The 57,014-nt window shown below is 64.3% G+C and carries 54 protein-coding genes (2 of these 54 cut by a window edge); 11 read left to right on the top strand and 43 right to left on the bottom strand.

The features are described 5' to 3' along the window. The 14 genes from ACKVEX_RS11635 to ACKVEX_RS11570 form a co-directional block, all read right to left on the bottom strand. Positions 1-1,179, bottom strand: the 5' portion of a protein-coding gene (locus tag ACKVEX_RS11635; RefSeq protein ID WP_473215893.1) for a proton-conducting transporter transmembrane domain-containing protein. Its footprint begins 315 nt before the window's first position; 1,179 of the gene's 1,494 nt are visible here — the first part of the coding sequence; the start codon lies at positions 1,177-1,179; its stop codon lies beyond the left edge, outside the window. Next, positions 1,176-1,601, bottom strand: coding sequence for a sodium:proton antiporter (locus ACKVEX_RS11630; RefSeq protein WP_473215892.1), 426 nt, complete (start codon positions 1,599-1,601; stop codon positions 1,176-1,178). The genes ACKVEX_RS11635 and ACKVEX_RS11630 overlap by 4 nt, the downstream gene beginning before the upstream one ends. A gap of 60 nt (positions 1,602-1,661) precedes the next feature. Then, positions 1,662-4,385, bottom strand: coding sequence for a hydrogen gas-evolving membrane-bound hydrogenase subunit E (gene mbhE, locus ACKVEX_RS11625; RefSeq protein ID WP_473215891.1), 2,724 nt, complete (start codon positions 4,383-4,385; stop codon positions 1,662-1,664). 588 nt (positions 4,386-4,973) lie between these two features. Further along, positions 4,974-6,191: a pseudouridine synthase gene (locus ACKVEX_RS11620; RefSeq protein WP_473215890.1), complete on the bottom strand. Its 1,218-nt coding sequence runs from the start codon at positions 6,189-6,191 to the stop codon at positions 4,974-4,976. 34 nt (positions 6,192-6,225) lie between these two features. After that, positions 6,226-6,630 carry a Na+/H+ antiporter subunit G gene (locus ACKVEX_RS11615; RefSeq protein WP_473215889.1) on the bottom strand — a complete coding sequence of 135 codons (405 nt, stop codon included), beginning with the start codon at positions 6,628-6,630 and terminating at the stop codon, positions 6,226-6,228. Between the two features lie 7 nt (positions 6,631-6,637). Further along, complete coding sequence (locus ACKVEX_RS11610; protein WP_473215888.1) at positions 6,638-6,907, bottom strand: K+/H+ antiporter subunit F; 270 nt, start codon at positions 6,905-6,907, stop codon at positions 6,638-6,640. Then, positions 6,904-7,422 carry a Na+/H+ antiporter subunit E gene (locus ACKVEX_RS11605; RefSeq protein WP_473215887.1) on the bottom strand — a complete coding sequence of 173 codons (519 nt, stop codon included), beginning with the start codon at positions 7,420-7,422 and terminating at the stop codon, positions 6,904-6,906. Before ACKVEX_RS11605 ends, ACKVEX_RS11610 begins: the two co-directional genes overlap by 4 nt. 2 nt (positions 7,423-7,424) lie before the next feature. Continuing rightward, complete coding sequence (locus ACKVEX_RS11600) at positions 7,425-8,945, bottom strand: monovalent cation/H+ antiporter subunit D (protein ID WP_473215886.1); 1,521 nt, start codon at positions 8,943-8,945, stop codon at positions 7,425-7,427. Then, complete coding sequence (locus ACKVEX_RS11595; RefSeq protein ID WP_473215885.1) at positions 8,942-9,313, bottom strand: Na+/H+ antiporter subunit C; 372 nt, start codon at positions 9,311-9,313, stop codon at positions 8,942-8,944. The genes ACKVEX_RS11600 and ACKVEX_RS11595 overlap by 4 nt, the downstream gene beginning before the upstream one ends. Before the next feature lie 50 nt (positions 9,314-9,363). Further along, positions 9,364-12,231, bottom strand: coding sequence for a monovalent cation/H+ antiporter subunit A (locus ACKVEX_RS11590; protein WP_473215884.1), 2,868 nt, complete (start codon positions 12,229-12,231; stop codon positions 9,364-9,366). Between the two features lie 211 nt (positions 12,232-12,442). Continuing rightward, positions 12,443-13,120: a LutC/YkgG family protein gene (locus ACKVEX_RS11585; RefSeq protein WP_473215883.1), complete on the bottom strand. Its 678-nt coding sequence runs from the start codon at positions 13,118-13,120 to the stop codon at positions 12,443-12,445. 113 nt (positions 13,121-13,233) lie between these two features. After that, positions 13,234-14,184: a D-2-hydroxyacid dehydrogenase gene (locus ACKVEX_RS11580; protein ID WP_473215882.1), complete on the bottom strand. Its 951-nt coding sequence runs from the start codon at positions 14,182-14,184 to the stop codon at positions 13,234-13,236. Next, positions 14,181-15,605: a LutB/LldF family L-lactate oxidation iron-sulfur protein gene (locus ACKVEX_RS11575; RefSeq protein WP_473215881.1), complete on the bottom strand. Its 1,425-nt coding sequence runs from the start codon at positions 15,603-15,605 to the stop codon at positions 14,181-14,183. Before ACKVEX_RS11575 ends, ACKVEX_RS11580 begins: the two co-directional genes overlap by 4 nt. Positions 15,606-15,608: 3 nt before the next feature. After that, complete coding sequence (locus ACKVEX_RS11570; protein WP_473215880.1) at positions 15,609-16,337, bottom strand: (Fe-S)-binding protein; 729 nt, start codon at positions 16,335-16,337, stop codon at positions 15,609-15,611. A gap of 86 nt (positions 16,338-16,423) precedes the next feature. Between ACKVEX_RS11570 and ACKVEX_RS11565 the strand changes: the two genes are divergently transcribed. Further along, the gene (locus ACKVEX_RS11565) at positions 16,424-17,224 is read left to right on the top strand and encodes an IclR family transcriptional regulator (protein WP_473215879.1); all 801 of its coding nucleotides are present in this window, start codon (positions 16,424-16,426) and stop codon (positions 17,222-17,224) included. A 24-nt stretch (positions 17,225-17,248) separates the two neighbouring features. Here the strand turns inward: ACKVEX_RS11565 and pbpG are convergent, their stop codons facing one another. The 3 genes from pbpG to ACKVEX_RS11550 form a co-directional block, all read right to left on the bottom strand. Beyond that, positions 17,249-18,193 (bottom strand): D-alanyl-D-alanine endopeptidase, encoded by a 945-nt coding sequence (gene pbpG, locus ACKVEX_RS11560; RefSeq protein ID WP_473215878.1) that lies wholly within the window; start codon positions 18,191-18,193, stop codon positions 17,249-17,251. A gap of 261 nt (positions 18,194-18,454) precedes the next feature. After that, a complete protein-coding gene (locus ACKVEX_RS11555; protein WP_473215877.1) occupies positions 18,455-19,585 on the bottom strand; it encodes a patatin-like phospholipase family protein in 1,131 nt (376 codons plus the stop codon). A gap of 94 nt (positions 19,586-19,679) precedes the next feature. Further along, complete coding sequence (locus tag ACKVEX_RS11550; RefSeq protein ID WP_473215876.1) at positions 19,680-21,968, bottom strand: NADP-dependent malic enzyme; 2,289 nt, start codon at positions 21,966-21,968, stop codon at positions 19,680-19,682. A 362-nt stretch (positions 21,969-22,330) separates the two neighbouring features. Here ACKVEX_RS11550 and ACKVEX_RS11545 point away from each other — a divergent pair, with 362 nt between their 5' ends. Next, positions 22,331-24,178: a phosphoenolpyruvate carboxykinase (GTP) gene (locus tag ACKVEX_RS11545; protein ID WP_473215875.1), complete on the top strand. Its 1,848-nt coding sequence runs from the start codon at positions 22,331-22,333 to the stop codon at positions 24,176-24,178. A gap of 195 nt (positions 24,179-24,373) precedes the next feature. After that, entirely contained in the window at positions 24,374-25,531 is a 1,158-nt protein-coding gene (locus ACKVEX_RS11540; protein WP_473215874.1) for a pyridoxal phosphate-dependent aminotransferase, read from the top strand. 162 nt (positions 25,532-25,693) lie between these two features. Here ACKVEX_RS11540 and ACKVEX_RS11535 read toward each other — a convergent pair whose 3' ends face one another. The 6 genes from ACKVEX_RS11535 to ACKVEX_RS11510 all read right to left on the bottom strand — a co-directional run bounded on the left by ACKVEX_RS11535 (position 25,694) and on the right by ACKVEX_RS11510 (position 31,876). Then, complete coding sequence (locus ACKVEX_RS11535) at positions 25,694-26,428, bottom strand: lytic transglycosylase domain-containing protein (RefSeq protein ID WP_473215873.1); 735 nt, start codon at positions 26,426-26,428, stop codon at positions 25,694-25,696. 446 nt (positions 26,429-26,874) lie between these two features. Beyond that, positions 26,875-27,414, bottom strand: a complete 540-nt coding sequence (ampD, locus tag ACKVEX_RS11530; protein ID WP_473215913.1) for a 1,6-anhydro-N-acetylmuramyl-L-alanine amidase AmpD — start codon at positions 27,412-27,414, stop codon at positions 26,875-26,877. A 90-nt stretch (positions 27,415-27,504) separates the two neighbouring features. Further along, the gene (locus ACKVEX_RS11525; protein WP_473215872.1) at positions 27,505-28,881 is read right to left on the bottom strand and encodes a sigma-54-dependent transcriptional regulator; all 1,377 of its coding nucleotides are present in this window, start codon (positions 28,879-28,881) and stop codon (positions 27,505-27,507) included. Further along, the gene (locus ACKVEX_RS11520) at positions 28,878-30,422 is read right to left on the bottom strand and encodes a sensor histidine kinase (protein WP_473215871.1); all 1,545 of its coding nucleotides are present in this window, start codon (positions 30,420-30,422) and stop codon (positions 28,878-28,880) included. The genes ACKVEX_RS11525 and ACKVEX_RS11520 overlap by 4 nt, the downstream gene beginning before the upstream one ends. Before the next feature lie 8 nt (positions 30,423-30,430). After that, positions 30,431-30,679 carry a PP0621 family protein gene (locus tag ACKVEX_RS11515; RefSeq protein ID WP_473215870.1) on the bottom strand — a complete coding sequence of 83 codons (249 nt, stop codon included), beginning with the start codon at positions 30,677-30,679 and terminating at the stop codon, positions 30,431-30,433. A 39-nt stretch (positions 30,680-30,718) separates the two neighbouring features. Next, the gene (locus ACKVEX_RS11510) at positions 30,719-31,876 is read right to left on the bottom strand and encodes a pyridoxal phosphate-dependent aminotransferase (RefSeq protein WP_473215869.1); all 1,158 of its coding nucleotides are present in this window, start codon (positions 31,874-31,876) and stop codon (positions 30,719-30,721) included. A 174-nt stretch (positions 31,877-32,050) separates the two neighbouring features. On the opposite strand from ACKVEX_RS11510, the gene mtnA reads away from it, so the two are divergent. Beyond that, a complete protein-coding gene (mtnA, locus tag ACKVEX_RS11505; RefSeq protein WP_473215868.1) occupies positions 32,051-33,124 on the top strand; it encodes an S-methyl-5-thioribose-1-phosphate isomerase in 1,074 nt (357 codons plus the stop codon). Beyond that, complete coding sequence (locus ACKVEX_RS11500; RefSeq protein ID WP_473215867.1) at positions 33,121-33,777, top strand: class II aldolase/adducin family protein; 657 nt, start codon at positions 33,121-33,123, stop codon at positions 33,775-33,777. Before mtnA ends, ACKVEX_RS11500 begins: the two co-directional genes overlap by 4 nt. An 18-nt stretch (positions 33,778-33,795) precedes the next feature. On the opposite strand, the gene ACKVEX_RS11495 is transcribed toward ACKVEX_RS11500, so the two are convergent. Then, positions 33,796-34,683 carry an NAD(P)-dependent oxidoreductase gene (locus tag ACKVEX_RS11495; RefSeq protein WP_473215866.1) on the bottom strand — a complete coding sequence of 296 codons (888 nt, stop codon included), beginning with the start codon at positions 34,681-34,683 and terminating at the stop codon, positions 33,796-33,798. A 3-nt stretch (positions 34,684-34,686) separates the two neighbouring features. Then, entirely contained in the window at positions 34,687-35,565 is an 879-nt protein-coding gene (locus ACKVEX_RS11490; protein WP_473215865.1) for a 2-hydroxy-3-oxopropionate reductase, read from the bottom strand. A 51-nt stretch (positions 35,566-35,616) separates the two neighbouring features. On the opposite strand from ACKVEX_RS11490, the gene ybiB reads away from it, so the two are divergent. Together ybiB and ACKVEX_RS11480 are read left to right on the top strand one after the other, a co-directional pair. After that, positions 35,617-36,537, top strand: a complete 921-nt coding sequence (gene ybiB, locus ACKVEX_RS11485; RefSeq protein WP_473215864.1) for a DNA-binding protein YbiB — start codon at positions 35,617-35,619, stop codon at positions 36,535-36,537. Positions 36,538-36,634: 97 nt separating this feature from the next. Then, on the top strand, positions 36,635-37,147 hold the full coding sequence (locus tag ACKVEX_RS11480) for a disulfide bond formation protein B (protein ID WP_473215863.1): 513 nt from the start codon (positions 36,635-36,637) through the stop codon (positions 37,145-37,147). A 40-nt stretch (positions 37,148-37,187) separates the two neighbouring features. On the opposite strand, the gene ACKVEX_RS11475 is transcribed toward ACKVEX_RS11480, so the two are convergent. From ACKVEX_RS11475 to ACKVEX_RS11455, 5 genes are all read right to left on the bottom strand, one after another. After that, the gene (locus tag ACKVEX_RS11475) at positions 37,188-37,403 is read right to left on the bottom strand and encodes a YgaP family membrane protein (RefSeq protein ID WP_473215862.1); all 216 of its coding nucleotides are present in this window, start codon (positions 37,401-37,403) and stop codon (positions 37,188-37,190) included. Then, positions 37,400-40,684, bottom strand: coding sequence for an efflux RND transporter permease subunit (locus ACKVEX_RS11470; protein ID WP_473215861.1), 3,285 nt, complete (start codon positions 40,682-40,684; stop codon positions 37,400-37,402). The genes ACKVEX_RS11475 and ACKVEX_RS11470 overlap by 4 nt, the downstream gene beginning before the upstream one ends. A gap of 12 nt (positions 40,685-40,696) precedes the next feature. Beyond that, positions 40,697-41,746: an efflux RND transporter periplasmic adaptor subunit gene (locus ACKVEX_RS11465; protein ID WP_473215860.1), complete on the bottom strand. Its 1,050-nt coding sequence runs from the start codon at positions 41,744-41,746 to the stop codon at positions 40,697-40,699. A gap of 67 nt (positions 41,747-41,813) precedes the next feature. After that, positions 41,814-42,191, bottom strand: a complete 378-nt coding sequence (locus ACKVEX_RS11460) for a sirohydrochlorin chelatase (RefSeq protein WP_473215859.1) — start codon at positions 42,189-42,191, stop codon at positions 41,814-41,816. A 4-nt stretch (positions 42,192-42,195) separates the two neighbouring features. Then, positions 42,196-43,002 carry a tRNA threonylcarbamoyladenosine dehydratase gene (locus ACKVEX_RS11455; protein WP_473215858.1) on the bottom strand — a complete coding sequence of 269 codons (807 nt, stop codon included), beginning with the start codon at positions 43,000-43,002 and terminating at the stop codon, positions 42,196-42,198. A gap of 160 nt (positions 43,003-43,162) precedes the next feature. On the opposite strand from ACKVEX_RS11455, the gene ACKVEX_RS11450 reads away from it, so the two are divergent. Continuing rightward, entirely contained in the window at positions 43,163-43,774 is a 612-nt protein-coding gene (locus tag ACKVEX_RS11450; RefSeq protein WP_473215857.1) for a tetratricopeptide repeat protein, read from the top strand. 47 nt (positions 43,775-43,821) lie between these two features. Here ACKVEX_RS11450 and ACKVEX_RS11445 read toward each other — a convergent pair whose 3' ends face one another. Beyond that, positions 43,822-44,781 (bottom strand): MBL fold metallo-hydrolase, encoded by a 960-nt coding sequence (locus ACKVEX_RS11445; RefSeq protein ID WP_473215856.1) that lies wholly within the window; start codon positions 44,779-44,781, stop codon positions 43,822-43,824. An 89-nt stretch (positions 44,782-44,870) separates the two neighbouring features. Between ACKVEX_RS11445 and ACKVEX_RS11440 the strand changes: the two genes are divergently transcribed. Beyond that, entirely contained in the window at positions 44,871-46,022 is a 1,152-nt protein-coding gene (locus tag ACKVEX_RS11440) for a MalY/PatB family protein (RefSeq protein WP_473215855.1), read from the top strand. 62 nt (positions 46,023-46,084) lie between these two features. Here ACKVEX_RS11440 and ssb read toward each other — a convergent pair whose 3' ends face one another. Beyond that, positions 46,085-46,579 (bottom strand): single-stranded DNA-binding protein, encoded by a 495-nt coding sequence (gene ssb / locus ACKVEX_RS11435; protein ID WP_473215854.1) that lies wholly within the window; start codon positions 46,577-46,579, stop codon positions 46,085-46,087. A 73-nt stretch (positions 46,580-46,652) separates the two neighbouring features. Then, a complete protein-coding gene (locus ACKVEX_RS11430) occupies positions 46,653-47,834 on the bottom strand; it encodes an MFS transporter (RefSeq protein WP_473215853.1) in 1,182 nt (393 codons plus the stop codon). 146 nt (positions 47,835-47,980) lie between these two features. Here ACKVEX_RS11430 and uvrA point away from each other — a divergent pair, with 146 nt between their 5' ends. Continuing rightward, positions 47,981-50,851, top strand: a complete 2,871-nt coding sequence (gene uvrA, locus ACKVEX_RS11425) for an excinuclease ABC subunit UvrA (RefSeq protein WP_473215852.1) — start codon at positions 47,981-47,983, stop codon at positions 50,849-50,851. Positions 50,852-50,914: 63 nt separating this feature from the next. Here the strand turns inward: uvrA and ACKVEX_RS11420 are convergent, their stop codons facing one another. Then, entirely contained in the window at positions 50,915-51,298 is a 384-nt protein-coding gene (locus ACKVEX_RS11420) for a DUF2237 family protein (RefSeq protein ID WP_473215851.1), read from the bottom strand. A gap of 138 nt (positions 51,299-51,436) precedes the next feature. After that, entirely contained in the window at positions 51,437-52,456 is a 1,020-nt protein-coding gene (gene galE, locus ACKVEX_RS11415; protein ID WP_473215850.1) for a UDP-glucose 4-epimerase GalE, read from the bottom strand. Between the two features lie 96 nt (positions 52,457-52,552). Between galE and ACKVEX_RS11410 the strand changes: the two genes are divergently transcribed. After that, positions 52,553-52,951: an RNA-binding S4 domain-containing protein gene (locus ACKVEX_RS11410; protein WP_473215849.1), complete on the top strand. Its 399-nt coding sequence runs from the start codon at positions 52,553-52,555 to the stop codon at positions 52,949-52,951. Between the two features lie 115 nt (positions 52,952-53,066). On the opposite strand, the gene rplQ is transcribed toward ACKVEX_RS11410, so the two are convergent. The 8 genes in view from rplQ to secY are tightly spaced (at most 53 nt apart) and all read right to left on the bottom strand, a layout consistent with a single transcriptional unit that may run on beyond the window. Beyond that, positions 53,067-53,480 carry a 50S ribosomal protein L17 gene (gene rplQ, locus ACKVEX_RS11405; RefSeq protein ID WP_473215848.1) on the bottom strand — a complete coding sequence of 138 codons (414 nt, stop codon included), beginning with the start codon at positions 53,478-53,480 and terminating at the stop codon, positions 53,067-53,069. 27 nt (positions 53,481-53,507) lie between these two features. Then, positions 53,508-54,488 (bottom strand): DNA-directed RNA polymerase subunit alpha, encoded by a 981-nt coding sequence (locus ACKVEX_RS11400; protein ID WP_473215847.1) that lies wholly within the window; start codon positions 54,486-54,488, stop codon positions 53,508-53,510. Between the two features lie 37 nt (positions 54,489-54,525). Then, positions 54,526-55,155 (bottom strand): 30S ribosomal protein S4, encoded by a 630-nt coding sequence (gene rpsD / locus ACKVEX_RS11395; protein ID WP_473215846.1) that lies wholly within the window; start codon positions 55,153-55,155, stop codon positions 54,526-54,528. Positions 55,156-55,169: 14 nt separating this feature from the next. Beyond that, entirely contained in the window at positions 55,170-55,559 is a 390-nt protein-coding gene (gene rpsK, locus ACKVEX_RS11390; protein ID WP_473215845.1) for a 30S ribosomal protein S11, read from the bottom strand. A 12-nt stretch (positions 55,560-55,571) separates the two neighbouring features. Further along, positions 55,572-55,937 (bottom strand): 30S ribosomal protein S13, encoded by a 366-nt coding sequence (gene rpsM, locus ACKVEX_RS11385; RefSeq protein WP_473215844.1) that lies wholly within the window; start codon positions 55,935-55,937, stop codon positions 55,572-55,574. 53 nt (positions 55,938-55,990) lie between these two features. Then, a complete protein-coding gene (rpmJ, locus tag ACKVEX_RS11380; protein ID WP_473215843.1) occupies positions 55,991-56,104 on the bottom strand; it encodes a 50S ribosomal protein L36 in 114 nt (37 codons plus the stop codon). 21 nt (positions 56,105-56,125) lie between these two features. Next, a complete protein-coding gene (infA, locus tag ACKVEX_RS11375; RefSeq protein WP_473215842.1) occupies positions 56,126-56,344 on the bottom strand; it encodes a translation initiation factor IF-1 in 219 nt (72 codons plus the stop codon). Between the two features lie 4 nt (positions 56,345-56,348). Beyond that, positions 56,349-57,014, bottom strand: partial view of a preprotein translocase subunit SecY gene (gene secY, locus ACKVEX_RS11370; protein WP_473215841.1) — the 3' portion only. The gene runs 660 nt beyond the window's last position; the window shows 666 of its 1,326 coding nt (coding positions 661-1,326); its start codon lies off the right edge, out of view — the gene reads right to left on this strand; the stop codon is at positions 56,349-56,351.

Genomic DNA, 57,014 nt, shown 5'->3' with positions numbered 1-57,014 from the left:
CACGAACTTCGCCCAGAAACCGGACAGCGGTGGAATGCCCGCGAGCGACAGCGCCGGGATAGCGAACAGGATCGCCAGCCATGGGGTCTTCGCATAGAGGCCGCCCATCGCCTTCAGGCGCTCGGAGCCGGTCAACCGTGCCGCAATGCCGGCGATGAAGAACAGATTGGCCTTCACCACAATGTGGTGGATCAGGTAGAACACCGCACCGGCGATCGCAAGCGGACTGGCGAGCGCCAGACCCAGGATCATGTAGCCGACCTGACTGACGATGTGAAAGGACAGGATGCGCCGTATCTCGTTTTGCGCCGCCGCGCCGAGCACCCCGACCAGCATGGTCGCACAGGCCAACCACAGCAGCACTTCGTGCACCACGTCGTACTCCGGCCACATCAGCGTGACCAGCCGGATCATCGCATACACGCCGACCTTGGTCAGCAGGCCGGCGAACAGCGCCGAGACCGGCGTCCACGCGACATGATACGAGGCCGGCAGCCAGCCGAACACCGGGAACAGCGCCGCCTTGATCGCGAACGACAGCAGCATCATCACCACCGCCAGCGAAGCGGCCGGCGGGGCCTCGCCGCCACGGAAGATCAGTCCGAGCTCGCCCATGTTCAGCGTTCCGGTAGCGCTGTATACGAGGCCGGCCGCGAGCAGGAACACCAGCGTCGCGAGCAGGTTCAGCACCAGATATGTCATCGTGCCGGCCAGACGCCGCTTTCCGCCGCCCAATGCGATCAGCGCGAAGGAGCCGATCAGCAATACCTCGAACCACACATAGAGGTTGAACACGTCGGCGGTGATGAACGCACCGCAGACCCCAGCGAGCAGACCATGGACGAAGACGTGGAAATTGCGCAGCACATCCGGATTTCCCTCGCGCACCATGCCGTAAAGGATGGTCGCGAGTCCGATCACGCCGGTGATCGCGACCATTGCGGCCGACAACCGGTCGATGACCACCGAGATGCCATAAGGCGCCTCCCAGCCGCCCAGTTGCGCCGCAAGCACGACGTCCTGGTCGGCAAGCACGACCAACCGGATCCCGACCAGCAACAACAGGACGGCGCCGATCACGCTGACCACCTTCACCTGCTGATGGTAGGGCCTCAGCATCACACCCACGAGCATCGTGACCAGCGGAATCAGAACCGGCGCGACGACCAGTGTGCTCATCGTGGCGCCTCGGCTTCGTGATGCATGTCGGCGTCGTCCTGATGCACCTGCAGGCCGACCTCCTCGACATCGGGCGCGGCCTCCTCGGTGACCTCGGTCACCCGGTCGGTGGTGGTGATGCCATGGCTCTCGCGCACGCTTTTCAGCACTGCCAGCGCGAACGTAAACAGCCCGAAGCCGATCACGATCGCCGTGAGCACCAGGGCCTGCGGCAGCGGATTGGCCGGGTCGGGCGGCACCGTGGTGGCGGTCACGAAGGCCGCGTCGCTGCCCGCGAAGCGGCCCGAGGTCAGCACCCCGAGGTTGATCGCGTTGCCGAGGATCGCCACGCCGAGGACGACCCGGACCAGATTGCGGTCGAGCAGCAACCACATTCCGATTCCGGCCAATCCGCCGACGGTCAGGGCGGCAAGCCACTCCATGTCATTGCTCCCCAGTGCGTGCCCGCGAGGGCATCGCGAAAATCGGAGTCGGGCGGATCGTCATGCCGATCGCCCGGCGAGTCGCTGCATCATGTGCATCACCGAACCGAACACGGTCAGGAACACGCCGATATCGAACAGCAGCGGCGTGCCGAGCGGCAATCCGAGCGGGAAGATCCACAAGCCCTTCAGAAAATCGTACCCCGCGAGCAGGCCGATGAAACCTGCACCGACCGCGCACGCCAAGCCGACCCCGACCAGCAGCGTCGGACGCACCCACATCAGCGCGCGGGCCTGATAGTTGCCAAAGGTCACGACCACCAGGATGAAGCCGACCGCCGCGACCAGACCCCCGATGAACCCGCCGCCCGGCAGATTGTGCCCGCGCCACAGCAGTACCAGCGACACCAGCACCAGCAGGCCGGCCAACGGCCGCACCGCCTGGCGCAACATCACCGAATCGAACTCGGGCTCGCCCTTGCGGGTCATTTCGGTCAGCTGCCCGCCACCGAGCAGCGTCGCGGCCGCCAGCGCGGCGAGAGCGACCACGACGATCTCGCCCAGCGTGTCGAAGGCCCGGAAGTCAACCAGAATCACGTTGACCACATTGCCGCCCTTTCCGCCCGGGTAGCTGTTCTGGACGTACCAGTCGGCGATGTTCCCGGCCAGCGGCACATTGACCGCCACGAGCAATGCAACCGCCACCGCGACGCCGAACAGCACCGAGATCAGCACGTGCGCGACGCGCGAACCGGCAGCCTCCTCCGCCACCCGGGGGATCGCCGGCAGGCTGCGCAGTACGTAGGCGAGAAACACCACGGTCAGCGTCTCCACCATCAATTGCGTGGTGGCCACGTCCGGCGCATTCGCTGCCAGAAAGAACAGCGCCAGTCCAAGCCCGCTCGCGCCCAGCGATGCGACCAGGGCCAGCCTTCCCCGCATCACCGCTGCCGCGCTGGCACCGGCCAGCGCCAGCAAGCTGCCCATCACCGCTGCAACATTCAGCGACGCGTACTCTCCGCGTGCAAACAGCGCGCTGCCGCCGACCGCAAGCGACACGAACACGACCGAACTCAGCACCAGGCTCAACAGCGTCAGGTGCAGGCGCAGCGATCCGTGCTGAAAGCCACTTGCGGTCAGCGCGGCCAGTTCGAACACCCGTTTCAGGAAGCGATCCCAGATCAGGTCACCGCTGACGCCCCAGAACACGCGCCAGCGCGCGATGTGCAGACGAACCTGATGGCGGAAGCGATAGAACACCACGCCCAGGGCAACCGTGATCAGGCTGGTGATGAGCGCCGGGGTCACGCCGCCCCACAGATACAGCCTCACGTCGACGTCGCCACGGGACACCGCCTGTACCGCGGCATTGACCAGCCAGGTTTCGGGCCAGTGGTTCCACGCGCCCAGCAGGAACCCACCGATCGCGAGCAACATCGGACCGAGCCACATCGGCACCGACACCTCATGGGGTTCGCGCGGGTAATGCCCCTGCGGGCCGAGGAAGGTCCGGATGAAGATCAGGCCCGCCGCGGCGAGCAACAGCGCGTTGGTGACGATCATCGCAACCGTCACCACCCACCCGGTCATCCCCATCTGGATCAGACCGGCATAGGCGAACTCCTTCGCGATGAAGCCGAAGAACGGCGGCAGTCCTGCATTCGAGAACGCTGCCAGGGCCACCGCGGCGCCGGTCAGCGGCATCGCCTTGATCAAGCCACCCAGGCGCGACAGTTCGCGGGTGCCGGTGGAATGATCGACCGCGCCCACCGCCATGAACAGCGCGCCCTTATACAGCGAATGGGCCAGCAGGTAAAGCACGAATGCCTGCAGACCGTAGGTCGTGTTGGTGCCGATCAGCATCGTCAACTGTCCGAGCACGGTCACCGTGGTGTAGGCGAGCAGGCGCTTCAGGTCGGTCTGCCGGATCGCGAGCACCGCTCCGACGATCGCGGTGGTCGCGCCGAACACGACGAGCGTCGTGCTCCAGCCCATCTCGCCACCCATCACCGGGTTCAGGCGCGCCAGCAGATAGATGCCGGCCTTGACCATGGTGGCCGAGTGCAGATAGGCCGACACCGGCGTCGGCGCATTCATTGCATTGGGGAGCCACAGGTGGAAGGGTACCTGCGCCGACTTCGTGAAACAGCCGATCAGTACCAGCACCATGATGCCGTAGTACAAGGTACTGGCCTCGACCGCGCCGATATCGATTTCGGAGAAGCGCCACCCCTCGCCCGCGATACCGAGCAGCACCAGCCCGGCCAGCAGCGCCAGCCCGCCACCGCCGGTGATCAGCAATGCCTGCAGCGCAGCCCTGCGCGAGACCGATTTTTCGTGCTGGAAACTGATCAGCAGAAAGGACGCGACGCTGGTCAGTTCCCAGAAAACGAACATCGCGATCATGTCATCGGCCAGCACCAGACCCAGCATCGCCATCATGAACAGCAGCAGATAGGCGTAGAAACGCCCCAGATGATGATGGTCGGACAGGTAGGCGCCCGCGTACAGGACGATCAGCGCACCGATCCCGGTGATCAGCAGCGCAAACAGCAGCGACAGGCCGTCCAGGCGCATCGCGACTTCGACGCCCAGAGCCGGCGCCCACGCGAGACTCTCGACGACGACCTCGCCGCGCGCGATGACGGGAATGCAGGACACGAACCATGCAAAAGCGAGCAGCGGCGGAATGGCCAGAAACCAGCCGGCCCTGTCGTCGAGCCGTCTGGACAGCAGCGGTGCGAGAAAGGCCGTGAACGCGATGGCGAATACCGCAGTCAGCATCGGTCACTCCGCCGGCGATCTGAAGTTCGCATCCGTTTTCCTCCCAATCTGAACGCCGACCAGCGCATCAATCAACGCCCGAGGACCTGTCAGCGACACGTGCGACCGGTCCATCAGTGCAACGGTTCCCGGGGGATCATTCGCTGGCTGCTTGGGCGAGCCTCTTAGTCTGCCCGATCAGATGCAGGGCATTCAATAGGGAAAACATCAATGGTGGCCCCGACTTTTGTTGAGATTTGTCAACGACATGGGCTCGAGCGCAGCAAACCCGGCGCAAAAGCCTAGACTTGAACAGAGTGGAAAGATGTTGCAACCGTGGAGAGTGTCATGTGCTTTTTCGATTCCCCGGTCGGGCGTTGCGAAGCTGTACGCGAGATGGTTCTTCTCGATGAAACGCAGTCTGAATGCGCACGCGAACACGATTGCCCGCCGGGTCGGGCATGTCCGCTGGAAGGGCATTTCACCGAGGAATCCGGCATCGTCGATACCATGCTGCCTGGGAGAAATCGGGCGAAGGGCAAGGCGGGGTAAGCCACCGCGCCGCGCCCGCTGAAAGTTCGCCGGATTGGCAACAGGTCGGGTGCGGGCTCAGAACCGTTCATCCGGACGCAGTAAGCGCCAGTGGCCGAGCGGGAGGTCTCCGAGGCGGACGTTTCCGATCCTGACACGCTTGAGTCCGACCACCCGCAGGCCGACCAGTTCGCACATCCGCCTGATCTGCCGCTTGCGCCCCTCGCGAAGCACGAAGCGGAGCTGATCGTCGTTGAGCCATTCGACCTTGGCGGGGCGTAGCTTGCGCCCGTCGAGTTCCAGACCATGGTTGAGCCTTGCGAGATCGCGATCGTCCAGCCCCCCCTCGACCCGGACGATGTATTCCTTCTCCACCTTAGAGTCGTCACCGATCAGCTGACGGGCAATGCGGCCATTCTGGGTCAGCACCAGCAGACCGGTCGAATCGATGTCCAGCCGCCCGGCCGGCGCCAGTCCGCGCAGCTGAGATGGGTGGAAAGGGGCTGCGGTATCACGGTCGAACTGGTTGTCGGCGCCAATCAGTGCAACGGCCGGCTCGTAACCCGGTTCAGGCTGGCCCGATACATAGCCGACCGGCTTGTGCAGCAGCATCGTGACCTGTTGCGCCTGCCGCTTTTCGGCCTCGGGTGCGAGTTCGATGTCCGCAGCGGGATCGATGCGTATGCCAAGTTCGCAGACCCTCGTTCCATTCACGAACACCCAGCCTCGCTCAATGATCGCATCCGCCTCGCGCCGAGAGCACAGACCGCGTTCGGCCATGACCTTGGACAGACGAACGCCTTCGGCCTGGTTGGTACGTGGTGTCACGTCAGGCGACCCGCGCTCAGTGCTGGCGCGGCGCGGGTCCTGATTGCGCGCGCCACGCTCGCTGTCGGATTGCGCGCGTCGCACGCCTTCGCTGCGGACGCGGCCCGCACCCGGGACAGAGGGACTGGGGCGCCTGTCGCGTTCGCTCCGCGTGCTGCGTTCGGTTCCGGCGCTTCTCTTGGATCTTGCGCCGCGCTCGGCCGGGGCGCCGCCCTCCACACGGGTTTGCGAACGACGATCGCCGTCTGACGCGAGGCCTGCCTTCGCGCTTTCCTCGCCGGACGATTCAGCCGGCGCACGACGAGGCGGTTTCAGTCCTTCCGGTTTGAAGCGGGTGCGCACACCGCGTCGATCGGTGCGCAGGGGCGCGTCGGCCGTGGGCCGGCTCACTCCGAGCTTGCGTCGGCCGCCGGCCGATGCACTGCTGTGCGCCTCATCCTTGTCCTTGGGTTCGGACTTCTCAACCATCACGATTCCAGTCAGTCATGCTTCACCAAAAAAATCAGCCGCGCGGTCGCTCGACCGAATCGTCGTCGCCGGAATCAGGTTCGGGTGCGACTTCGAAGGTACTCCATCCGCCTTCCCGTCCGGTCGGCGGCAGGTTCCGCACAAGGCCCAGGTTCAGGTGCAGGTGCGCCTTGGCGATGAAGTGCGCGGTGATCGGTGCGGTCATGAACAGGAAGATGCTGATCAGCACCTCATGGATGGACAGTGTGCCCTCACCCCACAGGAAGTAAAGCATCGACGCACCCAGCGCGCCGCCCACGCCGAGCGTGGTCGCCTTGGTCGGCGCATGCAGCCGGGTCATCAGATCGGGCAGCTTCACCAGGCCGAGTGAGCCGACCAGCGCAAAGATGGCACCGAGCACGATCAGCGACGAAACGATCAGTTCGAACAGGAAGTTCATGGCGTGCTCACTCGATGATGTCGCCGCGCAACACGAAGCGGCAATAGGCGACGGTCGATATGAAACCGAACATCGCAAGCAGCAATGCGGCCTCGAAATAGATCGTCGTTCGCTGCTGAATACCATACAGAATCACGAGCGCAATCACGTTGATAACCATGGTGTCGACCGCCAGAACCCGATCCATCAGGGTCGGTCCGAGCACGAGCCGCCACAGATTGAACAGCAAGGCCAGCGACACCGCGAAATAGCCAAAAACGAGTGCGTACTCGATCATGGAAAAATCCTCCGGAGACGGGCCTCGTAACGGGTCTTCATTTCGAGCACTGCGGCTTCCGCATCGGGCGCGTCCAGGCAGTGCACCAGCAGGCTTCGGCCGTCGGCCGAGAGATCGCTGCTGACCGTTCCAGGCGTCATCGTGATGGTCCCGGCGAGCACCGTGATCGCCTCGGGTGAGGTCAGTTCCAGCGGCACGGTCACCCAGCGCGAGCGCAACTGGACGGGGGGCTTGAACAGGATCAGGCGCGCCACATGGATGTTGGCGACCACCACATCACGCGCGACCAACAGCATGAACGCAAACGCTCGCCCATAAGCGCGGATCGGCGGGCGGCCAGGCCAGAAGCTACTGGTGATGATCGGGATCACGATCCCGAGCACACCGCCTATCACCAGCCCTCCCATCGTGAAATTGTTGAGCAACAACATCCAGACCGCCACCAGCACCACCGACAGCAGCGGGTGTGGCAGCCAGCGCTGCATGAAAGTCCGGTCATCCTTGCTTGCAGCCACGATCAATCCCTCCAGCCCGGCCCGAGCACGGCCTCGATATAGTTCGACGGAGCGAACAACTGTAGCGCGGTCGCGTCCAGATAGCCGGTGACCGGTCCTGCGAAGACGGTCAGCGCGATGCTACCGCCCAGCAGAAATCCGATCGAAACCAGCGGCAGCACGGACGCCGTCAAGCGCCTGACCCTGAGCATGCCCTCGACCGACGCACTCTTCCAGAAGATGGTACTGCCGGCACGGGCAAAACCGATGATGGCCAGCAGCGATGTGATCAGGATGCTCGCCCAGACCCACACCGCCACCGGTGCATCGCGGGCGCCGTCGAGAATCAGCAGCTTCCCGACGAAACCGGACAGCGGCGGCAAGCCGGTCATCGCAATCGCACCGAGAAAGAACAGACTCGCCAGAAGCCCGTCCTGGACGAAGCGCGGGGCCACGACGATCGCGTCGCCCTGATCGGCGCGGCGCTCTGCGATCAAGCCGACGATCAGGAACAACGCCGCCGCGGCGAGCGTGGAATGCAGCAGGTAGTACAGCGCGGCAGACATCGCAGGCGGGGTGAACAAGGCGACCGCGATCAGCAAGGTACCCATCGAACCGATCACCGCGAAACTGACCATCTGTCCGAGCGCGCGCGACGCCAGCACGCCGACCATGCCCACCACCAGCGTGACCAGCGCCGCCGGCATCAGCCACGGCGCCGCCAACCACGCGAGCTCGCCCGCCGCGTCGCCGAATGCGAGGGTGTACATGCGGATAATGGAATAGGCGCCGACCTTGGTCATGATCGCGAAAAGCGCGGCCACCGGCGCCGGCGCATTCGCATAGGTACCCGGCAACCAGAAATGCACCGGCACCAGGGCCGCCTTGATCCCGAACACCAGCAGCAACAGCAAGGCTCCGGTGCGGAGCAAGGCCTGGTCTCCCGGAGGCACCTGCCCCACCAGCGAGGCCAGGTCGGCCATGTTCAAGGTTCCGGTGACGCTGTAGATCAGACCGACCGCGATCAGGAACAGCGACGAGCCGACCAGATTCACGATCACGTACTGCACGCCCGCCCGCACCCTGGCGGCGCCACCGCCGTGCACCATCAGCCCGTACGAGGCGATCAGCAACACCTCGAAGAACACGAACAGGTTGAAGAAATCACCGGTCAGAAAGGCGCCGTTGATGCCCATCAACTGAAACTGGTAGATGGAGTGGAAATGGCGTCCGCGCTTGTCCCAGCCATTCAACGAGTACAGCAGCACCAGCAGCCCCAGTACCGAGGTCAGCACCAGCAGCATCGCCGACAGGCGGTCGAGCACCAGCACGATGCCGAAGGGTGCCGCCCAGTTTCCGAGCGAATAGGTCAGGATCGTCCCGTCCCCGGCCATTGGCAGCAGGATCAGGGACAGCATCAGCAGCAGCACCGAGGACGCCACCGAGAAGATGCGCGCAAGCACGATGTCGTAGCGCATCGCCAGTGCGATCAGCGGCGCGATCAGTGCCGGCACCAGAATCGGCAGGATCAGCCAGTGATTCATGCCGACTCCCGGGTCTGCCCGCCTGCGGACGACTTGCCAGGCCCCCCATCGCCGAGATCCACATGGTCCGACCCGGATTCCAGGTAGGCGCGCAAGGCCATCACGACGATCACCGCGGTCATGCCGAAGGAGATCACGATCGCGGTCAGCACCAGCGCCTGCGGCAACGGATCGGCATAAGCGGTGGCACCATCCCTGATCACCGGCGGCAGATTCACCGCCAGACGACCGGTGACGAACAGGAACAGGTTGACCGCATAAGTCATCAGCGACAAGCCCAGGACCACCGGAAACGTGCGTGCGCGCAAGAGCAGATACACGCCGGTGGCCATCATCACACCGATCGCACTGGCGACGATGAACTCCATGTCCTAGACCTCCCCGGCGGGCGTCGTGCAGCGTGCGCGTGAGCGTCGGTTCATTTCGAGCTTCCCTCGTTCCTGTTGCGGGCGCGACGCCCGATCGATGGGTCCATGTCCATCGGCGCCTCGTTTACCGGCGCCAGACCGACACGCCGGCCGAGACGCGACAGGTTCGCGAGCGCGAGCATCACTGCGCCGACCACCGCGAGAAAGACGCCGGTATCGAAAGCCATCGCACTGGCCAGTTCGAACTCACCGACGATCGGCAGATGGAAGTGATCGAAGGCACTGGTCAGAAAGGGATAGCCGAGCGACATCGAAAAGATGCCGGTCGCTGCCGCGATCAGCACGCCGGCACCGATCATCGCGTGGTAATCGATCCTCATGCGCTGCGCGGCCCAGCCGAAACCGCTCGCCATGTACTGCATGATCAGCGCGATCGACACGACCAGGCCGGCAATGAACCCACCGCCCGGCATGTTGTGACCGCGCAGGAAGATGTAGGCCGCGACGATCAACGCGAGCGGCAGCATCACGCGTGTCGCAATCACCATCATCATCGGGTGACGATCGGCCGACACCGCAAAATCCGGGCGCCACGCGCTGAGGCGCCGTCCGGCGTTGCCGCGCACCGCACCGTCGAGCAGCGCGAAGATCGCCAGGGCGGCCACACCGAGCACGATGATCTCTCCGAAGGTATCGAAGCCACGGAAATCCACCAGAATCACGTTCACCACGTTGGTCCCGCCACCGCCCGGCACCGACTGTTTCAGGTAGAACCCGGACAGGGTCTCGAAGTCGCGGGTCATCATCGCCCAGCTCAGTCCGCCGACGCCGACGCCGACCAGCGTCGCCAGTACCGCATCGCGCCAGTGGCGGCCGCGGCCGCTCTCGCGGGGCGTCTCCTTGGGCAGGAAATACAGCGCAAGCAGGATCAGGATCACCGTGCCGACCTCGACCGAGATCTGGGTCATGGCCAGATCGGGGGCCGACAGATAGACGAAGCCGACCGACACGATCAGACCGACGACGCCGACCACCAACACCGCCAGCAGGCGCTGGCGATGCAGCAGCACCGCCCCCAGACAGGCCGACACCAGCAGCAGCCATGCAACCCACAGCGCCGCCGGCGCGGCCTGGAGTTCGCGCGCTCCCGGCAGGTGCGACGAGCCGAAGAAGGCCGCCGCCCCCAGCACGACGATCGCCGACAGCATCACCGCGACATAGCGCTGCAGCGAACCGTTGTGCAGTCCATGCGTAAAGCCGCGGCTCGCACCGACGACGCCGGCCATTACGCGATCGAACATCGTCTTCGCGTCCGGATGCGGACCCGCCTCCCAGCGGGCGCGGATCCGCCGATAGCGCGATAGCGCGAACAGCCCTGCCACCAAGGCGATCACCGACATGAACAGGGCCGGCGTGAAACCATGCCACAGGGACAGATGGAACTCGGGCGGCGGCCCACCGATGACCGCGCGCGACGTGGCCCGTACCAGCGCGCCGACCATCGCCTCCGGGAACAGGCCGATCGCGACCACCAGCCCGACCAGCAGGGCCGGTGGCAGCCACATGCCTGCGGGCGGGTCATGCGGGGTGCGCGGATAGTCGGTACGCGGCGCACCGAGAAACACATGCGCGATATAGCGGAAGGAGTAGGCCACCGAGAATACCGCACCCACGGTCGCGAACAGCGGGATCAACCAGCCCTGACCCGCCCACGCGGTGTGGGCCGCCTCCTCGAGCATCATCTCCTTGGACAGGAAACCGTTGAGCGGAACCACGCCGGCCATCGAGGCCGCGGCCACCATTGCCAGCGTTGCGGTGATCGGCATCAGTAACATCAGTCCGCCCAGACGCCGGATGTCGCGCGTACCGGTCTCGTGGTCGATGATGCCGGCGTTCATGAACAGCGCCGCCTTGAAGGTCGCATGATTGATGATGTGGAACACCGCCGCCACCGCCGCCATCGGCGTGCCGAAGCCGAGCAGCATCGTCACCAGGCCCAGATGGCTCACGGTCGAGAACGCGAGCAGACCTTTCAGGTCATCCTTGAACAACGCGATGCCGGCGGCGAGCACCATCGTGACCAGGCCGGTGGTCGCCACCATGTAGAACCAGGCGTCGGTGCCGGCCAGCACCGGCCACAGCCGCGCCATCAGGAAGATCCCCGCCTTGACCATCGTGGCCGAGTGCAGATAGGCGGACACCGGGGTCGGCGCCGCCATCGCGTGCGGCAGCCAGAAGTGGAACGGAAACTGCGCGCTCTTCGCGAAGCACCCGCCCAGGATCAGTAGCAGTGCAGGCAGGTACAGCGGGGAGGCCTGGATCACATCCGCACTGAGCAGTATCACGGTCAGATCGTAGGAACCGGCGATGTTCCCGAGAATCAGCATGCCTGCGATCAGCGACAGGCCTCCGCCGCCGGTGACCACGAGCGCCATGCGCGCACCCTGCCGACCCTCCGGCAAATGCCGCCAGAAACCGATCAACAGGAAAGACGACAGGCTGGTCAATTCCCAGAAGATCAGCAGCAGCAGCACATTGTCCGACAGCACGATCCCGACCATCGCGCCCTGGAAGAGCAACAGATAGGTGTAGAAATTGCCCATCGGATCTTCCTTGGCAAGGTAGAACCGGGCGTAGATGATGATCAGCAGGCCGATGCCGAGAATCAGCGTAGCGAACAGAAAGCCGAGCCCGTCCAGGAAGAAATGGACATTGAGCCCGAGCGACGGCAACCAGTTCCAGCCAACCCACAGGATCTCGCCCGCCAGGATCTTCGGTGCATGACCGAACAACAAGGCCAGCGCCAGCAGCGTGACCGAACCGGTCGCAATCGCGCATGCGTTACGACCGGCACGAATCATCAGTGCGGGCAGCACCGCCCCCAGAAAGGGCAGCATCACGATCAGGGCAAGGCTCATATGCTATTCATTCCGAATTCGAGGCCAGGGCCGGGGCGCCTCACTCGCACTATCGGTCGACGGGAAGGCCAGATCCACTCGGACCATTCGTGACTGTTTGTTCTTGAACAGCGCGATTCTAGCGAAACGCGTCATCCTGCCACATCCGCAGAATCACGGAGAGAATGTCGGTGATCCGTCTGTACCGACCGACGCCTGAGCTGACCGCCCGTCACGCGTCGGCAACAAGCAGGATATGAACCCGATAAGGCCCATGCGCGCCAAGCACGATCGTCATCTCGATGTCGCCGGTCCGCGACAGACCGGAGATCAGATTCACCGCGCGCGGCAAGATATCGCCATGGTTCTGGCGAAGCAATGTCCAGGCTTCCTCCATGCCGAACACGATCCTGGACATCGGCACCGCGACGACATGCGTCTCCGGCAGCAGGCTGGTGGCCGCCGGTTCGTCGGGTGCCGAACAGCTCATCACGGTGCCAGTCTCGGCGATGGCGCAGAAACAGCCGGTCACGCCGACCAGATCGCCGTCACCGGCGGCCCGGGGCTGCAGGTCCAGTCCGGCCCGCCGCCAATCCAGATGAGCCAGACTCGGCCACACCACGCCCTGCGTCGGCAGGCCGAGTGACTCCAGATAGGCTGCGACAGCCGCCGGCAGATCCCGCATCGACGCGATCTCGGCCACCGTGCTCGACATGCACTGCGCCTCGCGGCGGAAGCGCGCGACCAGATCGGCGGGCGCTGGCGGACGGTCCGGCAGTCGATCGTCGGTCAAGGCCCGCCGCACGTCGGCCAGACCGGCTTCGCGATTGGACGGATCACGACCCAGTGCGGTGCGCAGACGCCCCAGAATGGCATCCCGCGCGGCGCGGCGTTCGGCAGCATCGGGCATGTCAACGCCTCCTCCGGAAGGTCCCGATCCGCGGGCGGCCTTGTTCGCGATGCCTCCTTTCGCCGCCTTTCAGGCCTGCTAAGCCGAATGCCGGGTTCATTCGCGGGGCCTCCTCAGGCCAGCCGGTTGCGCGGCTGGCCGGCCACGAAGGCCTCGATATTGTCTATCGCCTGGTCGGCAAGCGCCTGCATCGACCCCGCGGACGCCCACGCCATGTGCGGCGTCAGGATCAGATTCGGAATGTCCGGTGCGAGCAGCGGATTACCGTCGCGGGGTGGTTCGACCGACAGCACATCGATGCCCGCGCCGCCGATGATTCGCTCCTGCAGCGCTGCGGCCAGCGCAGACTCGTCGATCAGTCCGCCGCGGGCCGTATTGATCAGGATCGCGTCCGGTTTCATCCGCCGCATCTCGGCCTCGCCGATCATGCCGCGCGTGGCATCGGTCAGCGGACAGTGCATCGAGATTACGTCCGCCTCGCGCAGGACTTCGTCGAAAGCGGTGTAGCCATCCCGCACGGTCGCTTGCCCCTTGTGTTCGGCGAACAGCACACGCATGCCGAGGGCCTCGGCAAGGCGCGCCAGCCCACGCCCGAGGTCGCCCCTGCCGATGATTCCCAGCGTCGCACCATGCAGATCGGCGACCGGGTGTCCGAACAGGCAGAAGGTCTGCGATCTGGCCCACAGGCCGTCGCGCACATCGCGCGTGTACTCGAACACCCGTCGTCGCAGCGCCAGCATCAGCATCAGCGCGTGCTCCGGCACGGTATTGACCGCGTAGCCTCGCACGTTCGACACAACGATGCCGCGCGCGCGACAGGCGGCGAGATCGACATTGTCGGCTCCGGTCGCCGCGACCGCGACCATGCGCAGCTTCGGCAGCGCAGCAATGTCTGCCGCGCCGAGCTTGAGCTTGTTCACGATCGCGATGTCGGCCCCGGCCAGGCGCTCGATCACCTGATCCTGCAGGGTGACCGGGTAGGCACGCCATGCGTGCTCGAACGCGGGCGCGCGAAAATCGGCCCTCACCGAATCACGTTCGAGCAATACCACCTGCATTTTCATACGCTCTTCCCTTTTTGCTGTCGTTGCGCATACAACTCCTGAAAGGTGCGTCCCTGAGGTGCGGGGAAGTCGCGGTTCGCGGTCCACCCGGGAGCGACACCCATCACACGGATGCGGTCCTCGCCGTCGGACAGCCAGTTCAGGTAGCGCACCGCCAGACGCGTCATCAGGTGGTACAGACGGGGTCTGCGGGCCAGCGCGGCCCAGACCCGCAACGCCATCCGCTCGCCACGCGGCCGCAGGCCGCGTTCGACCTGTTTTTCGCGCAGGCGTCGCAACAACTCCGGCAGCGGAATACGGACCGGGCAGACCACACCGCACTGATTGCACAGTGTCGCTGCATGAGGCAGGTCGAGCGCGTTCTCGATGCCGGTGAACAGCGGCGTCAGCACCGCGCCCATGGGACCGGGATAGACCCAGCCATAGGCATGACCACCGACGGTCTGGTAGACCGGACAATGGTTCATACACGCGCCACAGCGTATGCAGCGCAGCATGTCCTGGAATTCGCTGCCGACCAACGCCGCGCGCCCGTTGTCGACCAGGATCACGTAGCCATGCTCGGGTCCGTCGAGCTCGTCGACACCGGCCACGCCGGTCAACACCGACACATAGTTGGAGATCGCCTGGCCGGTCCCTGAACGCGGCAACAACCTCATCAACGTGGCGAGATCCTCTAGCCGCGGCACGATCTTCTCGATTCCGGTGATCACCACATGCACCTTGGGCAGCGTGGTGACCATGCGGCCGTTGCCCTCGTTCGTGACCAGTGCGACCGAACCGGTTTCGGCGATCAGGAAGTTCCCGCCCGTGATGCCCATCCCCGCGCTGAGGAAGTGCTCGCGCAGGACTTCCCGTGCCTCCCGGGTCATCGCCGGCACATCGGTGTTACGCGGCCGACCATGGCGTCTCGCGAACAGATCCGCAACCTGATCGCGAGACTTGTGAAAGGCGGGGGCCAGAATGTGGGAGGGCGGTTCATTGTCGTCGATCTGCTGAATGTACTCGCCCAGGTCGGTTTCGATCGGCTGTACACCTGCAGCGACCAGCGCCTTGTTCAGATCCGCCTCCTCCGACAGCATGGACTTGGACTTGACCACCTTGGTCACGCCGTGTCGATGCGCGATCTCGACCACCAGGCGGCAGATCTCGTCGCCGTCGCGCGCAAACAGCACCTCGGTGCCGCGTTCGCACGCCTTGCGTTCGAAGGTTTCCAGCCAAAGATCCAGATTGGCCAGTACCCGGTCGCGGATCGCCTGGCCGGCACTGCGAAGCGCTTCGAAATCGCCGTCATAGGCGGCAACTGCCGACGCGCGCGCATCGACGAACTTGCTGCGCGCCTTGCGCAGATTCTGCTGGAGCAGGCTGTCCGCGAGTTTCTCGCCGACCCTGGCCTTAAAGAACATCGCCTGGGATTTCATATGCTAGCGATCCTCTCCGGCGAGCACTTCCGCCACATGCAGCACCCGAATGCGTTCCTCCCCGAGACGTCGAAGCCGCCCCTCGATCGCGAGCATGCATCCCAGATCACCCAGAACGACCGCGTCCGCGCCCGAGGCGCGAATGTCGTCGCACTTGCGTTCGGTAATCCGCGCCGACAGGTCGGCGAACTTGACCGAGAAGGTGCCCCCAAAACCACAGCACGCCTCGCAATCCCGCATTTCCACCATCCGCACACCCGGCATGCGCGACAGCAGCGTTCGAGGCTGAGCCTTGACGCCGAGTTCGCGCAATCCCGAACAACTGTCGTGATAGGTCAGCACCCCGTCGAAATCTCCGGGCATACGATCGAGCGCGCAGTGCGTGACGAGAAAGTCGGCCAGTTCATGGGTACGCGCGGCCAGCGCGCGTGATCGCTCGAGTCGGACCGGGTCGTCGCGGAACAAGGCCGGATAATGCAGCTTCACCATACTGGCGCACGAACCCGAAGGGACGACCACATGATCGACAGATTCGAACTCATCGATCAACTTGGCGGCGAGTGCGCGCGCGGCGGCTGCATCGCCCGCATTGAAAGCCGGTTGGCCGCAACATGTCTGCGTCGCCGGCACCACCACGTCGCAGCCGGCGGCCTCGAGCAAGCGCAGTGCGGCGAACCCGATGCTCGGCCGAAGCAGATCGACCAGACATGTGACCAGCAATCCGACCCGCATGGTGTCTCCCTCGGCCGTCGAGTGCGCATGGATCAACGTTATTTCACTAGGCGAAATCTGAGCGGCCGGGTAGACTTCGCCCATTCATGATTGACCACTGTACCAAAGTGACAGCCCCGACCGAAACAAAGAATCCGATCCAGGTCGTCGAGCGCATGATGAAGCTGCTCGATGTGCTCGCCCTTCACCCCGATCCGGCTCCGCTGAAGCAGATCGCGCTCGAAAGCGGGCTTCACCCCTCCACCGCCCATCGCATCCTCGGCGCGATGGCGCAAAGCGGCTTCGTCGAGCGTGGTGACGGTGGCACCTATCGCCTCGGGATCCGCCTCCTCGAGCTCGGCAGCCTGGTCAAGTCGCGCATATCGCTGCGCGAGACCGCGATGCCGTTCATGCTCAGATTGCATGCCGAGACTGGCGAGAGCATCAATCTCGGTATCCGCGACAGGGACGAGATCGTCTATGTGGACCGCACGTCGAGCGGACGCGCGGCTGTGCGCGTGGTGCATATCGTCGGTGCACGGGCTCCGCTGCACACCACCGCCTCGGGCAAGCTGTTCCTGGCCGAGGACGGTGGCGACAAGGTGAGGGAATACGCGCGTCGCACCGGTCTGCCCGGATCGACATCGGCGTCGATCACCGAACTCGGTGCGCTCGAGAAGGAACTCGACAAGGTCAGGCGACACGAGGTCGCATTCGATCTGGACGAAGTCGAAACAGGGGTACGCTGTATCGCGGCCGGCATTCGCGATGACAGCGGGCAACTGATCGCTGGACTGTCGCTGTCGACCCCATCCGAACGTTTCAACCCGGACCGGGCGAGCCTGGTGCGCAGCACCGCTGCCGAAATTTCGCGGACACTGGGTTACGTCAGACCGGCATCGCGCTGAGCGGGCATGCACTCAGAACCCGGGTCAGCCACCGCTGCGGTTGTTCTGCAGCGACGCGACCCGCTGCGCGCCGCTCGTCTCAAGCCACTGCTTGACCCGCTTCGCATCGGCCGTTCGCGTGTAACGCCCTTCCGAATTGAGCAGCACCATGATCACCGGCTCCCCGCGAATCCAGGTCTGCATCACCAGGCAACGGCCCGCCTCGCGGATGAAGCCGGTCTTGGACAGGCCGACCTCCCAGCCCGGTTCGCGCACGAGGCCATTGGAATTCCCGTAACGCAGGCTGCCCTTGCCGACCCGCACGTAACGCTCGTCGGTGGTCGAGAACTCCCTGATCAACGGATAGGTCGAGGCAGCGGAGACGAGCTTGACCAGATCATGCGCCGAGGCCACATTGCGCGGATCGAGGCCGGTACTGTCCGCAAAACGCGTATCCCACATGCCGATCATGCGGGCCTTCACGTTCATCGCCTCGATGAAGGCTTTCCGTCCGCCCGGGTAGTGCCGCGCCAGCGCGGAGGCCGCACGGTTCTCCGACGACATCAACGCCAGATGCAGCATTTCCTCGCGGGTCAGTCTTGCCCCCACCGGCATGCGGGATCCAGTACCCTTGAGCTTGTCGATGTCCGCGGACGTGACGGTGAGCACTTCGGACAGATTCTGGCGCGCGTCGATGACGACCATCGCCGTCATCAGCTTGGTGATCGACGCGATCGGAAGCGCCCGATCGGCCGCGCGCTCGGAGATGATGTCGCCGGTCTTCTGGCTGGCGACCACGAACGCGGCCGAAGCGAGCGCCGGGTTACCGTGCCGATCGAACTCGATGTGCAGCGCAGAAGGATTGGCTGCGGCGATAGACCTTTGGTGGACGCCGCTGCTGGTGATCGTCGTGACCGTCCGGTTCTGGGCGATCGCCGATTGCGCAAGCGTCACTCCCAGGCAAACTGCGACAAGAACGAATGGCTTCATGGACGGACCCACAAGTCGAGATTCAGGAACGATTCAAAATATCTGTTTACATTCTTAACGAAATTAAGCAGATATCAAGTCTTTTTCAAGTTATTTCTCGAATAATCCTGAATTCGTTGTGACTTCGTCGGCGGGGAGACCTGCAGCGCCGAGTCTCGTCGCCACCCAATCGGGCGGCGACGGAAGCGCCAAAGATACACGCGGACGGCGGCCGGGAAAAGTCTTGTTACAGCTACGACCAACCCGCAGCCGGCGGGCCGGTCAGACCCGCAGGAAAGTCGCGACCTCGTCGCGTTTGGCGATCCCATCCTGGTAGCCGAGTTCCATCAGCGCACGGGTGAAGCCGGGTTCGAACAACAGATAGGACAGCAGTGTCGAGCCTTCGCGGCGCATCGCGCCGACCCCACGCAGCACCAGGCGCAGCGCCCGCGGCAGATCGCCACGATGCCGACCCGCGATCGCATCGAGTCGCTGCGACGGCGAGATGACCAGCGTCTCGATGGGGCGCAGCACCATGCCTGCCGCCTCTCGCTGCGCGGCGGTGAAGGCCGACAGCGTCTGGTTGATCCGTTGCATGCGCTCCAGGTCCACCGCCAGACTGTCGAGAAAGATGCTCGACAGCGCGTGACCGGCGATCTGTGCCGGCGACGGATAGGCATCGCTGCGCTGACGGCCCTCTTCAGCTAATCGCCCCGAACCGATCACCAGAACCCGATCCGCTCCGAGATGAATCGCAGGGCTGATCGGCGCAAGCTGGCGCATCGACCCGTCCCCGAAATACTCGCGATTGATTCTGACGGCCGGAAACACGAACGGTATCGCGCTGGTCGCGAGCAGGTGCTCGATTCCGAGGCGGGTGCGCACACCGATGCGTTGCGCACGCTGCCACGGGGGTACCTCAGGTGCCGCCTGGAAAAAGGCCAGACTCTCGCCCGAGGAGTAGCCCGAGGCCGAAACCGAGACCGCATGCAGACCGCCGGACGCGATCGATCGGTCAATCGCGTCGAAGTCGATCACCCGTGCAAGCAACTCACGCAGCGGCGCGTTGTCCAGCAATGAGCGCGGCGTCTGGCGAATCGCCCAGCCGGATGTCAGGGCCGCCCCCCAACGCGCCCCGGTGGCCAGCAGCGCGAGCGCATCGGCCCGGTATATCTTGTCGACATGGAAGTTTCTCCAGATCCAGGCCAGCTTGCGCACCGCGGTATTGAAGTCAGCTGAGAACACCGCCAGCGCAACCGCGTTGATCCCGCCGGCCGAGGTGCCGCACAGAATCGGAAACGGGTTGCCTGGGCGGGCGCCGCGGATCTCACGAATCGCCTGCAATACCCCGACCTGATAGGCTGCACGCGCCCCGCCACCCGTCAGAACCAGCGCCGCCTTTTCGCCCTGCATGTCATTTGCGCCATCGAAGCCGATGCCCGAATCATAGCCTGCCCGAGTCCCCGATGCGGGCAGGCGACTCGACGGACGCAATGCAGCATGTGACCTACTTCGCGACGCCGTCCTCTTCCTGGACGGCTTCCACCGTCGCGAGCGCGGTCATGTTGATGATCCGGCGCACGGTTGCCGACGGGGTCAGGATGTGCACTGGCTTGGCCGCGCCGAGCAGGATAGGGCCTATCGTCATGCCTTCACCGGCCGCCATCTTCAGCAGGTTGAAGGCGATGTTGGCCGCATCCAGGGTCGGAAAGATCAGCAGGTTGGCCGATTCACGCATGCGCGCGTTCGGGAAGATCTGCGTGCGCAACTCTGCATCGATCGCCGCGTCGCCGTGCATCTCGCCCTCGACCTGCAGTTCGGGATGCTCGGTGTGAAGAATATGCATGGCTGTTCGCATCTTCTCGGCGGTCGGCGACTGGGCTGCCCCGAACGACGAATGCGACAGCAGTGCAATCCGCGGCTCCACCCCGAAACGCTGCATCTCGGCGGCCGCCAGCACCGTCATCTCGACGATCTGCTCGGCGGAGGGATCGTAATTGACGTAGGTGTCGGCCAGAAAGAGGGTTCGTCCGGGCAGGTTCAGCACGTTCAGCGTGTACAGGGTCTTCACGCCCTGCCTGCGCCCGATCACGGTCTCGACGAAGTCGCGATGGATTGCATGCATGCCATAGGTCCCGCATATCAGGCCGTCCCCATAGCCGAACTTGAGCAACAGCGAGCCGATCAGCGTGGTGCGGCGGCGCACTTCCTTTTTCGCGTATTCGACCGACACCCCACGCCGCTCCATCAGCTCATGGTAATGGGTCCACAATTCCTTGAAACGGGGATCGGAATCCGGGTTGACCAGCTCGAAATCCTGTTCGGGCTGTATCCTGAGCCCGAAACGCTCGATGTTTTTCTCGACTACGTCGGGACGTCCGATCAGGATCGGACGCGCCAAGCCTTCGTCGATCACCGTCTGGACCGCGTGCAGCACCTTCTCGGACTCGCCCTCGGCGAAGATGATGCGTTTCGGAGCATTGCGTGCGGCAGCGAACACCGGTTTCATGATCAGGCCGGATTGCCACACGAAATTGTTCAACTGGGTACGATAGGCCTCCCAGTCGGTGATCGGCCGGGTCGCGACGCCGGAGGCCATGCCGGCTTCCGCCACTGCCGGTGCGATCTTCACGATCAGGCGCGGATCGAAGGGCCGGGGAATGATGTAATCCGGGCCGAAGCCGGACAACTTTTCACCATAGGCCGATGCGACGATGTCGCTTTGTTCGGCGCGGGCGAGTTCGGCGATGGCCTTGACCGCGGCGAGCTTCATCTCGTCGCTGATCGTGGTTGCACCCACGTCCAGTGCGCCGCGAAAGATGAACGGGAAGCACAGCACGTTGTTGACCTGGTTCGCGTAGTCGGACCGGCCGGTCGCGATGATCGCATCGCTCCGGACCTTCTTGACTTCCTCTGGAAGGATCTCGGGCGTTGGATTGGCCAGCGCCAGGATCATTGGATTCGGGGCCATTTTCGCCACCATGTCGGACTTGACCACCCCGCCGGCGGACAAGCCGAGCAGCACGTCGGCATCGGCGATGACTTCGCCCAGCGTTCGCGCATCGGTCTTCTTCGCGTAGCGCGCCTTGATCGGGTCCATCAGCACCGTGCGGCCCTCGTAGACCAAGCCCTCGATGTCGGTCACCCAGATGTTCTCGACCGGGATGCCGAGCATCACCAGCAGGTCCAGACAGGCCAGCGCGGCGGCTCCGGCACCGGACGTCACGACCTTGACCGCTTCGAGCGCCTTGCCCTGCAGGTGCAGGCCGTTGAGCACCGCGGCGCCGACGACGATGGCAGTGCCATGCTGATCGTCATGGAAGACCGGTATCTTCATCCGCTCGCGCAGTTTCGACTCGATGTAGAAACACTCGGGCGCCTTGATGTCTTCGAGGTTGATGCCGCCGAAGGTGGGCTCGAGCGCCGCGATCATGTCGATCAGCTTGTCCGCGTCGGGTTCGTTGAGCTCGAGGTCGAACACGTCGATTCCGGCGAACTTCTTGAACAGCACGCCCTTGCCTTCCATGACCGGCTTGGCCGCCAGCGGTCCGATGTTCCCCAGTCCGAGCACCGCGGTGCCGTTGGTGACCACGCCGATCAGGTTGGAGCGCGCGGTCAGCGTTGCCGCCTCGCCCGGATCCGCGACGATCGCATCGCAGGCGGCCGCCACACCCGGCGAATACGCGAGCGACAAGTCACGCTGGTTGGTCAGCACCTTGGTCGGCGTCACCGAAATCTTGCCGGGCCGCGGGTAGCGGTGATAATCGAGCGCCGCAGCGCGAATCAATTCGTCCATTGTCTGTTCCTGTCCTTCAGTGCTGGTCCTCGGAAACCCGTCGCCTTGAAACCGGTCAGGCCTTGCTCGACCGACGCGGCGGATCGGCTGATCTGACGCAACCTATTTCATATCGTGATAGATCAGTTCAAAATGCAGGATAAGCCCATCCTGCCGCAAGCAGCAAGCGGGTTTTCGGCTCGGGTCGCGCCGTGGCATAATAGTAGGCTCTCGACGCATACAATGAAGCCTAGTAGTTTCCGCAAGTGTTCCATTTGGGAGTCGGTGATTCCCCTGTCGCGAGGTTCGCGCATGCATCTGATGGCATCAATGTGCAATCTTCGCTGCCGGTTCCGCTTTTGCAACCTGGAGAGTTCCTCACAATGAACCAACGCGTGTCCGCGGCCGTGCTGGCTGCCGCCCCCGACTATGTCCGCCACGAAAAGCTGAAGAAATGGGTCGCGGAAATCGCAGACCTGACCGAACCCGAACAGATCGTATGGTGTGACGGATCGCAGGAAGAATATGACCGGCTGTGCGGCGAGATGGTCGAAACCGGCATGTTGGTCAAATTGAATCCGGAAAAGCGCAAGAACTCCTATCTCGCATGCTCGGACCCGTCCGACGTCGCCCGAGTCGAGGACCGTACCTTCATCTGCTCCAGGGACAAGTCCGACGCCGGCCCGACCAACAACTGGGAAGACCCCGAGGTCATGCGCGAGACGCTGAACGGTCTGTTCAGGGGTTCGATGCGCGGCCGCACAATGTACGTGATCCCGTTTTCGATGGGGCCGCTGGGCAGTCCGATCGCCCACATAGGCATCGAGATCTCCGACAGCCCCTATGTCGTCGCCAACATGCGCACGATGACCCGCATGGGCAGGGGCGCGATCGAGGTACTGGGAACCGATGGCGAGTTCGTGCCCTGCGTGCATTCGGTCGGTGCCCCGCTGGCCGCCGGCGAGAAGGACAGCCGCTGGCCGTGCAATCCGACTACCAAGTACATAGTCCATTACCCGGAGACGCGCGAGATCTGGTCGTACGGCTCGGGTTACGGCGGCAACGCGCTGCTCGGCAAGAAATGCTTCGCGCTACGCATCGCCTCGACGATGGCACGCGACGAGGGCTGGCTGGCCGAGCACATGCTCATCCTCGGCGTCGAATCGCCCGAGGGCGAAAAGACCTACGTCGCGGCCGCGTTCCCGTCGGCCTGCGGCAAGACCAATTTCGCGATGCTGATCCCGCCAAAGAGCTTCGACGGCTGGAAGATCACCACCGTCGGCGACGACATCGCGTGGATCAAGCCCGGCAAGGACGGCAAGTTCTACGCGATCAACCCCGAAGCCGGATTCTTCGGCGTGGCGCCGGGGACCAGCGAACAAACCAACTTCAACGCGATGGCGACGCTGAAGGAGAACATCATCTTCACCAACGTCGCACTGACCGACGACGGCGACGTGTGGTGGGAGGGCATGAGCAAGGAAGCGCCGGCCCACCTGATCGACTGGCAGGGCAAGGACTGGACGCCGGAGATCGCCAAGGAAACCGGCCGCAATGCTGCGCACCCGAACTCGCGCTTCACCGCGCCGGCAAGCCAATGCCCGTCGATCGACCCGAACTGGGAAGACCCCGCCGGCGTGCCGATCTCGGCCTTCATCTTCGGCGGCCGCCGCGCAACCACCGTGCCGTTGGTGTACCAGGCGTTCAACTGGAACTTCGGCGTCTACATGGCCGCCACGCTGGGTTCCGAGACGACGGCCGCGGCCTTCGGCGCGCAGGGCGTAGTGCGTCGCGATCCGTTCGCGATGCTGCCGTTCTGCGGATACCACATTGGGGACTACTTCAACCACTGGCTGAGAATGGGTCACGTCATCGAGAGTACCCCGAAGATTTTCTGCGTGAACTGGTTCCGCATGAACGAGAACGGTCAGTTCATGTGGCCGGGCTTCGGCGAGAACATGCGCGTGCTCAAATGGATCGTCGACCGGGTCAAGGGCAGGGTCGCCGCCAAGGAAACCGCGCTGGGCTGGATGCCCAAGTTCGACGACATGGACTGGACCGGCAGCGACGTGGCCCGCGAGGAGTTCGAGGCGCTGACCCAGATCGACGCCAACGCGTGGAGAGCGGAGCTGGAACTGCACAAGGAATGGTTCGACAAGTTGCAGGATCGTCTTCCGCGTCAGCTGGTGCTCAAGCGCGAACTGTTCGAGCTCGCGCTGACGACCGACTGAAGACCGTCTCCCTCCGAGCCCAAAGCGCCGCCTGTCGGCGCTTTTTTTGTCCTCGGTGCGCGACGTGCGTCGACAACGCGTCCCGCTGTGGCGCTCGTTGGAGCTGCTAGACTGGACGCTGCAGAACCGACCCGGCACGCTCACCCGCCGCGGCCTCGCCCCTCACCCCCACCGATCTGAAGCAATAATCCCACGATGAAGATCTCCCGCAGAGCCCAGGACATACAGCCCTTTCATGTGATGGAACTGCTGCGCCGTGCGCGCGAGCTCGAAGCCGACGGACGCGACATCATTCACATGGAGGTCGGCGAACCGGACTTCCCGACCCCGCAGCCGATCGTCGAGGCGGCAAATCACTTCATCGCCGGTGGCGATGTCCATTACACCGGCGCGCTGGGCCTGCCGCGCCTGCGCGAGGCAATCGCACGTTTCTATCACGATCGTTTCGGCGCCGCCGTGCCGCCCGAACGGATCGCGGTGACGCCGGGCGCTTCCGGCGCGCTGATGCTGGCGCTCGCGGCGAGCACCGACCCCGGCGACGAGTGGCTGATGCCCGACCCCAGCTATCCGTGCAATCGCCAGCTGGTGCGCGCCTTCGAGGGTGTCGCGCGCGCGATCCCGGTCGATGCGGACACCCGCTTCCAGCCGACGCCGGCCCAGGTCGCACAGGCATGGACGACCAGGACCTGCGGCCTGATGGTCGCGACACCGTCCAACCCGACCGGCACGTTGCTCGACGCCGAGGAACTCGCGGGCCTGCGCGAGGCCGTGACCGCACGCGGCGGCACGATGATCGTCGACGAGATCTATCAGGGTCTCACCTATGGCGTCGAGTCCAGTACGGTCCTCACCCGGATGGACGACGTCTTCGTCGTGAACAGCTTCTCCAAGTATTTCGGCATGACCGGGTGGCGTCTCGGTTGGCTGGTCGCGCCGGAAAGCCATGTGCGCGAGATCGAAAAGCTGGCGCAGCATTTCTTCATCGCGGCGTCCACGCCGGCCCAACATGCGGCATTGGCGGCCTTCCAACCCGCAACGCTCGACATTCTCGAGGCCCGACGGCACGAGTTCGCCGAGCGCCGCGCCACCTTGCTGCCGGCCTTGCAGGCGCTCGGGTTCCGCGTCGCGGCAGAGCCCCATGGTGCCTTCTACATCTACGCCGACATCTCGGCCCTGTCGGACGACAGCGAGGCGCTCGCGCGCCGCTTCATCGAGGAGGCGGGCGTCGCGACCACGCCGGGGCTGGACTTCGGCGATCACCTGCCCTGCCGGCATCTTCGCTTCGCCTATACCACCGGCCAGGCGCGCCTGCTCGAAGCGGCGCAGCGTCTGAAACGCGTGCTGGACGGCTGAACTGGGGTTGCTGCCTGCTGCCGGATGGCACGCACATGCGTCGACGACGCGCTGCATGTCGGATCCGAGCCGATTCGATCTGTACGCCAACGCGACGCCAAAGCGAAGATGGCCCCGAGGGGCCATCGTCACGAGCAGGCGTGGTCACGCGCAACGCCGTCGTCAGGCGTCGCCGTCAGCTTTCGCCGCAGAGGCGAGCTGACGCTTCATCGCGAGCACACGCTTCGTGTAGCGCGCCTCCGGATCGTTCCGCGCGCCGCCGTAATACTGCAATGCGGCCTGCAGCGTGCCGTAGCGCTTCAACCCTTCGACCAACACCTTGGTGCCCACCTGAATATTGACCAACGGATCGAACAGGATGTCCTTGGGCGCATCTTCACCGATCTTGTCCATATGCCAGCGCGGGATGACCTGCATCAGGCCCTGCGCACCCGCATTGCTTTGCGCCATCGGGTTGAAGCTGGATTCGATCGCCATCATCGCGACGATCAGCAGCGGATCCAGACCGGCGTCCTTGGCACTCTCCTCGGCGACGACCAGCACCGGCTCGAGCGCCACACTCGACACCCGATAGCGACGCGACACCCAGTCGCGCACGCGCTGCATTTCCTCGGACAAACCGGCTTCGGCCACCACCAAGCTGTCGCGCTGCGCGAGCACGACGGACGCGGACGGCTGCCAGCGATCCCCGGTCTCGGGCAGCTCTACCACCGCGGCGTGTGCCGGTGTAGTGAGCAAGCCGGTGTCGGCGAGACTCACCGAGTCGTGGTCGAAAATGGCCAGGCCGACATGTGCGACGGCGGCAATACCCGCGGCGAGCAGGCCGCCGTGGGTGAACCGGATCAGGGTCTTGCTCGTGTTCCTTGCAAACACGACGATACGCGTTGCGTTACTCATGGTCCCTCCATGCTGTGACCGGAAGCGTCGGCAATGGCATTCGACCGCTTCAGGTTCGTTGAAGGCGATCTGGATGCTGAATGCCGTCCGAAGGCACCAGCAGGATGAAACACCCTGCGCGGCAGCCAAAAACCGGTCGTCAGTGGTTGTCAAACGAATCGCCGCAACCAGACGAATCGTCCCGCGGTGCGAGCGGCCATGAAGTTGAACCGCCCCAAGCAATGAGGCGGAACCGCACCGATATCGTGAAACCTGCGAAGGCTACGGTTTTGTTGCACCGCAGCAGAACTGCACTGTATTGATTTGATGCGATTTTGTCAAACTCAAGTGCGTCAGAAAGCGTCACCGCGTGCCTTCGTCTATCGCTAAGCCTTGAAAAAACAAGGCCGTCGAAAGCGGCCTTGATGTTGTTTCTACGCAACGGGTCGTTCAGGCCGGCGTCCCGGTCAAGCTTTCCGGGAGCATTGCGTGTCTAGCATCGCCCACTCGAAGCAGGGGCCGGGATCGGTCTTTCGTCCGGGCGAGATGTCCGAATGTCCGACAACGTCCTCGATCGGATAGCGCTCGCACAACACGCGCAATAGCGCCGTCAGTCGCCGATACTGAACCGGCTCGAAAGCGCAGGTATCGCAGCCTTCGAGTTCGATACCGACCGAGAAATCGTTGCAGTGCGCCCGTCCGCGCCAACATGACACGCCGGCATGCCAGGCACGATCCTGGCAGGACACGAACTGCTGCAGCACGCCGTCGCGACGGATGAAGAAATGCGCCGACACCCGCAGGCCCGCGATCGTCGCGTAATAGGGATGGGCGTCGGGATCGAGCGTATTGGTGAACAACTGCTCGACGCCGGCGCCGCCGAACTCGTCCGGCGGCAGGCTGATCGCATGCACGACGATCAGACGCACGCCGTCACCCGCCGGACGGGCATCGAAGTTCGGTGACAGGATGCGTTCAGCTCCCTTGAGCCAGCCCGCCTCATCCAGTCGCAGCTGGTTCGCCTCGTCACGCGCCGGTCCGGACTCGGGTGAATCCCGCGTGGTCGGCGCTTCGGTGACAGTCGCACGTCTCACCGGCTACTCCAGGCCCCACTTCTGCAGACGATAGCGCAGCTGACGCAGCGTCATGCCCAGGCGCCGCGCCGCCTCCGAGCGGTTCCAGCGGGTCTGGTCGAGCGCGCTCATCACACGCAGTCGCTCCTCGTCACCATTCGGGGGGATTTCTTCCGTAGCGGAATGGTACTGCGTGGGGGCAGCCTGACGGGGTTGGCTCAATCCCTCGGGCACCTGAAGGCTCATGTCCTCTGCACTGAGGGTATCACCGTCGCACAGCGCACAGGCGCGTTCGAGCAGGTTTTCGAGCTCGCGCACGTTGCCGGGAAAGGGATGGCTGCGCAACGCGTCCAGGGCGTCCTGACCGAGCCGTCGCGGAGCACCACCTTCGCGGACAGCCAGTCGCGCCAGGATGTGATGCGCCAGCTCTGGGATGTCGTCCCGACGCTCGCGCAATGGTGGCACATGAAGCGTGATCACGTTGATTCGGAAGTACAGATCCTGGCGAAACTTGCCGTCGGCGACATACTGTCCGAGATCGCGATGCGAGGCCGAAAGGATGCGGACATCGACCGGCTCCTCGGCGTGCGCACCGACCGGCCGAACCGCGCGCTCCTGAATCGCGCGGAGCAGCTTGACCTGCATCGCCAGCGGCAGCTCGGCGATCTCGTCCAGGAAAAGCGTGCCGCCGTGCGCTGCCTGAAAAAGGCCTTGCTTGTCGGCGGTCGCCCCGGTGAAGCTTCCTTTGACATGGCCGAAAAACTCGCTCTCCATGAGTTCCGGGGTGATAGCACCGCAGTTGACCGGCACGAAAGCGGCCTTGGCGCGCGGGCCCAGCGAATGGATCAGCCGCGCGATCACTTCCTTCCCGGTGCCGGATTCGCCATGGATGAAGACCGGCGCCTGGTTGCGGGCGAGCTTCTCCACCTGGGTGCGCAGATGCGCCATCACCGGCGAGCACCCGACCAGGTCACGACTGCCGTCCGCAGTCTCGGCGACGCCGTTAACGTCGAGCCTGAGCGCATGGTGCACGAGTTCGCGCAGGGCCTTCAGTTCGACCGGCTTGGTGACGAAATCGAAGGCCCCCAGTTTCAGCGCCCGAATCGCGGTGTCGATGCTGCCGTAGGCCGAAATCACCGCCACCGGCAATCCAGGATGATCCGCCTGTATGGCCGCGACCAGTTCCAGCCCGTCTCCGTCGGGCAAGCGCATGTCGGTCAGGCACAGACGGTAGGCATTGCTCGCGAGCAATCGCCTCGCATCGGCGACGTTCGCAGCACAGTCGCAGCCCAGTCCCATGCGCATCAGCGACAGTTCCAGCAATTCGCGGATGTCGTCCTCGTCATCGACGACGAGTACCGACGCCCCCGCGGGGCGATTTCGCCTTTCCGAACTGCTCATGCCTGACTCCGTGCCGTCAGCACGAAATGTGCCCCGGGTTCGTTTCCGACGTGCTCCAGACGGGCTCCGTTCGCATCGGCCAGCTCGCGTGCGATGTACAGGCCCAGCCCGGTGCCCTTCGGGTCGGTGGTGAAAAACGGTTCGAACATGTGCCGCCGGGCCTCCTCGCCTATGCCGGGACCGTCATCGACGACGTGCACCGCCGTCTGATCCCGGTCGGTGGCCGCCGTGTATATTCTGACCGATCCGGGCTGCCCGGACGCATAGTGACGCGCATTGCGGAGCAGATTGCCCAGTATCTGATGCAGGTGCGCACGATCGACCGCGATCGTCGCCCCGGGATGGACGTCGACCCGGAACACCGCCCGTTCCTCTGCACCGCGCAAGGACATCTCCTCGACCATCGTCGCCAGAAACGGCGCGAGTACCAGCGCCTCGGGCATGATCTCGTCCCGCCGGCCGAGCGCGAGCACATCGCGCACCATGCGTTCGATCCGTCGCGCGTTGTCGTTGATGATGCGCACCAGTCGCGCCTGGACCTCGGCCCGTTTCTCGTCGCCGAGCAGGTCGGCCGCCTGCGTCACCGCCGACAGCGGATTGCGGATCTCGTGCGCCATGCTCGCGGTCAGGCGGCCGAGCGCAGCCAGCTTGATCTGCTGCACCTGCTCCTGGATCTCCTCGAAGTCGGTGAGATAGATCACGATGTCACCGTCACCGCCGTCGCTGCCGGCCGCACTGACCGTGCGACAGCGCAGCATCTTGCCGAGCGGACCCAGGCGCTGCACGCTGCCGTCGACCGAGTGGCCCTGCTGCGCGAGACCGGAAAAATGAACATCGACCGCGGCGAGCAGGCTTCCCGGCGTCAGCTGGGTGCCCAGCATCTGGGACGCCCGCGGATTGGACTGGCGTACCGTGCCGTCCTCACCGAGCACGATCACCCCGTCGCGCAGGTCCTCGATGATGCGGACGTTGATCGCCTGTTCGCGCCCGAGCGCTTCCCCGCGCTCCTCGGCGAGCGACTCGTTGAGCTTGGCCCGCCGCGCCAGCAGGCGCGCGGTCAGTGCGATCGCGAAAAAACCCATGCAGGCCAGCCCGACCTGATGGAATTCGGCCGCTCCCTGCGCCGCAAAATGCCGCCACGCATTCTCGAGCAGCACCGACAGCGTCGCCACCGCCGCGAAGAACAGCACCATCCGACCTTCGGCGACCAGGCCGGCCCCGGCCAGATACACCATCATCAGCACCGGCATGCCGCTGCGATAGCCGCCGCTGGCCCACATGATCACGGTCAGCGCCGCGATGTCTATGACCAGTTGAATCGTGATCAGGCGATCGAGCCCGAAACGCCGGAGCGCGTCCGGAAAGCCGAGCGCGAGCACTGCGGTCAGGTACGCGATGGTCGCGACGAAGAAGACCTGAGGCGCATCCCCGCCCAGGTTCAGGTCGGCGCCGACAACCACGAACAGGCCGGCTACGACCAACCGGAACAGATTGAAATAACGCAGCGGGGGCAGGCGGGACCGGTCGAACACGAAGTCCATCGGCGAATTCAGCGTCGTACGCCGAGGCGCCGGTGGTCCTCGCTGCAGAAAAAACGGCCGTCTTCCCGAACGCCTTCGCTCTCGGGTACGTGCAGGCCGCAATGGGCGCAGCTCAGCATTCGCTCGGGCGTCTCTTCCCCGCTCCCGCCCGTTGCGTCGTGCCGCCTGCGACGGCGCTGATCACGCGGTTTTTGCAGCGCACGGCGTGCCCACCACACCAGGATCAGCACGAGGACGAAGATGAGCAGATTGCGCACGGCGGGATTTCATTTGAATGGCCAGAGCGCGAGTCTACCTCAGAGCGTGCTCAACCGCTCACATGCCGCGACCAGGGTATCCTCGTTCTTCGCGAAACAGAAGCGAATCACGCGCTCGTCATTGCCGTCGTCGAAGAAGGCCGACACCGGGATCGCGGCGACGCCGACCTCGCGCGTCAGGCGCTCGACGAAGGCCGTATCGGCTTCGTCCGAGATCGCATCGTAGCGTGCGAGCTGGAAATAGGTGCCGCGTGACGGAAGCAGTTCGAAGCGGGAACCCGCCATCGCCCCCCTGAACATGTCGCGTTTGGCCTGGTAGAAGAACGCCAGGCCCAGATGCCGCGACGGGTCGGCCATGTAGTCGGCCAGCGCCAGTTGAACCGGTGTATTGACCGTGAACACGTTGAACTGATGGACCTTGCGAAACTCGGCCATCAGTTCGGCCGGACCAACGACATAGCCGACCTTCCAGCCGGTGATGTGATAGGTCTTGCCAAAGCTCGACACGATCAGGCTGCGCGATGCCAGTTCCGGATCGCGCGCGCAGCTCAGGTGCGGTACGCCATCGAAGACGATGTGCTCGTAGACCTCGTCCGACACGATCACGATCCCCGTGTTGCGGGTCAGTTCGGCCAGCGTGGCCATATCGGCCGCGGTCCATACCGTGGCGGTGGGATTGTGCGGCGAGTTGATCATGATCATGCGTGTGCGCGGAGAGATCGCCGCCTTCACCGCCGCCCAGTCCGGACGATAGTCCGGCGCGACCATGCGCATGCGCAATGCCTTGCCCCCCTGCAACTCGATCGCCGGCACATAGGAGTCGTACACCGGTTCGAATACGATCACCTCGTCACCCGGATGGACCAGCGCCGCCACCGCCGTGAACAGGGCCTGGGTCGCCCCTGCCGTCACCGTGACCTCGGTCTCCGGGTCGTAGCGACAGCCATACAGCGCCTCGACCTTGGCCGCGATCGCGTCACGCAGCGGCGCCACGCCCGCCATCGGCGCATACTGGTTGTGGCCAGCGCGCATCCAGTGCGATACGCGTTCGAACAGCACATCCTCGGCATTGAAATCGGGGAAGCCCTGCGACAGATTGATTGCGCCACAGCTTTGCGCCATGCGTGACATGACCGTGAAGATGGTGGTACCGACCCTGGGCAGACGGGAGGTCAGCGGAGCGGGAAAGCGGGGCATGGCGGATATTCCCTGTGGGACTCGGATTGCCGTATTGTCGCAGACACGTGGATGCTCGCGTAGGGGTGCGAGCCCCCGCCTCGGCATGGACGCGCGTTGTCGGCGCAGATCGACCCCGGGTCCGACGACGCCCCGGGTGCGATCTTCCAGCGGCACTGCGATAAGATTCGTCCCATGACCTCCCCGATCTTCACACAACCCATTCCCACCATTCGACGCGACGGCGACGGTGTCGTGATTCTGGACCAGACGCTGTTGCCGCACCGATGCGAAACCCGCCGTCTGGACTCCGTGGAAGCGGTCGCACACGCGATCCGGACCATGCAGGTGCGTGGCGCACCGCTGATCGGCGCGACCGCCGCGTTCGGCGTCGCGATCGGACTGCGCGAGGACGCCAGTGACGCGCGTCTGAGCTTCGTCCTCGAGACCCTCGCGGCCACCCGCCCCACCGCGGTGAACCTGCACTGGGCACTGAGACGGATGCATGCACGAGTGCACGGCCTCGCAGACGCGATGCGTCATGAAATCGCATGGGACGAAGCCGATCGCATTCAGCGCGAGGACGCCGAGACATGCGCCGCGATCGGACACTGCGGCGTGGAACTCCTTCAACAGATCGCGCGAAAGCGCCCGGGACCGGTGCGGGTCATGACACACTGCAATGCGGGCTGGATCGCGACGCTGGGTTCCGGTACCGCGCTCGCACCCGTCTATGCGGCGCAGGCGCAGGGCCTGCCCGTGCATGTCTGGGTCAGCGAGACCCGTCCGCGCAATCAGGGCTTGCTCACCGCCTGGGAACTACGGCAGGCCGGCGTCGCACATGCGCTGATCTGTGACAACGCTGCGGGTCTGTTGATGGCCCGGGGCGACGTCGATATCGTGATCACCGGCGCCGACCGGGTCGCACGCAACGGCGACACCGCCAACAAGATCGGCACCTACCTGAAGGCACTGGCCGCCCAAGACAACGATGTGCCCTTCTACATTGCGGCACCGCTGTCGACCGTCGATTTCGAGTGCGCCGACGGCCGCGCGATCCCGATCGAGGATCGCGGTCCGGACGAAGTCTGCACGGTGCAGGGCATCACCGAAAACGGCGCTCTCGGCTCGGTCAGGCTGGTTCCGGCCGACACCCGCGCCGCCAACCCTGCCTTCGACGTGACGCCGGCGCGCCTGATAGACGGCATCATCACGGAGACCGGCATCCACAGCCCCGACGCGCTTGCCGCGCTGGTGCCGGCAACATGAAGCCGCGCCGGCATCGCGGCCTGAGCGAGGCCCTGCTAGAAACCGCACGCGGCCTGACCCGGGCACGCCTGAACACCGGAACCGCCGGAAACGTCAGCGTGCGCGTGTCGGGTGGAATGCTGATCACCCCGAGCGGGCTCGCGCCGGCGCATTGCACCCCGGACGACATGGTGCGGGTCGGCGCGGATGGCACCACATTCGATCCCATTGCACCATCCAGCGAATGGCGTTTTCATGCCGACCTGTACGCCCGACGCCCGGAAGCCGGCGCGATCGTGCATGCCCACGCTCCGTTCGCGACCGCGCTGGCCTGCCAGAGACTGACGATTCCAGCCTTTCATTACATGATCGCGCGCTTCGGCGGCGACACGATCCGCTGCGCGGGCTACGCTACCTTCGGCACGCAGCAGCTCTCCGACCAGGTGATCGACGCGATCGCCGAACGCAGCGCTTGCCTGATCGCGAATCACGGCATGGTCGTGTTCGGGCGCGACCTTGCGCACGCGCTCGACCTCGCGATCGAATTCGAGGCCTTGTGCGAGCAATACTGGCGCACGCTGCAGCTTGGGCCACCGGTCCTGCTGTCCTCGACCGAGATGCACGAGGTCGTCGAGCGCTTTCGCTGGTATGGCAAACCGCGACCGCCCGACTGAACCACGGCAATGCCTGGATCACCCAACCGGCGTGACACCGGGCCGTATCCGTTCGAGCACCTTCAGCAGGCTCGCGCTGTCGTCCGCCTCCCAGCCACTCGCCATCAGCGCATTGAGCTGCTGCCCCACCTGTGCCGCGACCGGCAACGGTGCGCCGAGCCGGACCGCCTCGTCGAGCAGGATGCCGAAATCCTTGTGGTGAAGGCGCGCCTGCACGCCTGCAACGAAATCGCGATCGACCATGCGACCACCGAACACTTCGAGCACCCGGGAGGCCGCCGACCCGCCCATCAGCGCCGCGCGCACCACAGCGGGGTCGACGCGGTGCGCATTGGCCAGATGCATCGCTTCGGCACAGGCCTGTATCGTCGCCACCATGACCATCTGGTTGCACGCCTTGGCCACCTGGCCGGCACCGGCTGGCCCGACATGGACGATGCGTTTGCCCAGGCATGACAGCAGCGGTCGGACGCGTTCGAGGGTCTCTACGTCACCGCCTGCCATGATCGCGAGCGCGGCATCCCGTGCCGCGACATCCCCGCCGGATACCGGCGCATCCAGCCAGGCCACGCCCTGCGCTGCATAGCGTTCGGCAAGCGCGCGTGCCAGCGCCGGGGAGATCGTGCTCATGTCCACATGCACGCTGCCCGGCACGAACCCGGAGGCCAATCCATCCGGACCGAACGCGACCGACTCCACATCGCTCCCGAGCGTGATGATGGTGATGACCACGTCGCTGGTCGCCGCCAATTCGGCCGGCGAACCGCACAGCGCCGCGCCGGTCGACACGAGCGACTGCGCCGAGGCGCGACGCCGTGCCCATACCGCGACGCGATGACCGCCGCGCAGCAAGTGCTCGGCCATCGGCCGTCCCATCGCGCCGAGTCCGATGAATCCGACACGCATGGTTCAGCCCTCCATCCCGCTCATGCGCTCGAGCAGCTTCAACATCGCCACCGAATCGTCCTCGCCCAGGCCGCTGCCCACCATCGCGTTGAACATCTGCGCCGTCGCCGCCGACGACGGCAGCGCCAGACCGAGGCGATGCGCCTCTTCCATGATGATGCGCAGATCCTTCTGGTGCATCCAGGCCTTGAACCCCGGTTTGAAGTTCCGATCCAGCATGCGCTGCCCATGGTTCTCGAGAATCCGCGAGTACGCGAAACCCCCCAGCAGGGCCTCGCGCACCTTGCTCGCATCGACGCCGCTCTTGCGCGCGAAATTGAGCGCCTCGGCCACCGCAGCGACACCGACCCCGGTCAGGATCTGATTGCAGGCCTTGGCGACCTGCCCCGCCCCGGCACCGCCGATCAGCGACACCGTCTTGCCCATGGCCTCGAACAGCGGTTTGACCTTTTCAAATGCGGCCGCATCCCCCCCCACCATGATGGTCAGACCTGCATTGATCGCGCCGACCTCCCCGCCCGACACCGGCGCGTCCAGCATCGTGATACCCCGGTCGTTCAAACGCGATGCGATCGACTGCGCCGCGGCCGGCGCGATCGTGCTCATGTCCACGAACACCAGGCCCGGACGCGCCCCTTCGGCGACACCCTCCGGCCCGAGCGCCACCTGCTCGACATCCGGCGCATCGGCCACCATGCTGATCACGACCTCCACGCGCGCAGCGACGTCGGCCGCGCTGCCGCATCCCTGCGCGCCCGCATCCATCAGGGGCTGCATCGACTCACGACGCCGACTCCACACGCTGACCCTGTGGCCCGCCTTAATGAGATTGAGCGCCATCGGGCGTCCCATCAGACCGAGTCCGATAAATCCGACTTCCATTTTCTGTCACTCCGTTATGTATCCGGCAACGATTGCCAGGATAATGCGCGCATGAACTACGCCTCAATCATCAAGGAAATCGGCCGCGGCGCCAAGGGTGCCCGCGGCATCGATGCCGGACAGGCCGAAGCACTGTTCGGCGCGATGCTGGACGGTGCCGTGCCGGAACTGGAACTCGGCGCGATCATCCTGTCGCTGCGGATCAAGAGCGAATCGCTCGAGGAACTGATCGGCTTCAAACACGCGATGGATCGCCGTTGCGTGCAGCTCCGGGTCCCGGAAGGTCCGCGCTGCGTCGTGATTCCGACCTATAACGGCGCACGCCGGCAGGCCAACCTGATGCCGTTGCTGGCGCAGTTGCTCGCCCGCCAAGGCGTACCGGTGCTGATCCAGGGGCGCCACGACTTCGACACCCGCAGCAACCCGTTCACGCTGCTCGCCGAACTGGGCATCGCACCGGCAGGCAGCGTCATGGAAGCCGAGGCGGATCTCGCCCGTAAGCACATCGCCTGCGTGACAGTCGCGTCGCTGCTGCCCGGCCTGGATCACCTGCTCGGCTTGCGGACGCGGTTCGGCGTGCGCGGCAGCGCCCACACGATGGCCAAGCTTGTCGACCCCTGTCCGGGTCGCAGCGTGCGCGTGGTTTCGGTGACTCACCCCGAGTACCTCGTGCGCATGCACGACTTTCTGCTCGCGGATGGAGCATGCGCGATGCTGCTGCGCGGCACCGAAGGCGAGGCCTATGCCAATCCGCGCCGGCGACCACAGATGGAAGTCTTCGTGGGCGGCACGGCGAGGATCGCCTGGACCGCCGAGGAAGGCGGCGCCCCCCCGCTGGCCGGACTGCCGGATGTACCCGGAATCGATGACAACGCCGCACTGGTCCGCGCGATGCTCGATGGCGAGGTCGCGATTCCGCAGACCCTGCTCGACCAGGTCGCGACGCTGGTCGAACTGGCACGCTCGGCCTGACCCGAAACCGAACGGGCTGCCCGGCCCGGTCAACGGCATGGTTTCCTCTTAGAATGTACATGCTTTCAATTCGACTCTGTACGTACGCCGACACTCCATGACGAATCCGTTCGAACTTCCTTCCCGCCTGCTGTTCCTCGCGCTGTTCGCCACCTGCACCGGCCTGCTCGCTTTCGGTCTGTACCTGCAGCACGTGGTCGGACTCGAACCCTGTCCGATGTGCATCATGCAGCGCTATGCATTCGTGCTGGTGGCGCTGGTCGGCCTGATTGCCGGTATCCATGCGCCCGGACGCCTCGGCAACCGCATCTACGGCGGGGTGCTGTTGCTGCTGGCGGCCGCGGGCGGGACGGTCGCGACCCAGCAGTCCATCCTGCAGCGCTCACCACCGAATCTGGCCGAATGCGGTCCGGGATTCGAGTACCTGGTCGAGAGCTTCGGGCTGGCCGAAGCCCTGCCGATGATGTTTCGCGGCACCGGCGACTGCGGCGCGATCGATTGGACCTTTCTCGGCCTGACGATCGCGAACTGGTCACTGGTGTGTTTCGTCGCGGTTGGCCTGTTCGCGCTCGGCATGATCGTGACCGGCGGACGGACCGCGCGCGGCTGAGCCGGCCGTCGCCGCCCTTTCCGGCGTGTAGCGGGCCTCCTCAGGCGCCGTCGCGCACACCGAACTTGCGCAGAATGTTCTCGAGCGGACAGAAGCGGGTGAAACCGCTCTGGAACAGATTCAAACCGACGAAGGCGGTGAACCACAGGAAGTGCCTGCTGACGAACAGCGGAGACGCCTCGACGCCGAGCGCGAGCGAAACGAGCACGAAGGCACCCGCGAAGATCCGGACGAACTGGTTTATGGTCAGACTCATGTTGCTTCTCCCTCGAGTTGGGCGATGCGGTTCTTCATCGCGGCGAAATACAGGACCGGAATCACCACCAGCGTCAGCACGGTGGACACGAACACCCCGAAGATCAGACTCAGCGCCAGACCATTGAAGATCGGATCATCGAGAATGAAGATCGCGCCGATCATCGCCGCCAGTGCGGTCAGACCGATCGGCTTGGCCCGCACCGCCGCCGCACGGATCACCGCCTCGCCGAGTTCCATGCCTTCGCGCACCTGCTGGTTCACGAAGTCCACCAGCAGGATGGAGTTGCGCACGATGATGCCGGCCAGCGCGATCATGCCGATCATCGACGTCGCGGTGAACTGCGCGTTGAACAGCGCATGGCCGGGCATCACGCCGATCAGGGTCAGCGGGATCGGTGCCATGATGACCAGCGGCACCAGATAGCTGCGGAACTGGGCGACCACAAGCAGGTAGATCAGGATCAGGCCGACCGCATAGGCAACCCCCATGTCGCGGAAGGTCTCATAGGTGACCTGCCACTCGCCATCCCATTTGATACTGTAGCCCTCGAACGGATCGACCGGTTGCCGGATGAACCATTCGCCGAGCACACCCTGCAGGCCGGGCCCGTCGAGTTTCAGGTCGCTCAGGCGCGAGCGGATGTCGAACATGCCGTACAGCGGCGAGTCCAGGCGTCCGCCCATGTCGGCGGTGACGTAGACCACGGGCAGCAGATCCTTACGATAGATCACCTGCTCACGCAACCGCTGCTCGACCTCGACCAGTTCCGACACCGAAACCAGCACGCCGTCGCTCGCGCGGACCTTCATCGCGAGGAGGTTGTCGACGCTCGATTTGCGCTCCGGGGGCAACTGGATGCGCACCGGTATCTCGTACTTGTTGTCGCCCCCGAAGATCGGCGTGACATCCTCGCCGGACAGGCCCAGCCGCACCACCTCGACGATGTCGGCCTGGGCGACGCCCATGCGCGCGGCCTTGGCCTGATCGACCCGCAGCACGAACTTGGGGGCCGCCTCGTCGATGGTGTCATCGACGCCGACGATGTCCGGTGTCGCCTCGAAGGTGGCCCGCACGCGCCGCGCGACCTCGATCTGCCCGTCGTAGTCGGGCCCATAGACCTCGGCCACGATCGGCGACAGCACTGGCGGACCGGGTGGCACTTCGACCACCTTCGCATTGCCGCCGCTGGCGCGCGCGATGGCGGCGACCGCATCGCGAACCGATACCGCGATCTCGTGGCTCTTGCGCTCGCGCGCCGACTTGTCGACCAGATTGACCTGAATGTCGCCGTGCTCCGGTGCGCTGCGCAGATAGTACTGACGCACCAGGCCGTTGAAGTTGATCGGACTGGCGGTGCCGGCATAGACCTGCCAGTCGGAGACTTCCGCCACGCCGGACAGTTCGGCACCGATCTCGCGCAGCACGCGGGTGGTGTCCTCGATCGGCGTCCCTACCGGCATGTCCAGCACGACCTGGAACTCGCTCTTGTTGTCGAAGGGCAACATCTTCAGCACCACCCACTGACCGAGCGGTAGCGCAACCGATACTGCGATCAAACCGAACACCGCCAGCCACAGTATCAGGCGCGCCCGGCCACCCTTCACCGGGTCGATCATCGGCGTCATCAGCCTGCGGAAGAAGCGATCCAGAGCCCGCGTCATGCGATCCTCTTCCGGCCCGGCATCGGCTCGCGCGCCGTCGACGGTGGCGTGCCCGCGGGCCGGCTTTCCGGTCATCAGCTTCAGCGCCAGCCATGGGGTCACGACAAACGCTATCGCGAGCGAGATGACCATGCCCATGGACGCGTTGATCGGAATCGGGCTCATGTACGGACCCATCAACCCGGTCACGAAAGCCATCGGCAGCAGCGCCGCGATCACGGTGAAAGTCGCAAGGATGGTCGGGCTGCCGACTTCGTCGACCGCCTTCGGAATCAGCTTCCACAGCGGCGTGTCCGGCTCCAGCGTCTTCCAGCGATGGATGTTCTCGACGACCACGATCGCGTCATCGACCAGGATGCCGATCGAGAAGATCAGCGCGAACAGGCTGACCCGGTTCAGTGTGAAACCCCAGGCCCAGGACGCGAACAGCGTCGCCGCCAATGTCAGCGTCACCGCGACACCGACGATCAACGCCTCGCGCCGACCGAGCGCGAAGAACACCAGCAACACCACCGCGCCAGTCGCGAACGCCAGTTTACCGATCAGCGTGTTCGCCTTGTCGTTGGCGGTCTCTCCGTAGTTGCGCGTGACGGTGAAGTTCACGCCGTGCGGAATGATGGAATCCTGAAGCGCCCGCGCCCGGGCGACCACCGCATCCGCGACGTCGGCCGCATTCGCACCGGGCTTCTTCGATACCGACAGCGTGACCGCGGGGAAGACACCCCGCTCGGCGATGCCGGTCTGCGCAGCGGCCACACCGGTGCCGAACCACACGTTGTTGTTCGGCTGATCCGGCCCGTCCTCGACGACCGCCACATCGCGCATGAACACCGGGCGCGCCTCGACCATGCCGACCACCAGGCTGCGAACGTCCTCGGCGGATTCGAGATAGGTACCCGTTCGCACCAGCACCTCGCGATTACCCGCGGTCAGCGTTCCAGCCGGTTGCGACGCGTTGGAAAGTTGCAGCGCCGCGCGGATGTCCTGCGCGGTGACACCGTACGCATTCATCCGCTCGGTATCCATCAGCACGCGCACCACATGCCCGGGACCGCCGATCGTGACCACGTCGCGGGTACCGGGCAGCCGCTTCAGTTCGAGTTCCACCGCACGCGACACCTGCTGCATCTCGAAAGCGGCCCGCTCCGGATCGGCCGTCCAGAAAGTGAGACTGACGATCGGCACGTCGTCGATGCCCTTGGGCTTGATGATCGGCTCACCGACGCCCAGTTGTGGGCTGAGCCAGTCGCTGTGGGAATGAATCGTGTCGTACAGCTTGACCAGCGCGTCCTGGTTTGGCACGCCGACTTCGAACTGGACCGTGATCACCGCCATACCCGGGCGTGACACCGAGTAGACATGCTCGATCCCTGCGATGCGTGACAGAACCTGTTCGGCCGGCCGTGCGACCAGTGCCTCGACATCCCGGGCCGACGCACCGGGAAACGGAACCAGCACATTGGCCATCGTCACGTCGATCTGCGGCTCTTCTTCCTTGGGGGTGATCAGCGTGGCGAAGATGCCGAGCAGCAGCAGGATCAGCGCAAGCAGCGGCGTCAGCGCGTTGCGTTGAAAGATGGCCGCGATGCGACCGGACAGCCCGAGACCGGATTCCATGGCGATGCCCGCTCAGCGACCGGCCGCACGCGCCGCACGCGCGACGATGCCCGCCTGGATCGGATCGAGCGCAATCTCCTCGCTGCCATTCAGTCCGGACAGCACCTCGACCATGCCGTCCCCGACCGGCTCCCCGAGGCGGATCTGGCGCAGGCTGAACCCGGTTCGCGGATCCACTACGTAGACGCCGGTGACCTCGCTGCGACGCAGGATCGAGGACGCAGGAACGACGATGCGGGTCGCGTCGCCCACGGTGAAATAGACCCGTGCGAACGCACCCGGCATCACACGGTCGAGATCGGCCGGCAGGTCGATCCGGAGCCGCAGCGTGTAGGTACGTGCGTCGGCCGCCGGCATCACCGTGACCCGCGTCGCCTCCACACGTCGCCCGCTGTCGGGCAGTTCGACACTGGCAATCACCGAACCGGGTTCGATGCCGGCAAGACGGCTCTGCGGCACGTCGACCACGGCACGCATCGCCGTCGGATCGAAGATGGTCAACAGCCGCGTGCCGGGTTGCGCCATCTCACCCGGTTCCACATGCCGCTCGGAGACGATGCCGGTCAGCGGGGACGCGACATCCGCGTAGCCGAGGACCACCTCGGACTGGCTGCGCCCTGCCTGTGCCGATCGCAGTTGCGCCTGGGCTGCCTCGAACGCGGTTCTGGTCTGGTCGACCACGGACTCGCTGATGAAACCTCGCTCGGCCAGCGCGCGTGCCCGCTCATACTCGGCCCGCGCGTTTGCGAGTCCCGCCCGCGCCTGCGCCACCACCGCCTCGGCACCGACGACCGCCTGTGAAGCCTCCGACGCATCGATCCGCAACAGGCGCTCGCCCGCAAGGACCGCGTCGCCCGCATCCACGCGCAACTCGACGACCCGCCCGGCCATCTGCGCGGAAACGGTGACCTGATTGACCGCTTCGATGCTCGCCTCGGCCACATGGGTCGCCCCGCCCTGCCGCGACTCGACCCGAACAGTGGGAAGATCGGCCCATGTCAGCGCACTCGAGGCAAGAGCGGACGCGAACACCGCAGAACTCAGTATTGAATTGACTCTCATGAGTATAATAATACTCTAATATACGCAGCAGTCAAACTGCATCCGACGGCTCAGGTGTGCTCGCGCGTCATCCGTCGGCAGAGCGGGCGGCATGCGCCGCCATCGCTGCGATCACGTCATCGACCTCACCCACCGCCAATGCCTGCCTGATCCGACAGCCCGGATGTCGAGCCTGCGCCGCTTCGACCAGCAGCGGAACATCCTTCTTCAGATGCCCCCCCTGAGCGAGAAACATCGGCACGACCGTGATTCGGGTCGCACCGTCGGCGACGAGCGCATCGATCGCCTCCGGCAGCGTCGGCGTCATGAACTCCAGGAATGCAAGCTCGACCTGCAGTGCAGGCGAGCCTCCCTGTACCATTTCACGCGCGCGGCGCATCGGCCGCGCCCAATCCGGGTCCCGGGCGCCGTGCCCGAACAATACCACCGCCTTTCTCTCGCTCATGTCTTCACTCCGAAACTCGCGCATCGCGCGACAATAGGATCTCGATTGCCCGAGACGCTGCGAACAGACCGAAACTCGCGGTCACTACGACGCTGGATCCATAACCGGCGCAGGCCAGCCCCTGCAGATCGGTCGGAACCTCGCACGAGGCGTTCAGTTCCGGATAGCGCAGCGGCTCGTCCGAGTAGATCGCAGGAATACCGAAGCTTCGCTTCGGGTTGCGCGGAAAACCATGCTCGGCACGCAGCCGCTTGCGCAACTTGGCCAGGAGCGGATCCTGCTCGGTCCGCGACAGGTCCGATACCCGGATACGGCCGGGGTCGGTCTTTCCGCCCGCCCCGCCAGCCACCACCAGCGCAATGCGCGCCGCACGGCAGGCCAGCACGATCGCCAGCTTCGCGCTGACCTGATCGATCGCATCAATCACCACATCGAATCCCTGCAGCAATTCGACCGCGTTGTCGCCCGTAACGAAATCGTCGACGGTCTCCACCTGCGCGAGCGGACTGATTCCCCCGATGCGAGCGCGCATCGCTTCGACCTTGGCCTGCCCGAGCGTCATGTCCAGCGCGTGGATCTGCCGGTTGATGTTCGATTCAGCGATGTGATCGAGATCGATCAGCGTCAGGCGGCCCACCCCGCTGCGCGCGAGCGCCTCCGCCGCCCATGAACCCACACCGCCGATACCGACCACGCACGCATGCGCGCGCCACAGGCGGGCCGCAGCCTGCACGCCATACAGGCGGACGATTCCGCCAAATCGACGCTCGGCATCGACGTCTGCCGGACCGGATGAATCTGTTTCTGTCATGAAGGAATCGATACGTCTTCGGTCAGTGGGTAGGGAGGCTGCGAACTCGCTGCAGCGAATAGACTCCAATCCGTGCAATCAAGTGATGCTCGGCCGAACTCACGGACCCGGCACGCTGGTAAATGTTCATCGGGCCGGAGAAGGCCTCAGGAGGTGGGACATGCTCAATCTGCTTCGCCTGGCGTTGATCGCGATGCTGTTGGCCAGTTTTGCGGCAAACACTCATGCGATCGGTTCGGCCGCCATGAACACCGAACAGGGCCTGCGCGCGCTCGAAGCCGGCCGGTACGCAGACGCCACGATAATGTTCGCGCGCGCCGCCCGTGCCGGCAACCGTCTGGCGCAATACCAGTATGCGATGCTGCTGATGAACGGCGACGCCCCGTCGCAGGAACCGAACGCCGCCTGGCGGTGGTTGCGCCGGTCGGCCGAGGCGGGTTTGCCACAGGCGCAATTCGAATTCGCACGCCTTTATGACGAAGGACTCGGCGTGCGCCAATCCCACGCTGTCGCGGCCGAGTGGTATCGTCGCGCCGCCGAGCAGGGCCATGCTGACGCCCAGTTTCGGCTCGCGATGCTTCAACTCCATGGCACCGGCATCACAGCCAACCCTCATCGGGCAATTCGCTGGTTGCATGCGGCGGCCGTTTCCGGCCGGGCCGACGCGAAGCGCGCGCTGGCGCATATCTATGCTGCCGGCCACGTTGTCGCCGCGGACCCGGAAAAGGCTGCGCGCTGGGCCGAGCGCGCGATGCTCGATCGAAACGACTGACCGCTGGCGGATGCGTCGAAGGCGTGCTTGGTCCACTGCGCGTCGATTCAAGCCGCCTCGATCATGCGTGATTCGTCCAGCCATACGCCCAGACCCTGGGCGTTGAGTTCGAGGTCCATGCGCAGGACGTCGAAAATCTGCTCCTCCGGCAGCGTCCAGCCCTGACGCTCCGCCTCCTCACGCACGATCTGTTCCAGTCCCGCCAGGATCTCAACATGCCGGGCGACGCCCTCACCGCGTGCGGCACGCGCGACCGCGACGGCCGTGTCGATCAGCCGGTGCAGATCGGCCGCCAGTCGCTCGACGTCGGTCACCCGGCTGTAATGGGTCAGATACATCGCATTCGGACCGAAAGACAGCATCCTGTCGATCGACGCATGCATCGCGCCCGGGTCGAACTGGCTCGGCGTCGTGGTCGGAAAGACGAAGGCACGACCATTCACGTCCAGTTCTCGGTAGGACAGCCCGAAGGTGTCCCCGGTGAAGCATGCACGGGCGGTCTCGTCCCAGATGCAGATGTGGTGGCGCGCATGACCCGGCGCGTCGATCACGCGGAAACGGCGATCGCCCATCGACACCTCCAGACCGTCGATCGCGGCGACGATGCGGTCTTTGGCGACAGGCGCGAGCCGACCATACATCGCGAAGGTCTGTTCGGCCCCATAGACCGCCGCGGTCGCGTCCCACAGGCGACTCGGGTCGACCATGTGGCGGACGCCGCGCGGATGCACGAGCAGGTTTGCGTTGGGTAACGCGCACATCAGGCTTCCTGCTCCACCGGCATGGTCCAGGTGAATGTGGGTCAACATGACCCAGGCGACGTTCTCCGGCGCAACCCCGGCCGCAGCAAGCGCGGACAGTACTCTTGGCACCGATGCATTGGTGCCGGTATCCACGACTGCCGCCTGCCCCTGGTGAATGATCAGATGGATGGCGGCCAGGCCGTCCCGGCAATACCCGGAATCGACTGCAAGAATCCCATCCGGATGCGCGGTCACGTACTGCACTGTCGTCCCCTCCTCTTACGAGAGTAATTTTCGTCAATTGTATATGCTTGTGCCTGATCCGAACGAATCCGCCAAAACAGGACCCCAGCATGACTCCCGCCTTCGACTTTGACACCCCGATCGACCGTCGTTCCCTTCCCGGCGAAAAGTGGGGCCGCTACGCAGGCACCGACATCCTGCCGCTGTGGGTTGCGGACATGGATTTCGCAGCCCCTGCGCCGGTACTCGCCGCACTGAAACGGCGCATCGAACACGGCGTGCTCGGCTACACCGATGCGTGGCCGAGTCTCGTCGACGCGGTCATCGACGGCATCGCACGCGATCACGACTGGACGATTCAGGCCGACTGGCTGGTGTGGCTGCCCGGTGTGGTGACCGGCTTCAACCTGGCCTGTCGCATCGCGGGTCACGAGGGCGACGAAGTCTTCACCTCCACGCCGGTCTACCCGCCGTTCCTGACCGCTCCCGCCAACAACGGCCGAAGTCTGATCACTCGCCCGCTGATCGAAGACCATGACGGACGCTGGCTGTGGAACCGCGACGCCACGCACGCCGCCATCACGTCGCGAACGCGCCTGCTTCTGCTGTGCAATCCACACAATCCGACCGGGCGGGTGTTCGACCGCGAAGAACTGGGGTGGCTCGCCGATCTGGCCGAGCGCAATGACCTGATCATCTGCTCGGATGAGATTCACTGCGGACTGACGCTCGACCCCGAGCGGCCTCATGTGCCGATCGCGACACTGGACGAATCGGTGGCCCGCCGCACGATCACCGTCATGGCGCCGTCCAAGACCTGGAACATACCCGGGTTGTACTGTGCCTTTGCGATCATTCCCGACGCAGCCTTGCGAAAGCGCTACCGGAGCGCGATGCGCGGCCTGATTCCGCACCCGAACCTGCTCGGCATGGTCGGGGCCGAGGCTGCCTACCGCGACGGCAATCCATGGCGGCAGGCCTTGCTCGCCTACCTCAGAAAGAACCGGAACCAGGTCATGGAGGCCGTCGCGAACATGCCGGGCCTGCGCGCCACGCGTCCGGAGGCCACCTACCTCGCGTGGATCGACTGTCGGCCGAGCGGACTGGAAGATCCGGTCGGTTTCTTCGAAACGGCCGGGGTCGGTCTGTCGGACGGCAAGGCCTTCGGCATGCCGGACTTCGTCCGACTGAACTTCGGCTGCACCCAGACGACGCTTGATGAGGCGCTGGCCAGGATGCAGACCGCGCTGCGCATGCGCTGAACCGGCATCGACGCACCGGAGCGGGCGCGACGATCGCTCCGGGTCATTCCAGCACGTTGCCGTCAGAACGGGATGTCGTCGTCGAAATCGCCGAAACCACCGCCCTGCGACGACGTCTTGGAAGGTGTTTCAGAGGGCTGCGGGGCCGGCCGGGACGGGCGCGGGGCCGATGCATGGCCCGAAGCCTCCTGGCGTGGGGCCGGCGCATCGCCACCCATGCCCTGGCGACTGCCGAGCATCTTCATCTCGTCGCCACGAATCTCGGTCGTGTACCGATCCTGCCCCTCCTTGTCCTGCCACTTCCGCGTCTGCAGGCGACCCTCGACATAGATCTGACTGCCCTTGCGCAGGTACTGGGCCGCAATTTCGGCCAGGCGGCCGAAGAACACCACCCGGTGCCACTCGGTTGCCTCGCGGCGCTCGCCCGAACTCTTGTCCTTCCAGGTCTCCGTGGTTGCGATCCGAAGATTGCAGATCGCGTCGCCCGAAGGGGCGTAACGGGTTTCAGGATCGGCACCGAGGTTACCGATCAGAATCACTTTGTTCAGGGATGCCATCCCACTCTCCTCTACTGGTATCTGTCACCGACGGCATGAAGGCCATGACCAGGCAGGGCAGGCCGAACCTTCTCTAAGACTGCGGCGCCGCTTCGACCCGGCGCGGCGGCGGCGTCATCGTTGCCGCCAGACCCAGCCACACCAATGCAATCACGGCACAGAACAGATTGACCGCCTGCGAGCCGTAGTGCTGCGCGATCAGTCCGCCCAGCATGCCCCCTACGAACAACCCGATCGACTGCAGCGTATTGTACACACCGAGCGCCGTACCCTTGTTCGCGGCCGGCGCGATTTTCGAGATCCAGGACGGCTGGGTGGCCTCGAGCACGTTGAAGGCGACGAAGAACAAGGTCAGCGACAGTGCAAGTCCCACCAGGCTGTGGCCGAACATCAGCAAGCCCAACTGAACGAACACCAACAATATGATAGCGGCATTGAAGACGAATTTCATGCGGCCGTGCTTTTCGGCGATGATGATTGCCGGAACCATCACTGCGAACGACAACAGCACCGCCGGCAGATAGACCTTCCAGTGCTCCACCATCGGCAGCCCGCCAGCGGCCACCAGCGCTGCGGGGACCAGCACCCACATCGTCGTCTGGATCAGGTGCAGCGCGAAGACGCCAAAATTGAGCCGCATCAGTTGCGCATCCCGCAACACGTCGATGAAGCGCCCCCCCGTCGCGCGTGGCACCGGCGGGGCATCCGGCACGACCCGCAAAACTACATAGATGGCACCGGCTGCCAGCGCCGCGGTCAGCCAGAAGATGCCGGCCATGCCGATCAACGCATACAGCAGCGGCGCAGCGACCATCGAGAACGCGAACACGAGGCCGATACTCGCCCCTATCATCGCCATGATCTTGGTGCGATGCTGGTCACGCGTGAGATCCGCCGCAAGCGCGGTCACCGCCGCCGAGATCGCCCCCGCGCCCTGCAGCACGCGACCCGCGATGACCATGTGGATATGATCCGCCAGCGCCGCCACGACGCTGCCGAGCAGGAAGATCAGCAGGCCCGCGACGATGACCGGCTTGCGCCCGAATCGGTCGGATGCGGCACCGAAGGCGATCTGCAGGAAAGCCTGCGTCAGTCCATATGCACCGATCGCGATGCCGACCAGCGTCAGATCGTCTCCGCCCGGGATCGTGTGCGCATGGACGGCAAAGACCGGAAGGATCAGGAACAGACCGAGCATGCGCAGCCCGAAGATCGCGGCCAGGCTCACGCCTGCACGCCGCTCTGCAGGGGTCATCGAGTCATGCGTCGGATGTGACATCGTGTCGGACCGTCGAATCAAAGCAGCGATTCTAACAGCCCGCGTTTCCGCCGACCCAATCGGTTTGGTCCGGCGCCGAATTCTCTCGTATAGTGATGCGTTACCCAAGGCACGCACCCCTCATGGACGAGATCCGCATTCGCGGCGCGCGAACGCACAACCTCCGGAACATCAGCCTGGATCTGCCGCGCAACAGGCTGACCGTCATCACCGGCCTTTCCGGTTCGGGCAAGTCCTCGCTCGCTTTCGACACGCTCTATGCCGAAGGTCAGCGACGCTATGTCGAATCGCTTTCCGCCTATGCACGCCAGTTCCTGCAGTTGATGGAAAAGCCCGACGTCGATCTGATAGAGGGACTTTCGCCGGCGATCTCGATCCAACAGAAGGCCACCAGCCACAACCCGCGTTCGACCGTCGGCACGGTGACCGAAATCCACGACTACCTGCGCCTGCTCTACGCGCGTGCCGGTACGCCCCACTGCCCGGACCATCCCGACCAGCCACTGCAGGCACAAACGATTTCGCAGATGGTCGACCACGTTCTTGCCTTGCAGGACGACACCCGCCTGATGATCCTCGCGCCGGTGGTGGCAGGCCGCAAGGGCGAACAGCAGGACTTGTTCGCCGAGTTGAGGGCGCAGGGTTTCGTGCGGGTGCGGGTCGATGGTCAGGTCTTCGAGATCGATGCACTGCCGGCGCTGGTGAAGGGGAAACGTCACACGGTCGAGATCGTCATCGACCGGCTCAGGATCCGTCCCGATCAGCGGGGCCGCATCTCCGAATCCTTCGAGACCGCACTCCTTCATTCCGACGGACGTGCCGTCGCGGTGGAGATGGACACCGGCACCGAGCACCTGTTCTCCGCCCGCTTCGCGTGTCCTGTGTGCAGTTACGCACTGGCCGAACTCGAGCCACGCCTGTTCTCGTTCAACAACCCGGCCGGCGCCTGTCCGGACTGCGACGGCCTCGGACAGGTCGAGTTCTTCGACCCTGCGCGCGTGGTCGGGCATCCGGAGCTGTCGCTTGCCGCCGGCGCGATCAGGGGCTGGGATCGACGCAACCAATTCTATTTTCAGATGCTTGCCGGCCTGGCTGCCCACTATGGCTTCGATATCGACACCCCATTCGCCGAACTCGCCCCGGCGACACGCGACGTGGTCCTGCATGGATCGGGGCGCGACAGGATCGCCTTCCGCTATCTGGCCGACAACGGTCGCATGGTGCTCAAGGAACATGTGTTCGAAGGCATCATCCCGAATCTGGAACGCCGGTTTCGTGAAACCGACTCGGTGGCTGTGCGCGACGAGCTCTCCAAGTTGCGTGCGCATCAGGCGTGCCCGACCTGCGATGGCACGCGCCTGCGCAGCGAAGCCCGAAACGTGCTGATCGGCGGCGAACCCCTGCATCGGATCAGCCACATGCCGCTCGGCGAGTGCAAGGCGTTCTTCGACGACATGGTGCTGACCGGACACAGGGCGTTGATCGCCGACAAGATCGTCCGTGAGATCTCCAACCGGCTCAGCTTTCTGATCAATGTCGGCCTCGATTACCTGTCGCTCGACCGCTCTGCCGACACGCTTTCCGGCGGCGAAGCCCAGCGCATCCGGCTCGCGAGCCAGATCGGCTCCGGCCTCACCGGCGTCATGTACGTGCTCGATGAACCTTCGATCGGTCTGCATCAGCGCGATAACGACCGTCTGCTCGCAACGCTTCGCCAACTCAGGGATATGGGCAATACGGTGATCGTGGTCGAGCATGACGAGGATGCGATCCGATCGGCCGACCACGTCGTGGACATGGGCCCCGGCGCCGGCGAACATGGCGGCGAGATCGTCGTCAGCGGCACGCCCGACGAGGTCATCGCCAGCGCGCGCTCGCTGACCGGCGCCTATTTGTCGGGACGCCAGGTGATCGCAACCCCGAAGGCGCGCAAACCACCTGACATGTCTCGCATGCTCAGACTGTCCGGATGCAGCGGCAACAACCTCAAGGACGTCGAGCTCGCATTGCCCTGCGGCCTGCTTACCTGTATCACCGGCGTGTCCGGTTCAGGCAAGTCAACGCTGATCAACGACACCCTCTATGCGCTTGCAGCCAGACACATGTATCGTTCCAATCTGGAGCCGGCGCCATACCGGAGTATCAGCGGCCTGGACTTTCTCGACAAGGTGATCAGCGTCGACCAGTCGCCGATCGGACGGACGCCCCGTTCGAACCCGGCAACCTACACCGGCCTGTTCACGCCAATACGCGATCTGTTCACCGGCGTACCGGAGGCCCGGTCACGCGGCTACGGACCCGGTCGCTTCTCTTTCAATGTGAAAGGGGGGCGCTGCGAGGCATGCCAGGGCGACGGCATGATCAAGGTGGAGATGCACTTTCTGCCCGACATGTACGTCCCCTGCGATGTCTGTCATGGCAAGCGCTACAATCGCGAGACTCTGGAGATCCGCTACAAGGGCCGGAACATCTTCGAAGTACTGGAGATGACGGTCGAACACGCGCACGGCTTCTTCGAGGCGGTCCCGCCCATCGCCCGCAAGCTCGAGACGCTGATCGATGTCGGCCTGGGCTATATCCGGCTCGGACAGAGCGCCACGACCCTGTCCGGAGGTGAAGCCCAGCGTGTCAAGCTTGCACTCGAACTGTCCAAGCGCGACACCGGGCGAACCCTGTACATCCTGGACGAACCAACTACCGGCCTGCACTTCCACGACATCTCGCTGCTGCTCGGCGTGCTTCAGCGCCTGCGCGACCAGGGCAATACGATCGTAATCATCGAGCACAATCTCGACGTGATCAAGACGGCTGACTGGCTCGTGGACCTGGGTCCGGAGGGCGGTGGCAGGGGCGGCAGGGTCGTGTGCAGCGGCACACCCGAACAGGTCGCGGAGGAACCCCTGAGCCACACCGGGCGTTACCTTCGTCGCAGCCTCGGCATGGACGGACCGACCGCCCTCGCCACCCGGCAAGCCATCGGCATCGGGCACTGAGCGCCGAACGCTTGCATCGATTCATCACCACCGCAGCACGGCTGGCGACTCGCCGGTCCTCATTCACGCGTCGAGCGCATGCGCGCGCAACGTCTCAAGGCTCACCACTTCCAGCGCTGACCGGTGGGTTGCCGCGAGCACCACGTCCGGCGCAACACCCGCCTCGAGAGCCTCCCGCCATCTCAACGCACACAGGCACCAACGATCACCCGGTTTGAGGCCTGAGAAGCGATACTCGGGCCTCGGCGTGCTCAGATCGTTGCCACGCTCGCGCGAGAAATCCAGAAAGGCCTCGGTCACCTTCACGCAGATCACATGTCGGCCCAGGTCCTCCGCCGATGTGTCGCAGCAACCGGTGCGGAAGAAACCCGTCAGTGGTGAATAGCTGCATGCCAGCAATGGTCCGCCAAGCACGTTCAATTGTTCCTGAGTACGCGTATCGCTCACTTCGTCCCTCTCCTGTGTGCTCCTGCCCTATCCCGGCGCTGACGGACCGGAATTCAGTCGCTTCTGCACCGCACGCCCTCCGCGCCCCGCTCATGTTCACCCCCAGCGGCGGGTGCACACCCCGGACCGCCGACGCGCTCAGTCAGGATACCCGTCCGGGTTTGAAGACTGCCATCTCCATGCATCCCGACACATCTCGTCGATCCCCCATTGCGCCTTCCAGCCCAGCACACGTTCGGCCAGCGCCGGATTCGCCCAACACTCGGCGACATCGCCCGGCCGCCTCGCCACCACCCGATAGGGCACGCGTCGTCCGGAGGCATGCTCGAACGCTTGCACGACTTCCAGCACGCTGTACCCCCTTCCGGTGCCGAGGTTGATGCACATCGGGGACGGGAGGGATTCGATGCGCTCGAGTGCCCGCAAATGCCCGATCGCCAGATCCATGACATGGATGTAGTCGCGCACCCCGGTTCCGTCGGGCGTCGCGTAATCATCCCCGAAGACCTGCAGTTCGCCGAGCCGCCCGACCGCAACCTGGCTGACGAAGGGCATCAGATTGTTCGGCAAACCATGCGGATCCTCACCGATCTGGCCGCTCGGATGGGCACCGACCGGGTTGAAGTAGCGCAACAGCACGATTCGCCAGGCCGGATCCGCAGCAGACACGTCGCTCAGAATGCGCTCCATCATCCATTTGGACCAGCCGTAGGGATTCGTCGCGGAAGTCGGAAAACCCTCGTCGATCGGCACGCTGGCCGGATCGCCATACACGGTCGCCGAAGAGCTGAAAACCAGGTGCTTGACACCTGCTTCGGCCATGACTTCGGCGAGCGCGACAGTACCGCCGATATTGTTGTCGTAATACCTGAGCGGCTGCGCGACGGATTCGCCGACCGCCTTGAGCGCAGCGAAATGGATGACCGCATCGAGACCGTGCTGCGCGAACACCCGGCGCAGTGCGACCCTGTCACGCACATCGATCGCATGGAAACCCTCGAGGCGCCGCCCGCAGAGCCCTTCGACCCGTGACAGTGCCTCGCGCTTGCCGTTGCACAGGTTATCGACGACCACCACATCGTGCCCCGCCTCCAGCAACACCAGACACGTGTGTGAGCCGATGTAGCCGGCTCCCCCGGTCACCAGGACGCGCGCCATCTCCAACCCCGTTGATATGAATCCCGCTTCAGCCCATCATTTGTTCGATGAACACCTTGCCCGATGTTACGCCAACACCACCGATTCGACATCACGATGAACCCGCAAAATGACGAACAGGCTGTCCGCATCGACAAATGGCTGTGGGCGGCACGATTGTTCAAGACCCGCAGCCTCGCGCGGGACGCCGTCGAAGCCGGCCACGTCCGCGTAAACGACACCCGCTGCAGGCCCAGCCGGCTCGCGCGTGTCGGCGACCGGCTCAACGTCGTCACGGGCCACGCCACGATCGAGCTGATCGTCAAGGCGCTCTCCGGTCAGCGCGGCCCTGCCACGCTCGCACAGACCCTTTACGAAGAAACGGCTGCGAGCGTCGCAGAACGGCGTCGCCGCGAACAGGCCGGGGTCGATCGTGCGCGTAGTCAGCACGACGTCGGTTCCAGACCGACGAAACGCGATCGCCGCAGACTGCAACACCTGATCGACAGCGGGTGAGCCTCGGGCCGATCGTCACGGTACAGTCAGGGTCGCGCCGATCTTGCCTGTCCAAGGGCCCGGACGAAAAAAAGGCCGACCGGAGTCGACCTTCTTCCACACAAAACGGCAGTGTTCAGGCAGCGTTGGCTTCCGCGAGATCCGGCGTGCGCTCGTCCGCCTCGACCTCTTCCGGCCTGTCCATCAGTTCGACCAGCGCCATCGGCGCGTTGTCGCCGTCGCGGAATCCGAATTTCAGGATGCGCAGATAGCCCCCCGGGCGCGACGCGAAGCGCGGACCGAGTTCGTCGAAGATCTTGACGACCATCTCACGATCACGAAGGCGATTGAAGGCCAGTCGGCGATTGGCCAGGCTGGGCTTCTTGCCCAGCGTGATCAGCGGCTCGACGACGCGGCGCAGTTCCTTCGCCTTTGGCAGCGTCGTCTTGATGACTTCATGACGCAGCAGCGAGTTGGCCATGTTGCGGAACATCGCCTGACGATGGCTGCTGGTCCGATTCAGCTTGCGAAGACCGTGACGGTGACGCATTTCATTACCTCACTTGACCGGCACGTCTCAACCGAGCTTCTCGAGCCCGGCCGGCGGCCAGTTTTCCAGTTTCATTCCAAGCGTCAACCCGCGTGTGGCCAACACTTCCTTGATTTCATTGAGTGACTTCCGACCGAGATTCGGCGTCTTGAGCAACTCGGTTTCGGTGCGCTGAATCAGATCGCCGATGTAGTAGATGTTTTCGGCTTTCAGGCAGTTTGCCGATCGCACCGTGAGTTCGAGATCGTCCACCGGACGCAACAGAACGGGGTCCGGTTCCGGCTCGTCGGACTTCACCGTCGCTGGTTCCGTACCCTCAAGATCGGCGAAAACCGACAGTTGATCCATCAGCACGCGAGCGGCATAACGAATCGCCTCTTCCGGATCGACCGCCCCGTTCGTCTCGATGTCGATCACGAGACGATCCAGGTCGGTGCGCTGCTCGACGCGCGCGCTCTCGACCAGGTAGCTCACTCGCCTGACCGGACTGAACGATGCGTCAAGCATGATCCTGCCGATGCTCTTGCTCTCGTCATTGACCGGGCGGACGTTCGACGGCTCGTAGCCGCGGCCTTCCTGAACCTTGATCTCGACATCGATCTTTCCGCCCGGCGCCAGATGCGCGATCACATGCTCCGGATTGATGATCTCGACGTCATGGCCGACCTCGATGTCCGCGGCGGTGACGATCCCGTCACCGGATTTCGACAGGCGAAGCGTGGCTTCACTGCGATTATGCAGCTTCAGCACGACGCCCTTGAGGTTCAACAGCACGTCCACGATGTCCTCGCGGACGCCGTCCAGGGTCGAGTACTCGTGCAACACCCCCTCGATGCTGACTTCGGTCGGCGCACAGCCGGGCAGCGAAGACAGCAGGATGCGGCGAAGCGCGTTACCCAGCGTGTGACCGAAGCCTCTTTCGAACGGCTCCATCGTGACGCGCGCATGAAGCGGCGATACGTTCTGGACGTCGATGATGCGGGGTTTCAGCAGTGAATTGCTTTGCATCAGCAGTTCCTCGGGCTCATTTCTTCAGACGAACCGGTTAGCGGGAATACAATTCCACAACCAGGTTCTCGTTGATCGTCGGTGGCAGTTCGGCGCGCTGCGGATAAGCCTTGAACGTGCCCTTGCCCGCCTTGGCGTCGACCTCGATCCACTCCGGGTAGCCACGTGACACGGCCGCTTCCAATGCAGCCTTGACCCGCAGCTGGCCACGCGAGCGCTCGGTGAGCTCGACGACGTCACCCGGCTGCACAACGTAGGAAGGGATGTTCACGCGCTTGCCATTGACCAGGATGCCGTTGTGACGGACCAGCTGGCGAGACTCGGAACGCGACGCACCGAACCCCATGCGATAGACGACCGAATCGAGACGGCCTTCGAGCAGTTGCAGCAGGTTCTCACCCGTCTGCCCCTTCTTGCGATCCGCTTCCGCGTATACACGGCGGAACTGCCCCTCGAGCACCCCATACAGGCGGCGGATCTTCTGCTTCTCACGCAGCTGCACGCCATAACCGGACATACGATGCCCGGAACGCTGGCCGTGCTGACCCGGCGCATAGGAACGACGCTCGATCGCACATTTGTCGGTGAAACACTTCTCACCCTTCAGAAACAGTTTTTCGCCCTCGCGACGGCACTGACGGCACTTGGGATCCAGATTACGAGCCACAATTCAACTCCTTGTCAGATACGACGCTTCTTGGGCGGTCGGCAGCCGTTATGGGGAATCGGCGTGATATCGGTGATGCTCGAAATCTTGATGCCGATGGCGTTCAATGCGCGAACCGCCGACTCACGTCCCGGACCGGGCCCCTTGATGCGGACTTCTAGATTCTTGATGCCGCACTCCTGTGCAGCCTTCCCGGCTGCTTCGGCCGCGACCTGGGCTGCAAAGGGCGTGCTCTTGCGCGAGCCCTTGAAACCGGCCCCGCCCGACGTCGCCCACGACAGCGCGTTGCCCTGCCGGTCGGTGATGGTAATGATGGTGTTGTTGAAGCTCGCATGCACGTGGGCAATGCCCTCGGCGACGTTCTTCTTGACCTTCTTGCGAACTTTCGTAGCTGTCTTAGCCATTATGTACCCCTATCACTTCTTCTTGCCGGCGATTGCCTTGCGCGGACCCTTGCGGGTGCGGGCGTTGGTACGCGTACGCTGACCGCGCATCGGCAGGCCGCGACGGTGACGGAAACCGCGATAACAGCCGAGATCCATCAGGCGTTTGATATTCATCGTGACTTCGCGACGAAGATCACCCTCGACGATGAACTTGCCGACTTCGTCGCGAAGCCGATCCATGTCGGACTCGGTTAGATCCTTCATCTTCGTCGAGCGCCCGACACCCGAAGCGTCGCAAATTTGACGTGCACGCGTGCGCCCGATCCCATAGATGGCAGTGAGCGCAATCTCGGCATGCTTATGATTGGGAATGTTTACCCCTGCAATACGGGCCATTCGTTTACCCCAAAAAGCGAAACATTAAATTTTAATCTGACCAGACCAGAATATCAACCCTGGCGCTGCTTGTGGCGCGGGTCGGTGCAGATCACGCGAACGACACCCTTGCGACGGATGATCTTGCAGTGACGGCACAACCGCTTGACCGATGCCTGAACTCTCATTTCTATGCTCCTGTTTCTAGATTACTTGGTCCGGAAAACGATCCGGGCCCTGGTCAGGTCGTAAGGCGTGAGCTGCACAGTGACCTTGTCACCGGGAAGGATGCGGATATAGTGCATTCGCATTTTTCCCGATATGTACCCCAGAACGATGTGACCGTTTTCCAGCTTGACCCGAAAGGTTGCGTTAGGCAGGTTCTCGACGACCTCACCCTGCATTTCAATGACGTCTTCCTTAGACATAATCTCACCTGCTGGGCAGTCCGGATCCCTTGAAGTTTGCCTTCTTGAGCAAGCTTTCGTACTGGTGAGACATTACGTGCGACTGGACCTGGTTCATGAAGTCCATCGTCACCACGACGATGATCAACAGGGATGTGCCGCCGAAATAGAACGGTACGTTCCAGCGCAGAATCAGAAACTCCGGCAACAGGCAGACCAGGGTGATATACACCGCACCCACCAGGGTCAGACGCGTCAAAATCTTGTCGATGTAGCGCGCAGTCTGGTCACCCGGACGGATGCCCGGAACGAACGCCCCACTCTTCTTCAGGTTGTCAGCCGTGTCCCGTGCATTGAAGACCAGCGCGGTGTAGAAGAAACAGAAGAACACGATTGCTGCCGCATACAACATCACATAGATCGGCTGACCGGGCGCCAGCGTCGACGAGATATCCCGCAACCAGGTCATCCCGTCGCGCGCACCGAACCACTGGCCGAGCGTAGCCGGGAACAGGATGATGCTCGACGCGAAGATCGGAGGGATGACCCCGGCCATGTTCAGCTTCAACGGCAGGTGCGAACTCTGCCCACCGTAGATCTTGTTGCCGACCTGACGCTTGGCGTAGTTGACCAGGATCTTGCGTTGCCCCCGTTCCACGAACACCACGAAGGCAGTGACGACGACGACCAG

The sequence above is a fragment of the Denitraticella aggregata genome (assembly GCF_048158365.1).
Classification (GTDB): Bacteria; Pseudomonadota; Gammaproteobacteria; order Burkholderiales; family Rhodocyclaceae; genus Azoarcus_F.
This window is presented reverse-complemented; position numbering and strand designations above follow the sequence as displayed.

Coding starts and splice junctions, on each gene's coding strand:
- ACKVEX_RS11630 (WP_473215892.1), bottom strand. CDS start 1,601: ATGGAGTGGCTTGCCGCCCTGACCGTCGGCGGATTGGCCGGAATCGGA.
- mbhE (WP_473215891.1), bottom strand. CDS start 4,385: ATGCTGACTGCGGTATTCGCCATCGCGTTCACGGCCTTTCTCGCACCG.
- ACKVEX_RS11620 (WP_473215890.1), bottom strand. CDS start 6,191: ATGGTTGAGAAGTCCGAACCCAAGGACAAGGATGAGGCGCACAGCAGT.
- ACKVEX_RS11615 (WP_473215889.1), bottom strand. CDS start 6,630: ATGAACTTCCTGTTCGAACTGATCGTTTCGTCGCTGATCGTGCTCGGT.
- ACKVEX_RS11610 (WP_473215888.1), bottom strand. CDS start 6,907: ATGATCGAGTACGCACTCGTTTTTGGCTATTTCGCGGTGTCGCTGGCC.
- ACKVEX_RS11600 (WP_473215886.1), bottom strand. CDS start 8,945: ATGAATCACTGGCTGATCCTGCCGATTCTGGTGCCGGCACTGATCGCG.
- ACKVEX_RS11595 (WP_473215885.1), bottom strand. CDS start 9,313: ATGGAGTTCATCGTCGCCAGTGCGATCGGTGTGATGATGGCCACCGGC.
- ACKVEX_RS11590 (WP_473215884.1), bottom strand. CDS start 12,231: ATGAGCCTTGCCCTGATCGTGATGCTGCCCTTTCTGGGGGCGGTGCTG.
- ACKVEX_RS11585 (WP_473215883.1), bottom strand. CDS start 13,120: ATGCCCGATGCTGCCGAACGCCGCGCCGCGCGGGATGCCATTCTGGGG.
- ACKVEX_RS11580 (WP_473215882.1), bottom strand. CDS start 14,184: ATGAAAATGCAGGTGGTATTGCTCGAACGTGATTCGGTGAGGGCCGAT.
- ACKVEX_RS11575 (WP_473215881.1), bottom strand. CDS start 15,605: ATGAAATCCCAGGCGATGTTCTTTAAGGCCAGGGTCGGCGAGAAACTC.
- ACKVEX_RS11570 (WP_473215880.1), bottom strand. CDS start 16,337: ATGCGGGTCGGATTGCTGGTCACATGTCTGGTCGATCTGCTTCGGCCG.
- ACKVEX_RS11565 (WP_473215879.1), top strand. CDS start 16,424: ATGATTGACCACTGTACCAAAGTGACAGCCCCGACCGAAACAAAGAAT.
- pbpG (WP_473215878.1), bottom strand. CDS start 18,193: ATGAAGCCATTCGTTCTTGTCGCAGTTTGCCTGGGAGTGACGCTTGCG.
- ACKVEX_RS11555 (WP_473215877.1), bottom strand. CDS start 19,585: ATGCAGGGCGAAAAGGCGGCGCTGGTTCTGACGGGTGGCGGGGCGCGT.
- ACKVEX_RS11550 (WP_473215876.1), bottom strand. CDS start 21,968: ATGGACGAATTGATTCGCGCTGCGGCGCTCGATTATCACCGCTACCCG.
- ACKVEX_RS11545 (WP_473215875.1), top strand. CDS start 22,331: ATGAACCAACGCGTGTCCGCGGCCGTGCTGGCTGCCGCCCCCGACTAT.
- ACKVEX_RS11540 (WP_473215874.1), top strand. CDS start 24,374: ATGAAGATCTCCCGCAGAGCCCAGGACATACAGCCCTTTCATGTGATG.
- ACKVEX_RS11535 (WP_473215873.1), bottom strand. CDS start 26,428: ATGAGTAACGCAACGCGTATCGTCGTGTTTGCAAGGAACACGAGCAAG.
- ACKVEX_RS11525 (WP_473215872.1), bottom strand. CDS start 28,881: ATGAGCAGTTCGGAAAGGCGAAATCGCCCCGCGGGGGCGTCGGTACTC.
- ACKVEX_RS11520 (WP_473215871.1), bottom strand. CDS start 30,422: ATGGACTTCGTGTTCGACCGGTCCCGCCTGCCCCCGCTGCGTTATTTC.
- ACKVEX_RS11510 (WP_473215869.1), bottom strand. CDS start 31,876: ATGCCCCGCTTTCCCGCTCCGCTGACCTCCCGTCTGCCCAGGGTCGGT.
- mtnA (WP_473215868.1), top strand. CDS start 32,051: ATGACCTCCCCGATCTTCACACAACCCATTCCCACCATTCGACGCGAC.
- ACKVEX_RS11500 (WP_473215867.1), top strand. CDS start 33,121: ATGAAGCCGCGCCGGCATCGCGGCCTGAGCGAGGCCCTGCTAGAAACC.
- ACKVEX_RS11495 (WP_473215866.1), bottom strand. CDS start 34,683: ATGCGTGTCGGATTCATCGGACTCGGCGCGATGGGACGGCCGATGGCC.
- ACKVEX_RS11490 (WP_473215865.1), bottom strand. CDS start 35,565: ATGGAAGTCGGATTTATCGGACTCGGTCTGATGGGACGCCCGATGGCG.
- ybiB (WP_473215864.1), top strand. CDS start 35,617: ATGAACTACGCCTCAATCATCAAGGAAATCGGCCGCGGCGCCAAGGGT.
- ACKVEX_RS11480 (WP_473215863.1), top strand. CDS start 36,635: ATGACGAATCCGTTCGAACTTCCTTCCCGCCTGCTGTTCCTCGCGCTG.
- ACKVEX_RS11475 (WP_473215862.1), bottom strand. CDS start 37,403: ATGAGTCTGACCATAAACCAGTTCGTCCGGATCTTCGCGGGTGCCTTC.
- ACKVEX_RS11470 (WP_473215861.1), bottom strand. CDS start 40,684: ATGGAATCCGGTCTCGGGCTGTCCGGTCGCATCGCGGCCATCTTTCAA.
- ACKVEX_RS11465 (WP_473215860.1), bottom strand. CDS start 41,746: ATGAGAGTCAATTCAATACTGAGTTCTGCGGTGTTCGCGTCCGCTCTT.
- ACKVEX_RS11460 (WP_473215859.1), bottom strand. CDS start 42,191: ATGAGCGAGAGAAAGGCGGTGGTATTGTTCGGGCACGGCGCCCGGGAC.
- ACKVEX_RS11455 (WP_473215858.1), bottom strand. CDS start 43,002: ATGACAGAAACAGATTCATCCGGTCCGGCAGACGTCGATGCCGAGCGT.
- ACKVEX_RS11450 (WP_473215857.1), top strand. CDS start 43,163: ATGCTCAATCTGCTTCGCCTGGCGTTGATCGCGATGCTGTTGGCCAGT.
- ACKVEX_RS11440 (WP_473215855.1), top strand. CDS start 44,871: ATGACTCCCGCCTTCGACTTTGACACCCCGATCGACCGTCGTTCCCTT.
- ssb (WP_473215854.1), bottom strand. CDS start 46,579: ATGGCATCCCTGAACAAAGTGATTCTGATCGGTAACCTCGGTGCCGAT.
- ACKVEX_RS11430 (WP_473215853.1), bottom strand. CDS start 47,834: ATGACCCCTGCAGAGCGGCGTGCAGGCGTGAGCCTGGCCGCGATCTTC.
- uvrA (WP_473215852.1), top strand. CDS start 47,981: ATGGACGAGATCCGCATTCGCGGCGCGCGAACGCACAACCTCCGGAAC.
- galE (WP_473215850.1), bottom strand. CDS start 52,456: ATGGCGCGCGTCCTGGTGACCGGGGGAGCCGGCTACATCGGCTCACAC.
- ACKVEX_RS11410 (WP_473215849.1), top strand. CDS start 52,553: ATGAACCCGCAAAATGACGAACAGGCTGTCCGCATCGACAAATGGCTG.
- rplQ (WP_473215848.1), bottom strand. CDS start 53,480: ATGCGTCACCGTCACGGTCTTCGCAAGCTGAATCGGACCAGCAGCCAT.
- ACKVEX_RS11400 (WP_473215847.1), bottom strand. CDS start 54,488: ATGCAAAGCAATTCACTGCTGAAACCCCGCATCATCGACGTCCAGAAC.
- rpsK (WP_473215845.1), bottom strand. CDS start 55,559: ATGGCTAAGACAGCTACGAAAGTTCGCAAGAAGGTCAAGAAGAACGTC.
- rpsM (WP_473215844.1), bottom strand. CDS start 55,937: ATGGCCCGTATTGCAGGGGTAAACATTCCCAATCATAAGCATGCCGAG.
- rpmJ (WP_473215843.1), bottom strand. CDS start 56,104: ATGAGAGTTCAGGCATCGGTCAAGCGGTTGTGCCGTCACTGCAAGATC.
- infA (WP_473215842.1), bottom strand. CDS start 56,344: ATGTCTAAGGAAGACGTCATTGAAATGCAGGGTGAGGTCGTCGAGAAC.